This window comes from Tepidisphaeraceae bacterium (assembly GCA_035998445.1).
Lineage (GTDB): Bacteria > Planctomycetota > Phycisphaerae > Tepidisphaerales > Tepidisphaeraceae > DASYHQ01.
In genome coordinates, this window is the sequence record DASYHQ010000018.1 from 397847 (window position 1) to 455517 (window position 57671).

The 57671-nt window shown below is 64.2% G+C and carries 44 protein-coding genes, 2 tRNA genes and 1 pseudogene (2 of these 47 running past the window's edge); 25 read left to right on the top strand and 22 right to left on the bottom strand.

The window, feature by feature from the left end; genetic code table 11:
- Window positions 1–105, bottom strand: partial view of a hypothetical protein gene (locus tag VGN72_08400; protein ID HEV7299370.1) — the beginning only. It extends 1089 nt beyond the left edge of the window; 105 of the gene's 1194 nt are visible here — the first part of the coding sequence; its start codon is at window positions 103–105; its stop codon lies off the left edge, out of view.
- Between the two features lie 331 nt (window positions 106–436).
- Window positions 437–1252 carry a hypothetical protein gene (locus VGN72_08405; protein ID HEV7299371.1) on the bottom strand — a complete coding sequence of 272 codons (816 nt, stop codon included), beginning with the start codon at window positions 1250–1252 and terminating at the stop codon, window positions 437–439.
- A gap of 126 nt (window positions 1253–1378) precedes the next feature.
- Between VGN72_08405 and VGN72_08410 the strand changes: the two genes are divergently transcribed.
- Window positions 1379–1564 carry a hypothetical protein gene (locus VGN72_08410; GenBank protein ID HEV7299372.1) on the top strand — a complete coding sequence of 62 codons (186 nt, stop codon included), beginning with the start codon at window positions 1379–1381 and terminating at the stop codon, window positions 1562–1564.
- 127 nt (window positions 1565–1691) lie between these two features.
- Here the strand turns inward: VGN72_08410 and VGN72_08415 are convergent, their stop codons facing one another.
- Both VGN72_08415 and VGN72_08420 read right to left on the bottom strand, forming a co-directional pair.
- A complete protein-coding gene (locus VGN72_08415; GenBank protein ID HEV7299373.1) occupies window positions 1692–1895 on the bottom strand; it encodes a hypothetical protein in 204 nt (67 codons plus the stop codon).
- On the bottom strand, window positions 1892–2449 hold the full coding sequence (locus VGN72_08420; GenBank protein HEV7299374.1) for a hypothetical protein: 558 nt from the start codon (window positions 2447–2449) through the stop codon (window positions 1892–1894). The genes VGN72_08415 and VGN72_08420 overlap by 4 nt, the downstream gene beginning before the upstream one ends.
- A 104-nt stretch (window positions 2450–2553) precedes the next feature.
- Here VGN72_08420 and VGN72_08425 point away from each other — a divergent pair, with 104 nt between their 5' ends.
- The 5 genes from VGN72_08425 to VGN72_08445 all read left to right on the top strand — a co-directional run bounded on the left by VGN72_08425 (window position 2554) and on the right by VGN72_08445 (window position 12987).
- The gene (locus VGN72_08425; protein HEV7299375.1) at window positions 2554–6009 is read left to right on the top strand and encodes a pyruvate carboxylase; all 3456 of its coding nucleotides are present in this window, start codon (window positions 2554–2556) and stop codon (window positions 6007–6009) included.
- 257 nt (window positions 6010–6266) lie between these two features.
- Window positions 6267–7040 carry a biotin--[acetyl-CoA-carboxylase] ligase gene (locus tag VGN72_08430; GenBank protein HEV7299376.1) on the top strand — a complete coding sequence of 258 codons (774 nt, stop codon included), beginning with the start codon at window positions 6267–6269 and terminating at the stop codon, window positions 7038–7040.
- Between the two features lie 352 nt (window positions 7041–7392).
- Window positions 7393–8598 carry a signal peptide peptidase SppA gene (gene sppA, locus VGN72_08435; protein HEV7299377.1) on the top strand — a complete coding sequence of 402 codons (1206 nt, stop codon included), beginning with the start codon at window positions 7393–7395 and terminating at the stop codon, window positions 8596–8598.
- A gap of 284 nt (window positions 8599–8882) precedes the next feature.
- Window positions 8883–11183, top strand: a complete 2301-nt coding sequence (locus tag VGN72_08440; GenBank protein ID HEV7299378.1) for a DUF4159 domain-containing protein — start codon at window positions 8883–8885, stop codon at window positions 11181–11183.
- Between the two features lies 1 nt (window position 11184).
- A complete protein-coding gene (locus tag VGN72_08445; GenBank protein ID HEV7299379.1) occupies window positions 11185–12987 on the top strand; it encodes a glycosyltransferase family 39 protein in 1803 nt (600 codons plus the stop codon).
- A 119-nt stretch (window positions 12988–13106) separates the two neighbouring features.
- Here the strand turns inward: VGN72_08445 and VGN72_08450 are convergent, their stop codons facing one another.
- Window positions 13107–14156: a Gfo/Idh/MocA family oxidoreductase gene (locus tag VGN72_08450; protein ID HEV7299380.1), complete on the bottom strand. Its 1050-nt coding sequence runs from the start codon at window positions 14154–14156 to the stop codon at window positions 13107–13109.
- A 209-nt stretch (window positions 14157–14365) separates the two neighbouring features.
- Between VGN72_08450 and VGN72_08455 the strand changes: the two genes are divergently transcribed.
- Window positions 14366–15136, top strand: coding sequence for a DUF1444 family protein (locus VGN72_08455; GenBank protein HEV7299381.1), 771 nt, complete (start codon window positions 14366–14368; stop codon window positions 15134–15136).
- Window positions 15137–15780: 644 nt separating this feature from the next.
- Here VGN72_08455 and VGN72_08460 read toward each other — a convergent pair.
- Window positions 15781–17043: a hypothetical protein gene (locus VGN72_08460; GenBank protein HEV7299382.1), complete on the bottom strand. Its 1263-nt coding sequence runs from the start codon at window positions 17041–17043 to the stop codon at window positions 15781–15783.
- 290 nt (window positions 17044–17333) lie between these two features.
- Here VGN72_08460 and VGN72_08465 point away from each other — a divergent pair, with 290 nt between their 5' ends.
- From VGN72_08465 to VGN72_08500, 8 genes and pseudogenes are all read left to right on the top strand, one after another.
- The gene (locus VGN72_08465; protein HEV7299383.1) at window positions 17334–18113 is read left to right on the top strand and encodes a MotA/TolQ/ExbB proton channel family protein; all 780 of its coding nucleotides are present in this window, start codon (window positions 17334–17336) and stop codon (window positions 18111–18113) included.
- Window positions 18114–18201: 88 nt separating this feature from the next.
- Window positions 18202–19014 carry an OmpA family protein gene (locus tag VGN72_08470; GenBank protein ID HEV7299384.1) on the top strand — a complete coding sequence of 271 codons (813 nt, stop codon included), beginning with the start codon at window positions 18202–18204 and terminating at the stop codon, window positions 19012–19014.
- Window positions 19015–19450: 436 nt separating this feature from the next.
- Window positions 19451–19630: a hypothetical protein gene (locus VGN72_08475; GenBank protein HEV7299385.1), complete on the top strand. Its 180-nt coding sequence runs from the start codon at window positions 19451–19453 to the stop codon at window positions 19628–19630.
- Between the two features lie 110 nt (window positions 19631–19740).
- On the top strand, window positions 19741–22467 hold the full coding sequence (locus VGN72_08480; protein ID HEV7299386.1) for a family 1 glycosylhydrolase: 2727 nt from the start codon (window positions 19741–19743) through the stop codon (window positions 22465–22467).
- Window positions 22468–22572: 105 nt separating this feature from the next.
- Complete coding sequence (locus tag VGN72_08485) at window positions 22573–24279, top strand: FAD-dependent oxidoreductase (protein HEV7299387.1); 1707 nt, start codon at window positions 22573–22575, stop codon at window positions 24277–24279.
- A gap of 729 nt (window positions 24280–25008) precedes the next feature.
- Window positions 25009–25677: a phosphatase PAP2 family protein gene (locus tag VGN72_08490; GenBank protein HEV7299388.1), complete on the top strand. Its 669-nt coding sequence runs from the start codon at window positions 25009–25011 to the stop codon at window positions 25675–25677.
- A 43-nt stretch (window positions 25678–25720) separates the two neighbouring features.
- Window positions 25721–26245: a potassium channel family protein gene (locus tag VGN72_08495; protein ID HEV7299389.1), complete on the top strand. Its 525-nt coding sequence runs from the start codon at window positions 25721–25723 to the stop codon at window positions 26243–26245.
- A gap of 137 nt (window positions 26246–26382) precedes the next feature.
- Window positions 26383–27675: pseudogene (locus VGN72_08500) on the top strand (alpha-L-fucosidase).
- 17 nt (window positions 27676–27692) lie between these two features.
- Here the strand turns inward: VGN72_08500 and VGN72_08505 are convergent.
- The 6 genes from VGN72_08505 to VGN72_08530 form a co-directional block, all read right to left on the bottom strand.
- Complete coding sequence (locus VGN72_08505; GenBank protein ID HEV7299390.1) at window positions 27693–28982, bottom strand: glycoside hydrolase family 2 TIM barrel-domain containing protein; 1290 nt, start codon at window positions 28980–28982, stop codon at window positions 27693–27695.
- Window positions 28983–29138: 156 nt separating this feature from the next.
- Window positions 29139–29624, bottom strand: a complete 486-nt coding sequence (locus VGN72_08510) for a DinB family protein (GenBank protein HEV7299391.1) — start codon at window positions 29622–29624, stop codon at window positions 29139–29141.
- Window positions 29625–29750: 126 nt separating this feature from the next.
- Window positions 29751–30410, bottom strand: coding sequence for a hypothetical protein (locus VGN72_08515; protein HEV7299392.1), 660 nt, complete (start codon window positions 30408–30410; stop codon window positions 29751–29753).
- Window positions 30411–31103: 693 nt separating this feature from the next.
- The gene (locus VGN72_08520; GenBank protein HEV7299393.1) at window positions 31104–31700 is read right to left on the bottom strand and encodes a hypothetical protein; all 597 of its coding nucleotides are present in this window, start codon (window positions 31698–31700) and stop codon (window positions 31104–31106) included.
- 45 nt (window positions 31701–31745) lie between these two features.
- Window positions 31746–33764 carry a threonine--tRNA ligase gene (thrS, locus tag VGN72_08525; GenBank protein HEV7299394.1) on the bottom strand — a complete coding sequence of 673 codons (2019 nt, stop codon included), beginning with the start codon at window positions 33762–33764 and terminating at the stop codon, window positions 31746–31748.
- Between the two features lie 560 nt (window positions 33765–34324).
- On the bottom strand, window positions 34325–34537 hold the full coding sequence (locus tag VGN72_08530; protein ID HEV7299395.1) for a hypothetical protein: 213 nt from the start codon (window positions 34535–34537) through the stop codon (window positions 34325–34327).
- A 447-nt stretch (window positions 34538–34984) separates the two neighbouring features.
- Here VGN72_08530 and VGN72_08535 point away from each other — a divergent pair, with 447 nt between their 5' ends.
- Window positions 34985–36373, top strand: a complete 1389-nt coding sequence (locus VGN72_08535; GenBank protein HEV7299396.1) for an amino acid permease — start codon at window positions 34985–34987, stop codon at window positions 36371–36373.
- A 20-nt stretch (window positions 36374–36393) separates the two neighbouring features.
- Here VGN72_08535 and VGN72_08540 read toward each other — a convergent pair.
- A tRNA-Ala gene (locus tag VGN72_08540) sits at window positions 36394–36466 on the bottom strand.
- A gap of 259 nt (window positions 36467–36725) precedes the next feature.
- Here VGN72_08540 and VGN72_08545 point away from each other — a divergent pair.
- Window positions 36726–37262, top strand: a complete 537-nt coding sequence (locus VGN72_08545; GenBank protein HEV7299397.1) for a methylated-DNA--[protein]-cysteine S-methyltransferase — start codon at window positions 36726–36728, stop codon at window positions 37260–37262.
- A gap of 354 nt (window positions 37263–37616) precedes the next feature.
- On the opposite strand, the gene VGN72_08550 is transcribed toward VGN72_08545, so the two are convergent.
- From VGN72_08550 to VGN72_08575, 6 genes are all read right to left on the bottom strand, one after another.
- Window positions 37617–38561, bottom strand: a complete 945-nt coding sequence (locus VGN72_08550; GenBank protein ID HEV7299398.1) for a diguanylate cyclase — start codon at window positions 38559–38561, stop codon at window positions 37617–37619.
- An 18-nt stretch (window positions 38562–38579) separates the two neighbouring features.
- Window positions 38580–39596, bottom strand: coding sequence for an HD domain-containing phosphohydrolase (locus VGN72_08555; protein ID HEV7299399.1), 1017 nt, complete (start codon window positions 39594–39596; stop codon window positions 38580–38582).
- Between the two features lie 21 nt (window positions 39597–39617).
- A complete protein-coding gene (locus VGN72_08560; protein HEV7299400.1) occupies window positions 39618–43850 on the bottom strand; it encodes a PAS domain S-box protein in 4233 nt (1410 codons plus the stop codon).
- Window positions 43847–44422: a hypothetical protein gene (locus VGN72_08565; GenBank protein HEV7299401.1), complete on the bottom strand. Its 576-nt coding sequence runs from the start codon at window positions 44420–44422 to the stop codon at window positions 43847–43849. The genes VGN72_08560 and VGN72_08565 overlap by 4 nt, the downstream gene beginning before the upstream one ends.
- A gap of 402 nt (window positions 44423–44824) precedes the next feature.
- Window positions 44825–44896: transfer RNA gene (locus tag VGN72_08570), tRNA-Thr, on the bottom strand.
- 231 nt (window positions 44897–45127) lie between these two features.
- Window positions 45128–45364, bottom strand: coding sequence for a hypothetical protein (locus VGN72_08575; GenBank protein ID HEV7299402.1), 237 nt, complete (start codon window positions 45362–45364; stop codon window positions 45128–45130).
- 832 nt (window positions 45365–46196) lie between these two features.
- On the opposite strand from VGN72_08575, the gene VGN72_08580 reads away from it, so the two are divergent.
- From VGN72_08580 to mgtE, 4 genes are all read left to right on the top strand, one after another.
- Window positions 46197–47540, top strand: coding sequence for an extracellular solute-binding protein (locus tag VGN72_08580; GenBank protein HEV7299403.1), 1344 nt, complete (start codon window positions 46197–46199; stop codon window positions 47538–47540).
- Window positions 47537–48415 (top strand): sugar ABC transporter permease, encoded by an 879-nt coding sequence (locus tag VGN72_08585; GenBank protein ID HEV7299404.1) that lies wholly within the window; start codon window positions 47537–47539, stop codon window positions 48413–48415. Before VGN72_08580 ends, VGN72_08585 begins: the two co-directional genes overlap by 4 nt.
- Window positions 48416–48579: 164 nt before the next feature.
- The gene (locus tag VGN72_08590) at window positions 48580–49236 is read left to right on the top strand and encodes a carbohydrate ABC transporter permease (GenBank protein ID HEV7299405.1); all 657 of its coding nucleotides are present in this window, start codon (window positions 48580–48582) and stop codon (window positions 49234–49236) included.
- Between the two features lie 124 nt (window positions 49237–49360).
- Window positions 49361–50746, top strand: coding sequence for a magnesium transporter (mgtE, locus tag VGN72_08595; GenBank protein HEV7299406.1), 1386 nt, complete (start codon window positions 49361–49363; stop codon window positions 50744–50746).
- Between the two features lie 185 nt (window positions 50747–50931).
- Here mgtE and VGN72_08600 read toward each other — a convergent pair whose 3' ends face one another.
- Window positions 50932–52383 carry a peptidyl-prolyl cis-trans isomerase gene (locus VGN72_08600; GenBank protein HEV7299407.1) on the bottom strand — a complete coding sequence of 484 codons (1452 nt, stop codon included), beginning with the start codon at window positions 52381–52383 and terminating at the stop codon, window positions 50932–50934.
- A gap of 293 nt (window positions 52384–52676) precedes the next feature.
- On the opposite strand from VGN72_08600, the gene VGN72_08605 reads away from it, so the two are divergent.
- Window positions 52677–53378 carry a Crp/Fnr family transcriptional regulator gene (locus VGN72_08605; GenBank protein ID HEV7299408.1) on the top strand — a complete coding sequence of 234 codons (702 nt, stop codon included), beginning with the start codon at window positions 52677–52679 and terminating at the stop codon, window positions 53376–53378.
- Between the two features lie 121 nt (window positions 53379–53499).
- Here the strand turns inward: VGN72_08605 and VGN72_08610 are convergent, their stop codons facing one another.
- Both VGN72_08610 and VGN72_08615 read right to left on the bottom strand, forming a co-directional pair.
- The gene (locus tag VGN72_08610; GenBank protein ID HEV7299409.1) at window positions 53500–53868 is read right to left on the bottom strand and encodes a hypothetical protein; all 369 of its coding nucleotides are present in this window, start codon (window positions 53866–53868) and stop codon (window positions 53500–53502) included.
- 70 nt (window positions 53869–53938) lie between these two features.
- On the bottom strand, window positions 53939–54589 hold the full coding sequence (locus VGN72_08615; protein ID HEV7299410.1) for a response regulator: 651 nt from the start codon (window positions 54587–54589) through the stop codon (window positions 53939–53941).
- A 275-nt stretch (window positions 54590–54864) separates the two neighbouring features.
- Between VGN72_08615 and VGN72_08620 the strand changes: the two genes are divergently transcribed.
- From VGN72_08620 to VGN72_08630, 3 genes are all read left to right on the top strand, one after another.
- Complete coding sequence (locus VGN72_08620; protein ID HEV7299411.1) at window positions 54865–55425, top strand: 3-isopropylmalate dehydratase; 561 nt, start codon at window positions 54865–54867, stop codon at window positions 55423–55425.
- Between the two features lie 103 nt (window positions 55426–55528).
- Entirely contained in the window at window positions 55529–56155 is a 627-nt protein-coding gene (gene upp / locus VGN72_08625) for a uracil phosphoribosyltransferase (protein ID HEV7299412.1), read from the top strand.
- A 105-nt stretch (window positions 56156–56260) separates the two neighbouring features.
- Window positions 56261–57671: the 5' portion of a heparinase II/III family protein gene (locus VGN72_08630; GenBank protein HEV7299413.1), read on the top strand. 452 nt of this gene lie beyond the right edge of the window; the window shows 1411 of its 1863 coding nt (coding positions 1–1411); its start codon is at window positions 56261–56263; its stop codon lies off the right edge, out of view.

Below are 57671 nucleotides of genomic sequence, written 5' to 3' on the forward strand. Positions count from 1 at the left end.
CTTACCCATCATGCCGCACCCTGCGGACACCATGACCGCGGCAAACGCGGTCGCGGAGAGCAGCCGAGGCAGCAAGTTCGATTTCGTCGTCGGTCCCGTCACCATGATCAACCTCCAGGGTCGGCCCACCAAGGGCCCACATCGGATTGATCGGTATAAACGGGCGGCTACCTAAGCCGCGTCCGCTTTGGTTGTCCACAGGTTTATCGGACGTGCGGTGGAGAAAGCTTGAATGGAGGGGAGTAGAGCGGCGCCACGACGGCCATCGACGACACGAACGGAACCGTGGCATGGGCGTCTCGCCCATGCATACGGTTTGGAATAACGATAGCTTTAGTGGCAGATCACTTCGGCCAAGCGGCAGCAACAAAACGAATTCTGCGGCCCGATCAAGTGCATGGGCGAGACGCCCATGCCACGGCTGGAGCAAGCCTCATCACATTGGCGACGGCGGGCCCGCGGGACCCGCGCCCGGGCCTTCGCCTGGACCGCCTGGCCCACCGGGCTGTCCCGGGGGTGGGAACAGGTCAGGGAGGCTGTCGATCACCCATTTGCCGTCCACCTGGCGGAACATCATCGTCTGGCGAAGCGGTTCTGCGACCTTGTCAAAGCGCATCAGCCCCGCCGCCACCGCGGTGCGATCACCACTGGACTCGGTGTCGAAGACGACCAGGTTGTTCGAGTCGATCCCCTGCAGACTGCCGAACCGCTCGTTATTGCGGGCGCTGTTCATCCGGCCGACGAACAGGTCGCGCGATACCTGCGACTTGAATTTCGGGCTGAGCGCGTCGTACGCCTCGTTGGCCCGACCCTCGCGCACCTGATCGCCCAGCTGGCGAATCGCCTGGTTGACCGCCTGCGTGTCGGCCCGCACCTTGCTTGATTCGCTGATCTGCTTGACCGCCACCCATCCACCGATGCCCAGCGCCAGCAACAATCCGATGATCGCCAGTGGGCGGCCCGTCTGCGTCCCGTTGCTCTCCCCGATCTGCCGAATCGCGAAGATCGCGCAGATGACAGCCGCGACCGGGATGAACAGCAGCACCGGGTTCATCAGCGTCAGCCAGCTGCCGACGCCCAGCAACAGCGCGACGATCGACGTGCCGTTGACCGCGACGTAATCCCCACTACCGACACCGGCGGTGGTCGACATCTTGTGCAGCTTCAGTAAGCCTTCGGTGCCCGAGTCCGCGTCCCGTGCTGCCGGCGCGGTCGCGCGGTCGTCCGTGGTGTCCGACGAAGTTTGAACCATTCGATTCCCGCTCAAGTTTTATTGGAACCCTGTCCGATTTGTTCTCTGCGACCGGCGCGGTGCGCCGGCCCTGTCATCTACAGCGTCACTGGACCAATTTGTTGCAGTCCGGAGGGTAAATCTGCCATGACCAAACGTCAACTGATCGACGACATCCGCCGTTATAACACCACTGCCGAACCGCAGTTCCTGCTCCAGTTCGACGAACAGGCGCTCCAGCAGTACCTCACCCACCTGGAGGGCGCCCAGCGCAAGCACCTGCGCATCGTCGGCTGGTCGAAGAAGCAACCGAAGCTGCGGCTGGTGTCGTAGCTTCGCTCACCCTGTCCGTCGTCCGTCGCAAAAAAGAGGCGATACGTTCCGAGAAGCGCAACCCGCGCACCACGGAACGTATCGCCTCTTGCTATTTCACAACGGACGGCTGACAACGGACCTGCGCTTAGCGCACGTTCCAGATGGTCAGCCGGCTCGCGGGGCGCAGCAACAGAATGCTGTCCCAATCGTCGCTGGCCTGCTTGATCTCGTAGTCCCAGTTGCGGGCGATCATCGCGTTGCGCTCGGCCGCGGTGTAGGCCGGCGTGGCGCAGCCCGTGGAAAGACCCGTGAGACCCGCCGCCAGTACCAACAGTGCAAGACGCTTCATGAATCCGCCTCGGTAGGTGTGTTACCCTCTGATGCCAAACGTGCTGGTAACGAATGTAACGTCTGTGACGCGCGGCTGTCAAAGGAACTTCCCCCTTCCGCCAACGCCGATAACCCCAGTTCCCCCAACGCCGCCCGCCATTCCACGTAGCGGTACGGCACGCCCAGCCGCTCGTGCTCTGCCTTCAGCCGGTTGTGGAAGGTCTCGTACTGATCGTTCTGCCATTGGCTGGCCGTCGGATCGCAGAAGAAAATGCGGCAGCCGAACGGTCGCACCGTGTGCACGCTGCACAGCCCCTTCACCTGATACGGGCACCCCGTGCCATCCCACGGCGTAGGCCCGGACCGATCCAGCGACGCCACGAACGCCGCCAGCTCAATCGTGGTGACGTACAACCGATGCCCGTACGCCTCGAACCGGCAGCACTTCCCACTGGCCGAGCAGATCGGTTTGCGGGCGTCGATCTCGCCCTGCAGGTCCGCGTACACCTGCCCGACCACCGCCCCCACTTCGGGGCGACGCGAGGCTGTCGAAACAATTTCCGCCAGTTCCATCCGTCTACTTTACCCCGTTCGATTGCAAACCGAAGCCACTTGCTCAAAATAGCCCGGCCATTTGGGTAGGTTTTTCATTCAACCACGATTCGGACAATACATTCATGCGCAAACTGCTGGTCGCTAACCGCAGCGAAATCGCGATTCGCGTCTTCCGTGCCGCCACTGAGCTGGGCCTTGAGACGGTGGCCGTCTACACGTACGAGGACCGCTTTGCCCTGCATCGCTTCAAGAGCGACGAGAGCTATCTGATCGGTCCCGCCGAGGGTGGCTCGCCGGTGAAGGGCTACCTCGACGTGGAGGCGATCATTGCCGTCGCCAAGGCGCACGGCGTGGACGCGATTCACCCCGGGTACGGTTTCCTGTCCGAAAACGCCCACCTCGCCCGGGCCTGCCGCGACAACGGTATCACGTTCGTCGGCCCCCGCGCCGAGATGCTCGAAACCTTCGGTGACAAGACCGCGGCCAAGAAGCTGGCGGTGCAGACGAAGGTACCGACCGTCCCCGGCACGGAAGATGCCCTTTCCGACCCTGCCGAGGTGAAGGCGGCCGCCAAGAAGATCGGCTTCCCGCTCATCATCAAGGCCAGCTTTGGCGGTGGTGGCCGCGGCATGCGCGTCGTGAAGAACGCCGACGAGCTGCTGCCGCGCCTGGAAGAGGCCCAGCGAGAAGCCGGAGCCGCCTTCGGTCGGGCCGAGGTCTTCCTCGAACGCTACATCGGCCGGGCCAAGCACATCGAGGTGCAGATCCTCGGTGACACGCACGGCAACCTCGTTCACCTGTGGGAGCGCGACTGCTCCGTCCAACGCCGTCACCAGAAGGTCGTCGAGATCGCCCCAAGCGTCGATCTACCGCTGAAGCTACGCGTCGACATCTGCGAGGCCGCCAAGCGCCTGACGAAGGCCGCCAACTACGTGAACGCCGGCACGGTGGAATTCCTGGTCGACATGGACACGCAGGCGTTCTACTTCATCGAAGTGAACCCGCGCGTTCAGGTCGAGCACACCGTGACGGAAGTCGTCACCGGCATCGACATCGTCAAGAGCCAGATCCTGATCGCGCAAGGCTACAAGCTGCACGAAGACCCGATCAACATCCCGCAGCAGGACAAGGTCGCCACGCGCGGCTACGCCGTGCAGGCCCGCATCACCACCGAAGATCCGACCAACAACTTCATCCCCGATTACGGCCGGCTCACCACCTACCGCAGCGCCGCGGGCTTTGGCGTGCGGTTGGACGGCGGCAGCGCCTTCAGTGGCGCGGTCATCACGCCCTACTTCGACTCGCTGCTCGTGAAGGTGACGGCCAGCGGCAGCACGTTTAAGGAATCGGTCGCTCGGCTGGACCGCGCGCTGCGCGAGTTCCGCATAAGGGGCATCAAGACGAACATCCCGTTCCTCGAAAACCTCATTCAGCACAAGAGCTTCGTCAACGGCGACGCCACGACGACGTTCATCGACACCACGCCCGAGCTGTTCAAGATCGCCCCCCGCCGCGACCGCGCGACGAAGATCCTGAGCTACCTGGGCGACGTGATCATCAACGGCCGCCCGGAGGTGAAGGGCAAGGTCGACAAAAAGCGCGAGCTGCCCGAACCGTTCATCCCGAAGTTTGACACGACCGCCGCCCCACCGCCCGGCCTGCGCAACAAGTTGTTGGAACTGGGGCCCGAAGAGTTCGCCAAGTACATCCGCAAGCAGAAGAAGCTGCTGTTCACCGATACCACGATGCGTGACGCGCATCAGTCGCTGCTGGCGACGCGCGTGCGCACGTTCGACCTGCTGAAGATCGCCGACGCGGTGGCGCACCTCACGCCGAATTTGTTCAGCCTGGAAATGTGGGGCGGCGCCACGTTCGACACGTCGATGCGCTTTCTGCAGGAAGACCCGTGGGACCGCCTGGATCAGCTGCGCGCCCGCATCCCGAACATCCCGTTCCAGATGCTCTTCCGCGGCAGCAGCGCGCTGGGGTACAGCAACTATCCCGACAACGTCGTGCGGCAGCTGGTGATCGAGAGCGCCGCCCACGGCATGGACATCTTCCGCATCTTCGACTCGCTCAACTGGACCGAGAACATGAAGGTGGCGATCGAGACGGTGCGCAACAAGACCGACTCGGTCTGCGAGGCGGCCGTCTGCTACACGGGTGACATCCTCGACCCGCGGCGCACGAAGTACGCCTTGAACTACTACGTGAAGATGGCCAAGGAACTGGTGCGGATGGGCACGCACATCCTCGCCATCAAGGACATGGCCGGCCTGTGCAAGCCGTACGCCGCCTACGCGCTGGTGAAAGCGCTGCGCGACGAGATCGACGTGCCGATCCACTTCCACACGCACGACACCAGCGGCATTAACGCCGGCAGCATCCTGCGTGCCGCCGACGCCGGTGTCGACATCGCCGACGCCGCTTTGGCCAGCATGAGCGGCATGACGAGCCAACCCAACCTGAACAGCCTGGTGGCGGCGCTACGGCACACGCCGCGCGACAGTGGGCTGGACCTGGACGCGTTAAACGGTTTGTCGAACTACTGGTCGGACGTGCGCGAGGCCTACTACCCGTTCGAAGAGGGCATGAAGGCCGGCACCGCCGAGGTGTACCAGCACGAAATGCCGGGCGGCCAGTACACCAATCTGCGCCAGCAGGCCAAGAGCCTGCACCTGGGCGACCGCTGGCCGGAAATCGCGCAGGCCTACGCCACCGTGAACGAAATGCTCGGCGACATCGTGAAGGTGACGCCCAGCAGCAAGGTGGTCGGCGATTTGGCGCTGTTCATGGTCACCAACAACCTGACCGCCATGGACATCCTGGCGCCCAAGGGCAAGCTGAACTTCCCCAAGAGCGTCGTCGAGATGCTTCAGGGCAACCTCGGTCAGCCGCCTGGTGGCTGGCCGAAGGTGTTGCAGAAGATCATCCTCGACAGCGCCGGTGAAAAGCCCTACACCCACCGCCCCGGCAGCAAGCTGCCGAAGGTGGAGTTCGACGAGGTGAAGAAGGAACTAACCGGCAAGATCGCCCGCGAGCCGAGCGATACCGACGTGATGTCCTACCTGATGTATCCGCAGGTCTACCTGGACTACGACAAGCACCTGAAGACCTACGACAACACGAGCGTCATCCCCACGCCCGCCTACTGGTATGGTCTGCAGGCGGGTGAGGAAATCAGCGTGGAGATCGAACCCGGCAAGACGCTGCTCGTGAAGTACCTCACCACCGGTGACCCCCGCGAGGACGGCACGCGCACGGTCTTTTTCGAGCTGAACGGCCAACCCCGCGAGGTGGCCGTGCCCGACCGGTCGCTCGAGGGTAAGCTCAATAAGAATCCCAAGGCCGACGCGGACGACCCCGACCAGATCGGCGCGCCGATGCCCGGCAAGGTATCGAGCGTGGCCGTGAAGAAGGGCCAGGCCGTCAAGAGCGGCGAGCGTCTGCTCAGCATCGAAGCGATGAAGATGGAGACCGCCGTCTACGCCCCCCGCGATGCCACGGTCGCCGACGTCGCCGTAAAGGCCGGCACGATCGTGAGCGCGGGCGATCTGCTGGTGTTGCTGGAAGGGTAAATCTGCTCCGGCCCCTCTCCCGCATGCGCGGGGGAGGCTGGGTGGGGGTCGAAGGGAATGACCAATGACCAAATCCGAATGACCAATTAGACCCCAATAACCAAGCACCAATGATCCTGCTGTTGGTCATTGGTGCTTGGTCATTCATTGGTCATTCGGGTTTGGTCATTGGTCATTTGACCTCCCCCTCACCTTACCTCTCCCAGCGTACCGGGAGAGGGACCGGATCATCAGCCGACGTCGCCGCCATCGTTCCCATGCCCCCTGCGTTCCACCTCCAATCCCTGCGCCCCGCGATCCGGCCGTTCCGGCTCTACTGGTTCTCGCGCCTGCGCAGCACGAACGACCACGCGATCGCGTTACGCCATCGTGGTGACCTGTTCGCCCCCGCAATCGTGCTGACGAGCCACCAGACCGCCGGCCGCGGGCGTGGGAGCCATACGTGGTGGTCGGGTGATGGGTCGCTCACCGTCACCTTCGCGATCCCGATCGAGGAAGGGGTCGCGGCGCACCAGTTGCCGCTAGTAGCAGGTGTGGCGGTGCGCGAGGCAGTATCGGAAATCGTGGGCAGCGACGACCTCGTCCGGCTGAAATGGCCCAACGACCTGCTGGCCGACGGCCGCAAGCTTGCGGGCTTGCTCTGCGAACGGTCGCACAAGGTCGATTTGATCGGCTTGGGCCTGAACGTGAACGTATCGCGCTCGCAGGTCCCCCGACCGCTGCGCGATCGGGTGACGTCGCTCTCGCAACTGACCCACCGGCCGCTTTCGATGAACGACGTGCTGGCGACGATCGCGCGCCACCTGCACGCCTCGCTCGCCTTCCGCCGCGAGCAATCGTTCGCCGCCCTGCTTCGCCGCTACGACGCCCACCACGCCCTGCTGCACCGCCGCGTGAAAATCACCGCCGTCGCCGAGCCGGCCATCATCGGTTTGTGCGAAGGACTGGATTCCATGGGCCGCCTGCTCGTTCGCGACGGCACCCAGGTGCACCGCATCATCGCCGGCCATGTCGAAGCGATCGGCGAGTGATCTCGATCCATCTTCTGATGCACAGGCATTCCTGCCCGTCTCTCTTCCTCTCCCCCCGTACTCTCCGAAGGAAATCCGAGTTCCGATGCCAGAGCGCTGACCAAGCATCAACTCCCGATCCGAAGACGATTTCTTGTCTCTGTGTCTTCCTTGTGTTCTCCGTGCCCTCTGTGGTTCAGCCTCTTCTTCCCGGCCCGTCGCAGCGGGCTACGAGCTAGCGGACCTATCGATTTTCCAATGCGGCCCGACTCTTGCCCTGCCATGAGAGGATTTCACTGGTAGCATCCTCCCCGCGCACCTATGATATACGCCCGCCACAGCCTGACGATCGGCGGAGAGACGGACACCGAAGATGACTCCACAACCCCCGCCAGGACAAGGTCCGATTGACCCGCGTGGCGCGTTCTCGCCACCGCCACCGCCACCCGGGCAGGCGTCGATGCAACAGGGACCACCCGCTTCCCCACCGGGCGGCTTCATGCCACCGCAGGCGCCTCCGCCGCAGTACTTTGGCCAACCGGGCATGATGTTGCCACCGATGGGCCCGCCACCGAAGGCCAAGCGCGGGTGGTCGTGGGGGCAGGTGATCGTGACGTCGGTCGCGACGATCATCTTCCTGGGGTCGCTCGGGTTAAACTTGCTGCTGCTGGTGGCGGTCGGCATGCAGGGAGGCAACGAGAAGGTCCGCCAAGAGGTCGTGCTGGAAGGGGCGCAGGCGGAGAAGATCGGTGTGATCGGCGTGCGCGGCGTGATCACGGCGGCGTCGTTCAACAAGTTCGACCGGCTGCTGCGCGAGGTTGAGAAGGACAAGTCACTCAAGGCGCTCGTCATCGACATCGACACGCCAGGTGGCGCGGTCACCGCGTCGGACCAGATCTACCAGCGCATCCTCCGCTTCAAGAGCGACATGGAAGCGGCCGGCCGGTCGGTGCCGGTCGTCGCCAGCATTGGCAGCATCGGCACCAGCGGCGGGTACTACGTGGCCTGCGCCACCGATCATATCTTCGCCGAGCGCACGGCGCTCACGGGCAACATCGGCGTGCTGCTGCCGCGATTCAACGTGCACAAGCTGGCCGAGAAGTACGGGATCGAGGAGACGACGATCGTCTCCAACGGCGCGCCGTTCAAGAACGCCGGCTCGATGTTCACGCCCGAGCGGCCCGCGGAAACGGCGTACATACAGAAGATCGCCGACGACGCGTTCACCGCGTTCAAAGACGTGGTACGGCAGGCCCGGCAGACGAAGCTGAAGGCGCCGCTGACCGAGGTCGCCGATGGCCGGGCGTTCTTCGCGCCCGACGCGGTGACGGTCGGCCTGATCGACGCCACCGGCACCGCCGCCGACGCCTATGCCTACGCCGCGGCGCAGGCGCAGCTGTCAAAGCCGCACGTCGTGCGGTACGACGATCCACCGTCGCTGCTGGGCGCGCTGTCGGGTGAGGGTGAAGCGATGGGCGGCACGTCGATCCAGTTCGACGGCAAGGCCGTGCGCGTCAACGCCGGCGAGATCACCGACCTGCTGACGCCGCGGTTGATGTACCTGTGGCGCGGCGACTAACGATGGCCGCTTTCCCCAAGGGCCCACCAGGCAGGGGCGGGCCCACCGTGCCCGCTCTCTTCGCCCGGCGAATGATGGAGGGCCGACACAGGCGGCCTGCCCCTGCGGATTGCTGAATCGAATTGTCAGGCAAAACCTTGAAGCGGATGATGTCGACCTGCTGGCGACGCGGGCAGTTTGAAATCACCCTCACCTAACCTCTCCCGTAGCATGCGGGAGAGGGACCAGAGCAGAGGCGGCCGTTGTAATTTCCAGGAACGAACGAGCGAGCGAGCGGAGAGACGATGACGAGATTTGCAGCGAGATTGGCCGTAATCATCCTAACGCTGGGCATGGCGACGCCCAGCTTTGCCGCGACACCGGAACAGGTGGACAAGGCGCTGGAGAAGGCCAAGGCGTTCCTCTATTCGAAGCAAAAGCCCGACGGCACGTGGGAGGATGCGCCGCAGCGCGATCCCAAGGGTGGCCACCACGACGTGACGGGCTGGCAGTTCGGCGGGCTGACCGCGGTCGCGACCTATGCGCTCCTGGCTGGCGGCGAAAGTCCGCAGGAGCCCAAGCTGCAAAAGGCCATAGCGTTCCTGAAGAACACGGAGATGCTTGGCTTTTACGCGGTGGGCTTTCGAGCCCAGGTCTGGCACCTGCTGCCGCAGACGCCCGACGTGAAGGCGGCCATCAAGCGCGACGCGCGGACGCTGATGCTCGGCATCAACAAGTCCGGCAAAGCGCAGGCGATGTACAACTATTACCTCAATCAATATAAGAAGCCGCAGGACGCGCGCGTCGATCACAGCGTGAGCCAGCTGGCCGTGCTGGGCATGTGGTCGCTTGAGCAGACGGGCCTGGAAGTGCCGCTCGACTACTGGCGCGGCGTGGACGCGGCGTGGAAGAACCACCAGCTGCCCGGCGGCGCATGGGGCTATGATTACAAGTCGAACAACGCCGAGTGGGACGAGCCGCGCCACACGATGGCCGCCGCCGGCGTTGCGACGCTCTTCATCACGCAGGATTACCTGCGCGCCTCGAGCGGCCTCGGTTGCACCGGCAACGTGTCGAACGAACACATCGACCTCGGCTTGAAGTGGGTCACCGAGAACTTCAAGGACATCACCAGCGGCAAGGCGAAGAACTCGTACTACGCGCTGTACGGCGTCGAGCGCATCGGCGTTGCCAGTGGGTTGAAGTACTTCGGCGACGTCGACTGGTACACCGCTGGCGCCGAACGCTTGGTGAAGAGCCAGAGCGGCGCCGGCTCGTGGACCGATTACGGTGGTGACATTCCCGGCACGTCGTACGGCATCGTGTTCCTGGCGCGCGGCCGGGCGCCGGTCGTCATGAACAAGCTGGAGTATGCCCACGTCGGTGGCGACCCCAAGAAGGGTGGCTGGAACCAGCGCCCACGCGACGTCGCCAACGTCGTCCGCTGGATCGGAAAGCAGGCCGAGCGCGACCTGAACTGGCAGATCGTCAACTTGCAGCGACCGGCCGAGGAACTGAGCGACGCGCCGATCCTCTACATCGCCGGCAGCGAACCGCCGGACTTCAGCGCCGAGCACAAGGCCAAGCTCAAGACCTACATCGATAACGGCGGCATGATCGTCGCCAATGCCGACTGCGGTGGCCTGGCCTTCGCCACCTCCATCCGCAAGCTTGCCGCCGAGCTGTTCCCCCTCCAGGAATTCCGTGAGCTGCCGGCCGAGCACGTCATCTACACCAACGCGCAGTTCCAACGCAGCAAGTGGCGCACGAAGCCCAGCATCATGGGCATGAGCAACGGCGTGCGCGAGGTGATGCTGCTGATCCCGCAGGCCGACCCCGCCAAGCAGTGGCAGACGCAGTCGGACAAGGGCAAGGAAGAACTGTTCCAGCTGATGGCCAACATCTTCCTGTACGCGGTGGACAAACAGGGCCTTCAGGTGAAGGGGCTGACGCACCTTGTGAAGCCGAAGCCCGACGTGAAGGCCGACCGTACGATCAAGCTGGCCCGGCTGGAATATTCCGGCAACTGGAATCCCGAGCCGGGCGGTTGGCGCCGTCTGGCCAACGTGCTGCTGAACGATAAGAAGACCACCTTGACGGTGGAAAACGTAAAGCTGGGCAGCGGCAACCTGAAGACCTACAAGCTGGCGCACCTGACCGGCACCACCAAGTTCACGCTGGACGAAGCGGCCAAGAACGAGATCAAGGCGTTCGTGGCCGGCGGTGGCACGCTGATCGTCGACTCGGCCGGTGGGCAGGGTGAGTTCGCGGCCAGCGCCGAAAGCGAGTTGCGCGAGATGTTCCCCGCCGAGGCCAGCGGCCTCGATACACCGCTGCCGGCCGAGCATGCGATCTACTCGATCCCGGATGCGAAGATCACGGCCGTCGGGTATCGCCCGTACGCCCGGACGCGCATCACCGGTGAGATGCGCGCCGGCCGCTTGCGCGGCATGACGATCGGTGGCCGCACCGCCGTCATCTACAGCCCAGAGGATCTGAGCGCTGGGCTGGTCGGACAACAGGTCGACGGCATCATCGGTTACGACCCAGAGACGTCGACCGCGATGATGCGCAACATCATCCTCCACGCAAACGCGGCCAAGTGACGTGGAGCAACAGCTGACCGGTAAACTCCCACTGGCCGATGCGCGCGACGACCAAGAGGACGGCGGCGCCGCATCGGCCGGTTCACTGAAGGCCTTCCTGACCGCGGCGCTGCTGGCGCTGGGGTTCTTCCTTGCGACGGCGCCCACGCTATCGATGCAAGGCTTTGCCGGTGGCAGCGAGGCGCTGAACGTCGAGACCGTGCTCGAAATGCGGCGCGGCGGGCCGTGGCTCATCCCCACGCTGCGCGGCGCGCCGCGCACCATCAAACCCCCGCTAACCGCCTGGACGACTGCCGCCTTCGTGCCCCCCAGCACCGTCGCGGCACTCAGCACGCCCGATCCCGCCGCGCGCGAGGCCGCCTATCGACGGCTGGCATGGAAGGTGCGCTGGCCGACGCTGGCGCTGTCGTGCATCACGATCGCGTTGATCTTCGAGATGGGCCGTTTGCTCGGCGGCTACCGCATCGGCCTGACCGCGGGACTGGTGGCGGGCAGCACGATCATGTTCATGCGCTTCGGCCGCGTGGCGACGACCGACGTTCAACTGTCGCTCTGGGTCGCGGCGGCCGACGTGCTGCTGCTGCACGCCATCTTGCGCGGCCGCTGGTGGACTGGCTGCGTGGGCGGCGGGATTGCCCTGGGCTTGGCCGTCATGAGCAAGGGACCCGTCGCGCTCGTGCAGTCGATCATGCCCGTGCTGGCAGCGCTGGCTTGGCTGATGTGGCGACGCGATCGAACGGAACGGCCGATCCGTCCGGAGTATCAAGCAAAACGCAGCACCATCGCAATCGCGGTGACCTGCGGCACGCTGCTCATGGTCTTCATCGCGGCGGCGTGGTTCCTCTGGGTGTGGTGGATCACGCCGGGCATCGTGGAGGCGTGGGTGCGCGAGGTGACGCGCGAGGGCGCAACAAACCTCGAGCCCGACCCGTGGCACAACTACCTGTCGTCGCTGCCGTGGATGTTCCCGTGGCTGATCTTCTTCGTCGTCGGCCTGATCATGACGACCCAAGCCGCGTGGCGCGGCGACCGCCGGCAGACGTTGGCGCTGTCGCTGTTGATCGTGCCGATCGTCGTCATGAGCTTGTTTCAGGACAAGCCCACGCGCTACCTGCAACCCATGCTCGCGCCCGCGGCCGTCGTGACGGCGATCGCGCTGGCGGGTCAGTGGCGGGCGTGGCGCGATCAGCCGCACATCGACCGCGTCCTGAGCAGGATTCACTATGCCGCGATAGCCATCGCGATCGTCGCACTGGCCGCCGGTGGGGCTTTCGGATTGCTTGAGACGACTGCCGGCCAGCCGTGGTACCGCCCTAAGATCGCGCTGCCGATTGCGATGGTGGGGCTTGAGGTTCTGGCGCTGGTCATGTGGCAGGCTCGGCGCCGGCCGTGGGTGATGGTCGGCGGCACGGTCGCGATCATGCTGGCGATGCAGCCGATGTTTCTGAAGGGATACGTCAACAGCGTCAACGGCCGTTCGCTCGCCACCGAGGTCGCCGACCACATTCTGTCCACGGAGCCCGACGCCGAAGCAGTCGTCTTCTCACCCGGCTTTCGGCGGTCGCCACCGATCGAGATGTTCATCTACATGAACCGAGTGCTGCCGGTCGTCGGCACGCTCGCCGACGTGCCCGCGAGCGACCGCGACGTCTACGCGATCAACGTCGCCTCCAGCAGCGATACAGACGTCATTATCCCCCCGCCGTGGCACCTGGACCGCGAGTGGCGCTGGGGCGACGGCCGACCGTGGCGGACGTACGTGCGACCCGCGACCGAGCCCGCGACGTTGCCCGCGGCGCCGTGACCGAGTTGACTCAGCTTTTCCGTTTAGCCGCGGGCTTGCCCGCGAGTCCGTTGATGGTCAATCGAACGCGGGCAAGCCCGCGGCTAAACGGGATGGCAATGGAGGGGAAAGGCGCTGTCTCACGCGTCGCTCGACTCGCTCGCCGGCACCTTCACGTCGGCGCTCTTGCCAGTTTGGGCGCTCTTGTAAATTGCCTCGATGATGTTCATCAGCATGACGCCGGTCGCGGCGCCGGTGACGGGCTGCGCGTTGCCGGAGATGCACTCGCGGAAGTGGCGCAGCAGCGCGGCGTGGCCGGTCGTCTTCGGCAGTTTGAGCGTGGTCTCCTTCGGCTCGCCGCGTTCGAACCCGCGATACAACAGCGGCCCGCGCGGCGTGTAGATCTCCAACGCGCCAGCGTCGCCCAGCACGCGGCAGACGGTGCCGTTTTGCGATGGGGGCTGGTTCAGCGCCCACGATGAAACCAGTTCAAGGCTTTGCCCCCCTTCAAATCGCACCAGCGCGATCGCGGCCTCTTCGACCGATCCGCCCAAATCGCCGAGGCGGCCGTGGGTGACGCAGTAGACGCTTTGCGGCGTCGGCTCGCCGAGCATCGACCACGCGAGGTCCAGCAGGGGCAGGCCGAGGTCGATCATCGAGCCACCGCCGGACTTTTCGGGGTCGGTGTACCAACCGGTGCCCTGCGGCACGCCGCGCGTGCGCGTCCAGACGGCGCGGGCATGATAAGGCGTGCCGGCGTAGCCCTTGTCCATCGCCTGCCTGGCCGCCTGTTCGGCCCCACCGAACCGCCGCTGCAGCGCGTACAGCAACACCTTATCGTACCGCGCAGCAGCGGCGGCCAGTTGCTTGGCGCCGCGCACGAGCGGCGCAGGTGGGGGTTCGATGATGACGTGCTTGCCCGACTTCATCGCCGCGATCGCCACCGGCACATGCTGGTCGGTCGGCAGGCAGATGCTGATGGCGTCCAGCGACCGGTCGGCGATCAACGCCTGCACGTCGTCCACCGCCCGCACGCCCGCGCCCGCAGCGGCCGCCAGCTTATCCCGCCGCTCGGGGATGAGGTCCGCGACCGCGGTAATCTTGAACCCACCAGCCCCACGGTACCCATCCACGTGCCGCAACCCCGGCCATCCACCGCCCGCAATGCCAACCTTCAGTGTGCCCGCCATCGTCGTCTGCCTCCATGTTCAGGTCGCTCGTTATACGGGCCGTGGCCGGTTGAGAGAAGCGGGGTTGGTCCGTTGTCAGTGGTCCGTCGTCCGTTGTTGAAGACGGGTACAACCTGGGTTCGGCTCGACTGACAAGGGACGACGAACCGCTGACCACCGACGGAATGATTCACATGGCACGCGTGCGACACCGTGCGTATACTTCACGCATGGCGTTGTCGCGCGAGCAGTTTTCGGAACAGGTGCTGAAGCACGTCGCGGTAAAGTTCCCGCTGGTGAAGATCGCGCGCGGGCCGCAGCCGTTCTCGATGAAGGTGAACGGCCACGTGGCGTCGCTGGAGAACATCTACCGCATCAGCCAGATGCGCCCCGACGAGACGAACCACCAGATCGACCGCTGGGTCGTCGAATTGCTGCGTGCCGGCGAGGGCACGCCCGACCAGAGCGGCGCGCTGGAGGACCTGAAGGACCGCATCCTGCCGATGGTGCTGCCCGAGGCCGTGTCGAACAGCGCCACGATTAACCAGCCCGTGGTGAACGGCCTGAACGTGGCCTACGCGATCGACAACGACCGTACGATCGCCTACATCCCCAAGTCGCACTTCGAGACGTGGAACATCACGCTCGACGATCTGCACCAGATCGCGCTGAATAACCTGCTGGCCAAGAGCGAGTCGCTGGAAGCGCAGGTGGCACAGGACGAGGATGGAAATGTCAGCCTGATCCTGTTCCAGAAGCTCGACGGCTACGACGCCTCACGACTGCTGCTGCCCACGCTGCACGAGAAGCTTGCGGGCTTTCTCGGCAGCCCCTTCGTCGCCGGCGTGCCGAACCGCGACATCCTGCTCTGCTTCCGCAACGAGCCGCAGACGGTGGCCAACATGAAGAAGCAGATCGCCGACGATTACCGCAGCATGCCACACCAGGTGACGGATTTGCTGTTTCTGGTAACGCCGGACGGCATCGCTCCGATGGAATAGGCCGCTAACCGCATTCGACAAACCATCACGCGCAGTCTTCTGTAGGACAGGCATTCCTGCCTGTCTCTCCTCCCGTCTTATCTACTGCCATATTTTTCGTCTGCAATGCAGAACGGGGAGCCGCGAAGGCACGAAAGCGCGAAGGAGGACACATAGAAAAGCCCGTCGATGTTGCGCCGGAACGACGCAATTCGCGCAACGCGAGCGTGCAGGGTAGAGGCGTGCTCTTTGACAACCTAAGTGCTGGCGAATCGACGACTAGAGCAGGGCGCACCTTGCCGTAGCGTTTGGGTGCCACGGTTTGGTACTCCAAGCCGTGTAGGCTGCGTCGACCCTACCGCACGGCTTGGAGTACCAAACCGTGGCACCCAGAAGACAAGCCGCAACAGGAACAGGTCCGTTGCTCTAGCGGAAGGAATCTACATCCGTTCTGAATCGGTCGATGGTGCAGAATGGTGCAGAATGGTGCACGGGTTGACGCAGGCGTTTATCCAAACCGCCGCACCGATCTGATTTGGATGCGCTTCGTGTCCCGCTTTGCGCCTTCGTGCCTTTGTGGCTCCCGCAGGCGGCGGCGGAATAGGCAGAAGAGAGACAGGCGGCAATGCCTGTCCTAGAAAAGTTGAAGAGCTGGCCGCGGAGGATCAGGGGCCGATGTACACGTCTGGCGCCGGGGCGGGCGCTGGGGTCGGGGCAGCCGATGGAGATGGAGCCGTGGTGTTGGCGGCGCCAGGGTCACCGTGGGCTTCCTTCCACGCCGACAGCCAGACCGTCTGCGTGCGGCGGACGGCCCAGGCCTGCTGGTGCGCCTTCAGTTCCAGCACGCTCATCTCGCGGCCGTTCACCTGGCCACGGTGGTTGTAGAACTTCATCATGTCGATCCGGCCATCGTCCTGCGGTGATTCCGGTTGGGCATCCTTGTCCCACGCGGCCACGGCGGCCTCGCCGATCAGTGGTACGCTGTCGTAGCTGATCAGGCTCGTCTGCACCGATGCTTCCCACGGGTCGGTCGACGTCGCCAGGTCCCTGGCCTCCTTCAACGCCGCCTCGAACAGAAGCCAGTAGGCGGCCCGCAGCTCGGGGTAGTCGTTCATGTCGTCGTCGACCGGCTTGTACTCGACCATCGCGTGTACGTCGGGCGCGCGCGTGCCCTGCGGGAAGAACGCGCGGCTCTTGTAGTCCCACGTGCTGTGGTGCGGCTGGGTGTTGTCCTGCACGTAATGGGCGGCGTAACCGGCCCACTTCACCGCGTGCTCGTCGCGCGGGAACTGGCCGGGCTTGTCGGTCAGGCGGTTTTCCTTGAACGCCTTCACCAACTGTTCGTAGCTGTGGGCCACGCGATACGGCAGCGCCCCCGCCTCGGCGAGCCGTGGGTCGGCGGGGTCGCGCTTGATGTCCTCAAGCTTCGGCTTGCGATCGGGGCCGGGCAGGTTGGTCGCCCGGGCGCGTTCCTTGTTCTCATCAACCGCCCCATCACCGTCGGCCAACAGTTCCTTACCGGTTGCCTTGGGTTTCGTGTTGCTGGTCTTCACCGGCGGGTTGGGGCCGAAGTACTCGACGTCCAGGTAATGCATCAACCGCTCGGACACGTTGACCGGTGGGATCTTCTTGTTCGACTTGTCGATCAGCGCTTCGAGGTCGGGCACGACCGCCCAGAACGGCAACCCTTCGACGCCGTGCGGAAAGATGCCCATGCGCTTGGTCATCAGGTACTCACGCTCGGCCTCCAGGTCGAGCGGGCCGGGCGACACCTGCCGGAGCCAGTCCTTCATCGCCGGCGGTGTGTTCTCGTCGGCCAGCAGGTCGCCCGCAGCGATGCGGGTCAGCTGAACGTGTTCCTTGGTGCTCCACGCGTTGGCGAGCGAGGGGAGACACAGACCGATGCAGGCAAGGACGAGACGGCGCATGAGAACTCCAAGGTGACGAACCGGAACGGATAGTACGGCAACGCCCCCTCAGCCACCAAACGAATCAGGGAAACCAGATGCCACCGCCCACCTCGTGCTTTTCTCACGCGTCCTCAGCGTCTTGCCTCTGCGCGTCCGCGTTGAACTGCCTCTCGACTCGCGACAAGTTACCCCAAGTTCCAATAATCCTGCACCGTTTCGCTTCCAAATGCCGAAAACACCCGTAGCGATCTCCGGTTGACCCCGGAGACGCATCGATCGATGCGCGAAACAGCGTATAGGAGCGTGGCGTGGATCTGGCAACAATCCTTGGTTATCTGATCGCGTGGGGCATGCTGTTGTACGGCATGCACCACGCGACGCACGGTCACATGGGCGCGTTCTTCGTGCCGGCCGAGATCATGCTGGTCGGTGGCTGCGCGTTGGGGGCGACGCTCGCCTCGATGCCGTTGCACTCGGTGATGGGCGCGTTGTCGGCGACGAAGAAGATGCTCTTCGCCAAGCACGCGCACGTCGACCACCTGATCAAGGAGATGGTCACCTACGCCGAGACCGCCCGCCGCGACGGTGTGCTGGCCTTGGAATCGGTCGCCCGCGAGGCGCCGGACCCCTTCCTCCGCCGTGGGCTGCAGTTGACGATCGACGGTACCGACCCAGAGATCATCGAGCGCATCATGCGCATCGAGGTCGAGTCGATGCTGGAACGCCACAAGCACGGCAAGCACTTCTGGGCTTCCATGGCCAAGTTCGGCCCCGGTTGCGGCTTGGTCGCCTGCCTATGCGCCCAGGTCGGCATGTTCATGAACCTCGACGGTGACGCCGGCGTGATCGGTAAAGCCTTGGCCGGTGCCCTCACCGGAACCCTGTACGGCGCCCTCCTGCAAAACGTCGTCGCCGGCCCGATCGCCGAAAAGCTCGGCTTGCGCAGCAAGGAAGAGGCATTTACGAAAGAGATCATCCTGCAGGGCGTACTTGCGATTCAGGCCGGCAACAACCCGCGCGTCGTCGAAATGCAGCTGCTGAGCTTCCTCAGCCCCAAACAGCAGAACGCGGTTCCGAAGGCAGCGTAGTACAGGAAGGCCTGAGGTCTGAGGTCTGAAGTCTGAAGGAGAACTTTCCTTCAGACCTCAGACCTCAGCCTTCAGACTTTGAACGAACATGGCTAAGAAGTGCGGCAAGTGCGACCCTCACGAGATCTGCGAAGAGTGCCCCGAGTGGATCTTCACGTTGGCGGACCTCATCATGTGCATGATGGGGTTGTTCGTGCTGCTGTGGGTGTTGAAGCCCTCGCCGAGCCCGAACGCCGGCGTGCCGAACGATGACGAATGGATCAAGGTAGCCGCCGCGGTCCGTGAGTCGTTTGGCTACGAGCCAGACCCGGCCAAGACCGACGATCGCGTGAACACCTACCTGCTGCTGAAAAAGCTGCACATGATGAACCCGGACCAGGGGCCCGGCAAAGGGGGCCAGACGCAGCTGAAGCGTGACGGCGCGGTTGGGACCGATCCGGAGGTGACCACGATCCGTCCGGGCCAGCAGGCGCTGGTGGGTGGTCGGTTGACGTTCGCGGAAGGTTCGGCCGCGTTGTCGCCGGAGACGATCGCGCAGGTTCGCCAGATCGCCGCGCTCATTCGCGGGCATCGGAACATCGTGCTGGTGAAGGGTCACGCGTCGCTGGATGATCATCCCGACACCGCCACCGCTGAAGAGCGGATGGACTTGTCATTGCGGCGAGCCCAGGCGGTCGCGGACGTGTTGATGGGTGAGGGCGTGTCGCCGGACATTCTGCGGGTGCAGGGTTGCTCGACCTTCGAGCCGGTCATCCAGCGTGCCTACACCGCCACCAGCCAGATCGTGAACCGCCGGGTCGAAGTCGAAGCAACCGCGACGTTGGTCAGCGAACGTCAGGCGAGCTCGAACACGAGCTTAAGGCCAACCGCGCCCGCCGCCGCGCCCTTGGGTGCCCACTAGATTTTGATCGGCAACGCCGTCGGCACGCCGTCCCGGTCGCTTGAGCGTCAACGGGTCTTAGAGAGAATCGCACACACTTTCGCGCATCAGCTACGCACTTGACAGCGTCCCCACCTCTTCGAAGCCTCATCTAAGGCATTCCGGCAATCCGATGCGAACGAAGCGCCCACCCATCGCTAAACTTGCCTAACATCTATGCGACACTCTGTCGATGAACATCGATCCCTCGGCGTCCATCTGACGCGGTTGTGGCGTCGAGGCGAATCGCCTCGGCAACTGCCCAAAAATCACTAAAGTAAATATTCGCTGATTTTTCTCCGGCTTAAGCTGCCTAAGCGAGCCAGAGCGTACATTCTGCCCGAATGCGGCATCCACTTTGCTCTTGAAAGTCATCGCCCGAAGTGCGGCTAGACCAGTTGGGTACCAAGAGGAACGGATGAAGCAAAAACACAAAAACCATCAGGGGAACGGTGCGCGTCGTGGGGTGATGAATGCTCTTTCTGCCCTGTCGGCTAAGCCGGCACAGGGAGAGCAACATGACACGCGCAGCACACCGTCGTTCACCGTCTCGCCTCGTTTCATCGATAGCCGCCTGAAGCAGTTCTGCACTCGTTAGCATTCCGCTGACGATTCGGGACACCACCGGTTCTTCAACCGGGCTGATTTGAGTCAACACGGTCAATTTTTTGCCAAGCCATCGGCTTTGGCCAGGGAGAGCGTACGCGCATGACTTCGAAAGCGGCCGACCACAACGGAACCATCACTGCGACCCAAGCCCCGTCACTCATCACGGCCGACAAACTGCCCTTCAAGCAGTTCGTCTGGGGCGCGGGCATCGAGTGCTCGTTCCTGCCCCACCTGAACGTCGATCAGTTCGATTGGACGCAGCACAACCGATTCTGGCGCGACGACTTCAAGCGTGCCAAGGAAGAGCTGGGCATCACCCACCTGCGCTACGCCCTGCCGTGGCACAAGCTGGAGACGTCGCCCGGCAAGTTCGACTGGGCAATGGCCGACGAGCGCATCGAGGCGCTCGACAAGCTGGGCATCAATCTGATGCTCGACGTCATGCACTTTGGCACACCGCTGTGGCTGAAGCAGGCCGTGGGCGACCCCGAGTTTCCAGAAGCGCTTGAGCGCTTCACCACTGCGATTGTCGGCCGCTACAGCAGCACCGTAAAGACCTGGTGCCCGTTCAACGAGCCGCTCGTCAGCGCGCTGTTCAGCGGCGACTTCGGCTTCTGGCCGCCCCACCAGCGCAAGTGGCGCGGGTACATGCCCGTGCTGTCGCGCATCGTGCAGGGCGTGGCCCGCGGCATTCGCGCCATTCGCAACACGGCGCCCGAGTCGATCGTGCTGCTGTGCGATGCGGTCGAAACGTACAAGACCCGCGTGAAGTCGCTGGAGACGGAAGTCGCCCGCCGCAACATGCGCCGCTTCCTGGTGATGGACCTGCTCACCGGCCGGGTCGATAAGCACCACCCGATGTTCTCGTGGCTCAACAGCTACGGCATGAACGAGCTGGACCTCGAATGGTTCCGCTCGAACCCGCAGCAACCCGACGTCTTCGGCCTCGATTATTACCCGCACAGCGATTGGCAGCTCGATCACGGCCCGCTCGGCAAGGTGCGCCAGCGTCGCGCCGATAACCCGACCGGTCTGTACAAGGTCGCCAACGCCTACTGGCAGCGTTACGGCATCCCGCTGATGCTGACCGAGACCAGCATCGAAGGGCAGCCGATCAATCGCGAGATTTGGCTCGAGACGAACATCGACCACATCCGCCGGTTGCGCGAGGACGGCGTGCCGATGCTGGGCCTGGTCTGGTGGCCCATGATTGACCAGGTCGACTGGGACGGCGCCCTCACGCACCGCGTGGGCAAGATCCACGAGGTGGGCCTGTTCAACATCAAGAAGACCGCCGACGGCACGATGAACCGCGTCGCCAGCCCGCTGGTGGCGATGTTCAAGGAGTTCGCGACCAGTGGCGACGAGAAGATTGCTAAGCTGGGTGAGATCAACTACCCCTCGCCGGAGGCCGACGACGAGCAGCTGCCCCCGATCGGTGAGTGGATTCAACCGACGATGGCCGTGACCGCCGAGGCCCCCACCACGCCCGCCAAGAGCGGTGGCAGCGCGATCGCCGACCCCGTCCCTGGCGCCGCCGCCGAGCCGGCCGCCGCCAAGGCTGCGGTCATGTCGCAGACGAGCGGGCTGGAGATTCCGGAAGTTGATGCCGGCAAGCAGACCGATCGCTACGGCATCGTCGTCTTCTGCCACTTGCGCTGGGGCTTCGTCTGGCAGCGCCCGCAGCAGTTTCTATCGCGCTTCGCCAAGAAGCATCCGATCCTGTTCATTGAAGAACCCTTCTTCGATCGACCGGAAGGCGCCGAGCCGGATTTGCAGTTCCACCGCGTGATGCCGAACGTCACCGTCTTCTGCCCGCACGTTTCTCCGTCGCTGGCGAAGAACCCCAAGTTGCCGGCGATGCTTCGTGAATGGGCCAAGGAAGCGATCGAGGTAATGAACGAGAACGGCGACTTCGAGCGCCCCGTCCTCTGGTACTACAGCCCGATGGACAGCGCCTGGTCGCTGGGCCACTTCGAGAACCGCGGCGTGGTCTACGACTGCATGGACGAGCTCTCGCAGTTCAGCGGCGCCCCGAAGCAGCTCGTGAACAACGAGGCCCGCCTGATCGAGCACGCCGACGTCGTCTTCACCGGTGGCTACGAGATGGGCGCCAACAAGAAGCGTCTGCACGACAACGTGCACATCTTCGGCTGCGGCGTGGAGTTCAGCCACTTCAACAAGGCCCAGGACCCCGAGACCGTCATCCCGGCCGACATCGACTTCATGAACCGCCCCATCCTGGGCTGGTTCGGCGTGGTCGACGAGCGCGTCGATTACGCGATGGTCGGTGAGATGGCCCGCATGCGTCCCGACTGGTCGTTCGCGATGGTCGGACCCGTGGTGAAGGTCGACCCGAACCTGCTGCCGCACTTCCCCAACCTGTTCTGGCTGGGCGGGCGCGATTACCAGCAGCTGCCCAACTACTGCGCGGCGTTCGACGTGAACATGATGTGCTTCGCCAACAACGCCGCCACGCAGTACATCAACCCGACCAAGGGCCTGGAGTACATGGCGACCGGCAAGCCGATCATCAGCACGCCGGTGAAGGACGTCGTGCGGCAGTGGAGCGACACGGTCTACATCGCCAAGACCGCCGAGGAGTTCGTCGCCGCTGCCACCAAGGCGATGGAGCAACCCGACCGCGAGCGTCTCGATCGCGGCTTGGCACTGGCCAAGCAAAGCAGTTGGGAAGTGACCGTCGCCGAGATGCAGCGGCTGATCAAAGAGGCGATCACCAAGAAGGAGCGCCGCTCGAACCGCAACATCCAACCGCTGACGGAGATGGAGCTCGAGTACCAATATCAACACACGCAGGGCTCGTAGGCCGGAATCTGTAGGGGCGACACTTGTGTCGCCCTCCCCGGTCTGCACGAACGAACGAGGGCGAGACAAGTCTCGCCCCTACGAAATCAACAAAGGAAGACCCCAATGGAAGAGAAGAAGAACGAAAAGAAGATCGTCATCATCGGCTGCGGCCCCACCGGCCTCGGCGCGGGCTATCGCCTGAAGGAACTGGGGTACAAAAACTTCCAGATGTACGACCGCCTGCCCTACATCGGTGGCCTGTCCGCCAGCTTCAAAGACGAAGCCGGCTTCACCTGGGACATCGGTGGCCACGTGATGTTCAGCCATTACAAGTACTACGACCAGTGCTTCGAAACGCTGATGGGCAACGACTTCCAGATGAACAACCGCGAGTGCTGGGTTCGCATGTTCGAGAACTGGGTCCCGTATCCGTTCCAGAACAACATCCGCTACCTGCCCAAGCAGCAGCAGTTCGAGTGCCTGTCGGGCCTGATCGAAGCCCAGACGAAGCGCGACCACAAGGCCGCCACGAACTTCAAGGAGTTCATCGACGCCGTCTTCGGCGACGGCATCTCCAAGCACTTTATGACGCCCTACAACTTCAAGGTCTGGGCGCACCCCGCCGAGATGATGAACAAGGAATGGATCGGCGAACGCGTCGCCGTCCTCGACATCAACCGCGCGCTGAAGAACGTCGTCCTCGGCGGCGACGACTTCGGTTGGGGACCCAACAACCAGTTCAAGTTCCCGCTCTTTGGCGGCACGGGCGAGTTCTACAAGCGCTTCGGCAAGCCGCTCGAAGGGCACGTGAACCTGAACAAGACCATCGACTTCATCAACATGAAGAAGAAGGAGATCCGGTTCAAGGACGGCGAGATCGTGAAGTACGACATCCTCATCTCGTCGATGCCCGTGAACAAACTCTGCAACGACGTCATCAACGGCGAGATGCCCCGCGAGATCAAGAAGGCCGCCGCCGGCCTGAAGAAGAGCGGCGGGTACATGGTCGGCATCGGCATCAAGCAGCCCTGCCCCAGCACCAAGTCGTGGATGTACTTCCCCGAGGACAACTGCCCGTTCTACCGCGTCACGTACCTGTCGAACTACAGCCCGTTCATGACCCCCGACAAGGACACCCACTACAGCCTGCTCTGCGAGACCAGCTACAGCGAGCACAAGCCCGTGAACAAGGACACGATCGTGGAGGAGACGATCACCGGCCTCGTCAACGCCGGCATGATCACCGATGAAGACCGCAAGGACATCATCAGCAAGTGGGTCTACCACGCCGAATACAGCTATCCCACGCCGTCGGTAGAGCGCGACGAGATTTTGCAGCAGGTCATCCCGTACCTGGAGACGCAGGACATCTACTCGCGCGGCCGTTTCGGCATGTGGAAGTACGAAGTGTCGAACACCGACCACAGCCTGATGCAGGGCGTGGAAGTCGTAAACCGCCTGGTTCTGGGCGAAGCTGAAAGCACGATCGGCATTAAGTACGAAAGCACCGACGACGGCCGCAACGCCGCCCGTCACGAGCGCAGCGTTCACGCTGGCTCCGGCGACCCGAAGAAGGCCGCCGAACGCGCCGCCGCTGGCAGCGTCCTCACTTCAGTGAGCACGTCCACCGCCGGCCCGAAGACCAATCCCGACTCCGTCATCCCCAGCACCAAGCCGGGCCAGACGGTCGTCAGCAAGGTCGCAACGGTCGTGAGCGCGATCGAGAACGCGGTCACGAAGGTCACCAACAAGAACAACCCCGGCGACAAGGACGAAGTTCACGTCTCCGAGGAAGAACTCGGCGTCACCACCCCAAGGAGCCCCAAGTAATGAAAACGCAACCCAACGCCCCTCGGAAACACCCCGGCCAACGCGTGCGCTCCGATCGTAAGACCAAGACGCACCCGGACCGCCAGTAACCGACCGCCGTCGGCCCGTACGCCCGATCCAACTCCATCCGCGTGCCAGCGGCTTCGCTTTGCGACCATCAATAAGCGAAGCCGCCGGCGGTTGGGGACGGTTTGGCCAAGGTTCCGACGTCGCACGACGATCCCGTCCTCAAACTTCTCTTCCGCGCGACGCGGGTGGTGGATTATCCACTGCCCGCGTCGCCTTTATTTGCCACCTCGCACTTGCTCCGCGAGGCTGAACTCAATCAAGCGATGGCGCTCGCCATTCCCGTGGCATGGGCGTCTCGCCCATGCTCGACATGAGGTCGTAAGACTCAGTTCGCTTCAGAGCGGCTTGAACGACGCGGCAACCAGCAAATCAAAGCTCCCATTCCAGTTCACACGCATGGGCGAGACGCCCATGCCACGGTCGGATCGGACGCGGCGATGATTCGGCGCCCAACTCGAACTCATTCCGCCTACCGCTGAGCCCGTTGCGGCGCGGAAGTTGCTTCGCTTACCCGCAATGACTCGTGCACATCTCGACAGCCCTACAGCAGTTTCCCAACACACCTCGCGTTGGTTCCTCCCGGCCCTCCTAGGTCAGGCAGCGACGGACTTCCTCACATCGTCGCGCGCCCTACCGCCGGGCACCTGGCGACGATGGGCGGTGCGCCTCGCGATCGGCTGGATCGCCTGCATGCTTATTACCGCCGGCGTCACGCTCGTCGCGCAGCGATGGGAACGAACCTGGCTGGGCGATTGGGATGATCGAACGCTCGCCACCATCGAGCGCGGGCCGATGTCGTTCAGCAACGCCATCCTGTTCGAGTCGCCCGGCAATCTGATCTACGTCATCCCCCTGCTCCTCTGCGTCGTGATCGTCGCAGCGCGATATCGCCAGCCGGTGTTCGCGGTGACGATCGTCGTCTCGTGGCTGCTCGCCCGCACGCTGGTCTACTGGGGCTGGCACTTGTGGGACCGCCCGCGGCCGCAAGTCATCGCGGGCGGCGTCGCGGCGCCGCCGTTGCACTCGTTTCCGTCGGGGCACATGGTCTTGTCGCTGTCGGTCTACGGGCTGTTGGTGTGGGCGTGGTGCCGGGCCTCGGGCAGTTGGGTGGAACGCGTGATCGCGATCCTGGTTGGCATCGCCTGGTGTGCCGTGCTGGGATATGCCCGCGTCCGACTCGGCACGCACTGGCCGAGCGATGTCATCGGCGGCGCGATCATCGGCCTGCCTTGGGTCGCGGTCATGGTGTGGGCCCTACGTGCCGTCGACAACCCCCCCCCCTGCCCGCCCTGCGCGACGGTGTCGTCACCCGCTGATGCCGTGACGTAAATCGCCCGTCCCCGTACGTCGGCTCATGCCGTACCCTCGCGCGATGCAAAAGAAGGTTCTGGCACTAGGCGGGCTCGGGTTGGCGTTTGTGCTGTTGGGCGGCACATGGGTGGGGTTGCTGCGCCTCCTGCCCGATGGGTTGCCGTACCGCATCGCGATCTTCGTCATCGGTCTGATGGTCGTGGCGGTCTACATCGCGCTGCTGGTCCTGCACGTGCGCAGGATCCTCGGCGACCGGGGCAGCCTCGCGTTTCAACTGACCTGCGTGCTCGGCGAGATGGTGCTTCTGTTGGCAGCGTTCGCCTCCATTCACCAACGGCTGGGCATCCTCGACAACACCGGCGCAAGCACCACGGTCGTCCACGACTTCTGGCGCAGCTTCTACTTCTCGTTCATCACGTTCACCTCGGTCGGCTTCGGCGACTTCTACCCCGTCGCTGCCGGTCGAGCGCTGGCCGCATTGCAGGGCTTCACCGGTTACCTCGTGCTGGGCATCCTCGCCTCCACCGCCGCCTCATTGCTCTCGCCGCACTCGCCCGAGGGTCCGCACGACAACGAGGCCGATTAGAAGACGTGAGCATCGCGTGTGACGCCTGTAGGCCCAACGCTAACCGCCGTCGGTCCAACGATCCGTCCCCTTGCATCGACGCGCATTTCCGGCAGGATGTGCGACCGATCGACTACCGCAGGAGAGACCAGATCATGATGCAGCCTTGGTTCACCGACGCGAAGCTTGGGATCTTCATTCATTGGGGCATTTACTCCGCCGGCGAATGGGGCGAGAGTTGGCCGTTCTTCGGCGGGCAGGTGCCGTACGACCAGTACATGGCCCAGGCCAGCACGTTCACCGCCCAGCGGTACGACCCCGAAGCCTGGGCCGAACTGTTCGCCGCCGCCGGCGCCACCTATGCCGTGCTGACGGCCAAGCATCACGACGGTTTCGCGCTCTGGCCCACGAAGCAGAACAAGCTGAACGCCGTCGAAGGCTCACCCGCGGGCCGCGATCTCATCGGCCCCTACTGCGACGCGCTGCGCCGGCGCGGGTTGAAGGTTGGCATCTACTATTCGCACCTGGACTGGTCGCACCCCGACTAGGCCAGCGTGCTGCCGAAGGGCAAGCAGCCGCATGACCACGGCAACCGCCACGCCAACAAGTTCGCCTACCCGCAGGATGGCGAACACCCCGAGCGCTGGGAACGCTTCCTGGCCTTCCACCGCGCGCAGTTGAAGGAACTCTGCGAGACGTACAAGCCCGACCTCCTCTGGTTCGACGGCGACTGGGAGCGCGACCCCGAACAGTGGCGTTTCGAGGAACTGCGCCAGCAACTACACACCTGGGCCCCCGGCGTCATCCTCAACAGCCGCATGGGTGGCCACGGCGATTACGGCACGCCCGAGCAGGCCATTCCCATCACCCCGCCCAAGGGGCCGTGGGAGTTCTGCGTCACCATCAACGACTCGTGGGGTTTTCAGAAGAAGGACAAGAACTTCAAGACCGTCCGCCAGTGCGTGCGCATGCTCGCCGAGTGCGCGAGCATGGGCGGCAACCTGCTGCTGGACGTCGGCCCCAAGAGCACCGGCTCGATCCAACGCGAACAGGTGGACGTGCTGCGCGGCCTGGGCCGCTGGGCGAACGTGCACGCCGAGTCGCTCTACGGCACCGTCGCCGGCCTGCCCCACGGGCACGTCTACGGCACCTCCACGCTCAACCGCGCCCGCGACGTGCTCTACGTGACGATCTTCGACCGCCCCAACGACGCCATCGCCGTCAAAGGCATCCGCAACAACGTCACCCGCTGCACGATCGTCGGCGGCAACGGCGAGCCCCTCGTTCACCGCAAGCTCGGCGGCGCCCCGTGGGCCCACCTGCCCGGCGTGCTCTGGATCGACGTCCCCGAAGCCGCGCTCGACCCCGACGCCACCGTCATCAAGATCGAACTCGACGGCCCCCTCGACCTCTACACCGGCTCGGGCGACGCCATCACGATGAACCAGTAGTCGCCGTCGGTATGGGTCTAGTCCTTCACGCGGAAGCAGAGGTTCGCCGTCGCGACGCTGCGGCCATCGTCGTTGGCAATGATCAGGCATAGCCGGTATGCGCCGGGCTTCGTCGGCATGGCGATCGCCACGCGACCGTCGTCCGTCGGGTGAAGGCCCTCGTACAGGATCGGCAGGTCGGGCTCGAAGTCGCCGCCTAGCTTGCGCTCGGCCGCCTCGTGGGTGATCGACCATTCGTACTTCACGGGGCGCTTCTCATCGACCAGCGACACGACCGCCTCGGCCGCCTCGCCCGGTTTGAACTCGTGCGACGCGCGATCCGTGAACCCGATTGCGTTGATGCGCGGCGCGCGTGTATCGGCCCACCGACCGGTCCAGGCGAAGGTCATCGCGTCGATCACGCCCGTCCGCCGGCCGTCCTTCAGGAACATGCCGTACCACGTCGCGGTCAGTTCCTGCTTGTGGTCCCAGTAGAACGCGTACGACCCCAAACACCGCTTGTCGCCCGACACCGCGGCGTGCGCTCGAATGTACTGCTGCTCCTTCTCGGTGCTGGTCGGTTCGATCGACGCGTCCCACGCGGTGGTCGGAACCTCCCAATGGCCGTTCGGACCAAACTCGGTCAGGAAATAGGGCAAATCGAACTTCACCGCATCCAGCTGCGCCGGCAGTTGCGGCGTCCCGCCGTAGCTGTTGATGCCGACGTACTGAAAGTTCGGGCAGCGCGTGGTGACGAACTTCGCCCGCCGCTCGTCCATCCCCGCCAGGCTGATGCCCACGGGATGGTTCGGGTCGATCGCCCGCGCCATTCCGGCCAGCACGTTCATCTCCGTCAGCGCGCGGTCGAACGCGTCCGCATCGGGCGCCGAGAACTCGACCTCGTTCCCGACCGACCAGACCAGCAACGCCGGGTCGTCCTTGTGCTGGCGGATAAATTGCTTGAAGCGCTCGCGCTGGGCCAGCACCTTCGCCTCGTCCTTGTAATCGAACCCGTGGCGCGGCTTGCCGGGGTCGAAGCTCAACATCACGGTCAACCCGCGCCGCCCCGCCTCCTTCAGCGTCCAGTCGGCGTGCGCGGGATCGTACGCGCGGACCGAGTTGCCCCCCGCCGTCACCAGTTCGTCCAATCGCACCGCCTCGCCCCAGATGCACACGCCCTTCGCCACGTAAGGCTGCCCGCCGCGCAGCATCCGCCAGCCGCCGCCTTCATCGCGCTCGATCACCGTCGGCTCTGCCAGCGTCTTTGCAGTAAGCATCATGGTGATCAAAAAGATGAACAACCCGGTGCGAAGCAGGTTCAGGGACATAAGGTTCCTCTGAAATCGCGATGCTCAGCGATCTAACTTCCGACGCGTAGCCGGCCGAGGACGACGAAGTCTCGCCATCACTTGCCCTCCGTGCGACACTGCCGCAAGAGGCCACCAAAGGATGGCGTACGAACCTGTGCCACCCCGCCAATGGCCTCACTCTTCGTAGATCGACCCGTGCGACACGCCAGCCAGGCGCAGCGTCGCCGAGAGGATGCCGCGGTGGTGGGCGGTGTGCGTGAAGACCCACTTGCGCAGGCAGTCCCCCTTGGCCATCGTGAAGATCTCGTGCTGCCCCATCCGCATCGTCCACGACTGGGCCATCGTCTCGTCGCTCACACCCTCCAGCGCCGCCAGCGACCCCGCCAAGTTCGAATCGAAGCGCGCCAGCATCGCCGCCACGTCGCCCGTCGGCGCCGCTTGCTGCTCGGCATCCACCGCCGCCAGATCCAGGCCCGGCTCGTTCACGATGCCCGGCACCCACCCGACGATCTCCACCAGATGGCTGGCGTTCCAACCGATCGTGTGCAGGCCATGACCCGGGGTGAAGTCAAGCTTGTCTGCCGGGATGCGCGCCAGCAGCCGGCGGGTCGTCTCCGCCTCGCGACTCAGTTCAGGGATCATCAGTTGAGCGATCGTCATGACGAACGAAGATAGCAGCCACGCGATGGCTGGCAAGCCGCGTTCAGATGGGGGTCAATCCTGCCGCACGATCCGTGTGATGAATGGACCGCGGGCATCACCCGCCCTGCTTCACTTCGCGATCGCTCACGCCGCCCGGTTGACTTGCATCGTCGCGGGGTGGCCCTTGGGCACGCCGAGGTAGACGAGGTGCTGGGCCTCGTCGCCCGTGCGGGTCGAGCGGACGGCCTGCACGACGTACGTCACCTGCGCCGTGCCCGGGGGCAGCGTCAGGTCGACGAAAGACTTCTTGCCGACCACGCCCACGAACGCCATCCCGCCGCCATCAAGGCTGCGGCTGACCTTGTACATCGTCCCCTCGGCACCGTGCGGATGGTCGCACTGCCAGCGCAGCAACAGCGCGCCGTTGTTCCGCAGCTCCGTCGTAAACGTATGCGGCGTGCCCGGCGCGCCAACCGGCGACCCGGCCGACTGCTGTGGCAGGTGCGCCAGCGACAGTACCGCCGGATCGGACCGACCCGCCTTGGCGCGAACCTTGGCAATCAGCGCCGCCCCCTGCTCCGCCATCGCCCGCATCGCCCCCTCGCACTTGCTCGTCGCGGCACGCGCCGCGGCCTGCGCCTGCGCCTGCTCGCTCTGGGCCGCCTTCGCGGCCTCCACGCGCGCCGCCAGCTGCTCGACCTCCTCGGTCGTCAGCCCGATCTCCGCCGCCCGCTCCAGCCAGACCGTGGCGTGTGTCTGAAAGTACGCCAACTGCGAGCTCTTGTCTTTCGGCACCACACGCATGACGGTCACTCCATTGCCTTCTCGCCCACGCGCCTGTCGCGTGGCCCTCCTGCCATCGACCCGATCCGCCTGTTGCTGAAGAAACTTCCGCCCCTCATCCCGCGTCCGAGAATTGTCAGGGTGTCGCCCCCACCAACGCCCCCGCCCCCGCAACCCTACCCCTTGCCGCCACCCACCAGACCCCGGCCGCCGTCCCCCCGGCCCCTGTCCGAAACCCTCGGCCCTGTGTCCGAACGATTCGGGCACCGGCCCGAACGCCTCGGACACGGGCCCGGACCGTCCGGACACCGGCCGCCCCCACACCGGCCCCGGCCCCCAACGCCGCTCAAGGGGCCCACCTCATCCCGAACGGTCAACGTTCCATCTCCCCTGCGACCCACCCGCGCCACCACAGTTCATCCGCGCCGCGACACATGACCAACTCCCCGCCGCCCCTCTTACCCCCTCTCCCGCGTACCCGCGGGGGAGGGCTGGGGTGGGGGCTCTTCGATTGTGCAGTTGATCCCCCGCCCCCTCCCTAACCCTCCCCCGGCGCAGGCGGGAGAGGGGACCAGTCTGAGTGTGCCGGGTGCCACGGGCGGTACGCCGCCCGTGCTGTGTGGCATGAAGCAAAACACGGGTGGAGTACCACCCGTGGCACCCGGCGGAAAAGAATGGTGGGGATGAACCCCACCCTACGAAACTGCATGGCCTTTAGATCACTGGACCCCACTGACCCGGCAACACGTCGACGCCTCGGCGACCATTGAGTTTGAAGGCATGATCAACGTGGGGAAAGTAATCTTCAATCCACGGCGTGAAACCCTCCAACTTGCTTTTGCCCCAATATCGATTCGTTCGAGCGGCCACGTCGACTCGTTGCGCGCGGGCAAACTCTTTCTTCAGAGCGAGAAACGTCGGAGTCAGTTCGCCGATTTCCAACGCCTCACATACAGCTAGCGTGAAAACGTAACGATCATCGGCGCTGCGCACCAATTGCAGATAGACATCTTCGGCCAACCCATCGCGTCCGCATTGTGGCCGGCTGGGCAAACTTAACGCGAGATTCGAAAACTCCGGGCTCGCCACCGCGAACGCTGCACCACCTGGCAGCGCCTTGGCGACGTCACGGTCCGAGCCAGTCATCCTCCCGAATCTTACTTCTTTCTGCGCATCGAAGATGGAAACGCTGAACTGCGGCTTGCCCCTTGCGGAAACCTTAAGAATTGGCCGGACCAGCGACGAGAGCCGCATGAAGAAAAGAGCATGCCAAGGCGGTTGCGCTCCAGAACTGCCGGCGATCAGCAACACGTCGTATCGTCGATGAGCATATCCAACCATGATTCCTACCGGTTGTTACTGCGCCACCGCCCGCTGGGCGGCCTCGTCCTTCGCCAGCTTCACGAAGTCCGCGATCGGCATCGCGCCCTTGTCGTCGCCCTTTCGGGTGCGGACGGCGACGGTGTTGGTGGTGGTTTCCTTGTCGCCGATGATGAGCATGTAGGGGACCTTCGCCATCGTGGCGGTGCGGATCTTGGAGCCGATCTTGTCGCTGGCGAGGTTGGATTCGACGCGCAGGCCGGCGAGCTTCAGGTCGTCGGTGACCTTCTGGGCGTAGTCGTTGAACTTCTCGCTGATGCTTAACACGGCCACCTGCACCGGGGCGAGCCAGAGGGGGAAGGCGCCGGCGAAGTGTTCGGTGAGGACGCCGATGAAGCGTTCCATGGAGCCGAAGGGGGCGCGGTGGATCATGACGGGGACGTGCTTGGCGTTGTCGGCGCCGATGTAGGAGAGGTCGAAGCGTTGCGGCAGTTGGTAGTCGACCTGCACGGTGCCGAGCTGCCATTCGCGGCCGATGACGTCCTTGATGACGAAGTCGATCTTCGGGCCGTAGAACGCGGCCTCGCCGGGCTCCTTCGTGAACGGCACGCCGAGCGATTCGGCGGCGGCGATGCAGGCGGCTTCGGCGCGGTCCCACTGGCCGGCGTCGCCGACGTACTTGGCGCTGTCGGGGTCGCGCAGGCCGACGCGCACGCGGTAGTCGTTCATGCCGAGAGTGCCGAGGACGATCTTCACCAGTTCGAGGCAGCCCTGCACTTCGGCGGCCACCTGGTCTTCGGTGACGAAGAGGTGGGCGTCGTCCTGGGTGAAGCCGCGCACGCGGGTCATGCCGCCGAGTTCGCCGGACTTTTCCCAGCGATAGACGGTGCCGAACTCGGCCAGGCGCACGGGTAGATCGCGATAGCTGCGCTGTTCGCTGGAGAAGATCTTGATGTGCATGGGGCAGTTCATCGGCTTGAGCAGGTAGCCGTCGATGTCGCCCTTCTCCATGCGGTTGGAGAGTTCGCCGCAGCCGCAGTTTTCCTTGGCGAGCATGTCGTAGAACTCGCGGTCGATGATCGGCGGGAACTGCGAATCGCGGTAGTACGGGAAGTGGCCGCTGGTCTTGTACAGTTCCAACCGGCCGATGTGCGGGGTGAAGACCTGGCTGTAGCCTTGGCGGCGAAGGTGTTCGCTGATGAAGTTCTGCAGTTCCTGGCGGACGACGGCGCCCTTGGGCTTCCAGAGGATCAGGCCCTGGCCGACGGTTTCATCGATGGTGTACAGGCCCAAGGCGGGGCCGAGCACGCGGTGGTCGCGCTTCTTGGCTTCTTCGAGCACGCGCAGATGTTCGTCGAGCTGCTTCTTGTCGAAGAAGGCGGTGCCGTAGATGCGGGTGAGCTGTTCGCGGTCGCTGTCGCCGCGCCAGTAAGCGCCGGCGACGCTCATCAGTTTGAACGACTTAATGCGGCCGGTGGACGGAAGGTGCGGCCCGCGACAGAGGTCGGTGAAGTCGCCCTGGCGGTAGATGCTGACGCTGGTCTCGCCGGCGCAGGCGAGTTCGTCGACGATCTCGTCCTTGAAGCGCTGCCCCTCGGCGTGCAGCAAGGTCTTGGCGGCGTCGGGGGTCACTTCCTCGCGGCTGAACTTCTCGTCGGCGGTGATGATCTTCTGCATCTCGGCCTCGATCTTCGGCAGATCGTCGGCGGAAATGCTGACGCCCTGCGGGAACTCGAAGTCGTAGAAGAAGCCGCTCTCGATGACCGGGCCGATCGTGTACTGCAGCTTGGCGCCGTACAGGTGGCGCAGGGCTTCAGCCAATACGTGGGCGGTGCTGTGACGCATGACGAAGAGGCCGTCGGCATCGCGCTCGGTGATGATGGCGACCTTGGGGTTGCCCGTGAGCGGGTGCGAGAGGTCGACGAGCTTGCCGTCCACCTTGCCCACGATGGCGGCTTGGGCGAGGCGCTTGCCGATGGATACGGCCAGCTGGTAGACGGTGGAGCCGTCGGGGAGTTCTTTGACTGAGCCGTCGGGAAGTTCGATCTGGGCCATGTTCGGTGCCTCGTTGGGTCGGTCGTCGTACGGGTTCGGGCTTTCCAGGAAGACGGGCTCACTGAAGTGAGACCGCCGCGGGAAGGCCGGGGTCGGGTGCGTCGTCGTCACTCGAGCGACAAACGAAAACCGCCCGGCTGAAACCGGGCGGGCGTTGGCATCGAGAATGCATTCCACGACGCGATTCAACGCCCGGCGAAGCCGCTGCGCGTGGTCGTGGTCGTCGTGAAACGCGAGTTTCGCACGTCCACGATGATAATGGCGAGGGTGGGGAGAATCAAACCGGCGGGATGGCGACAGGGGAGAATCCAAGCCCCAATGCCAAACAAAGCACCAATGACCAAATCCCAATCAGAGAATGGTCCTCTGTGTCTGCCTCTGTGTCTGCCTCTGTGCCCTCTGTGTCCTCTGTGGTTCAACTCTTCTTCGCGCCAACTTCGCGACTCCTTCGCGCTCTTCGCGTCTAACGCTTCTGCGTTGAATACGGGGGGAGATCGGGCGGAGAGACAGGCAGGAATGTCCGTCCTACAGAAGGCACACACGGCGTCGGCGGGTGGCAGTCACTTGGCGTTGTACGGCTCGTCCTCGGTCGGCAGCAACGCAGTGACGGCGGTGAAGAGCAGCATGATCGCGAACAGGGCACACATCAGCGTCGGCATGATGCTGTAGTTCGACTCGTTGTGCGTCGCGCCCCGCCAGATCACCAGGACCGCCACCACCATGATCGCCAGCGCCTGAAGAAGCTTAACCGTCCTCGATATCCCATTCTGCATTGCGTCTTCCCTGATGTTGCTGCCAGAGGCGGCGGCGGCGCTTGCCTACAAATCAGCCGCGCCACCGACGATCGCTCAACGTTTGCCCACATTGGCGGCCGAAACCCATTCAACTGGCCCTTAGCTAACGAACGATGTGCCGCGCGTGGGGAATGTGAGAATTCGCGAGGCGAAGGGGTTAGTGCCCGCCCCACTGTCGTAGTAGTTTGCGGGCGTCGCGCGCGTCCGCTCTTCACGTAGCATGGGCGTTCCGCCCATGACTGCGAACAGAACGAGCATCGGGATTCATAGCTTGCAGCGCCGTCGAAGCCGTTGGGCCACAAAACAACTCTTCCGGCCTCACAGCGGTCATGGGCGAGACGCCCATGCTACGTGAAGACGGCCAATGGACATTTTCCCGATTCTTTGGTTGTGTTCGCTGCGGGAATTCGCTTACACCTACGGGACATGTCAGACACCACTTCCGCTCCCAATGCCGGTTCTTCCGAGTCCGAACACAACACGCTGGTCCGCGCAATCGGGCCGGTCACGCTGATCATCTATGGCGTCGGCAGCATGCTGGGGGCGGGCATTTACGGATTGATCGGTGAGGCGGCGGGCCGAATGGGCAGCGCGATCTGGTTGGCGTTCCTGTGCGCCATGGTCGCGGCGCTGCTCACGGGTCTAAGCTATGCCAACCTCGGCTCACGCTACCCACGGGCCGCCGGGGCGGCGTATGCGACGCACCGGGCGTATCGCCTGCCACTGCTGACGTACGTCGTCGGGCTGGCGATCGTCGCTTCAGGTTTGACCAGCATGGCGACGGGGTCGCGCGTGATCGGCGAGCAGATCATGCTCGCGGTGTCGGCGGTCGATCCGAAGGTGTCCGGCTGGCCCATCGTCATCGCGGCGGTCTACCTCGTGCTGCTGTCGGGGCTCGTCTTTCGCGGCATTAAAGAGAGCATGTGGTTCAACATCGTCTGCACCGCCGTCGAGGCGGGTGGCCTGCTGCTGGTGATCGCGGTGGGCATGAAGTATTGGGGATCGGTGAATTACCTGCAGGGGCCGGTGGCGGCCGACGGGTCGATCTCGCCGCTCACGATCGCGCTGGTGCTGCAGGGGGGCGTGCTGACGTTCTTCTCGTTCATCGGCTTCGAAGACATCCTGAACGTGGCCGAGGAATGTAAGACGCCGACGACGACCATTCCCATCGGACTGGTGGGCGCGATGCTGATCTCGACCGCGATCTACATGGCGGTGGCAATCACGGCGGTCAGCGTGCTGCCACCGGCGGAACTGGCGACGAAGAACCTGCGCGGCGTGATCGCGGTGGCGGCGCCGTGGTTCCCGCCGGCGCTATTTACGGTCATCACCTGCTTCGCCGTCGCCAACACGGCGCTGCTGAACTACGTGATGGCCAGCCGGTTGATCTACGGCATGAGCCGACAGGGCTTGATGCCGACCGCGATGGGCCGGGTGCACCGCACGCGCCGCACGCCGCACGTGGCGATCTTCACCCTGCTGGGGATCATCCTGATTCTGATGCTCAGCGGCCAAGTGGGCCGGTTGGCCGACGCCACGGTGCTGCTGTTGTTGACGGTCTTCACGATCGTGAACGTGGCTCTGGTGATTTTGAAGTTCCGTCCCGCCGAGCCGCGCGGGCGGTTCGAGGTGCCGTTCGTCATTCCCCTGCTGGGCGCCGGCGTCTGCGCGACGCTGCTGATCACCCGCGTCGCCGCCCGGGGTAAGGATGGCTACTTCGACTGGGCCGCCCCGCTCACCGCCGGCGTACTGATCGCGGGCATCGTGACGCTGTACTTCGTCCTGCATCCGAAAAAAGTTGTGATGGACGATTGAGAACGGCAGGCGGGTCGGAATGGAGCCAACGAGGATCGAACTCGTAACCTCCTGCTTGCAAAGCAGGCGCTCTCCCAATTGAGCTATGGCCCCGCGCGATTGCGGATAGGCAGTATATGAACGTTCGCCGTCTGGCACAAATGGGCAGAACGATCGGCACGTATCACCGCGGGCGTAACTGCCTTAAGCTGCAACCTGTCCACTCGCTTTCAGAATCTCCGCGATGATCTAAGTTCCTCGTGGATCAGCACCTGAACACTTACCAAACTTTTCTACCGATTTTCCTTGCGACACCCGACCGTGGCGCGGTAAACAGAAGCGCGAACGAACTCGACAATAAAGGGAGGCCAGGATGACCGTGCAGACCAATATCGAAACGCCACTGGGAACGATGCGGGCCATCGCGGATGACGAGCGGCTGCTGTTGCTGGATTTCATCGATCGCAACAAACCCACCGACCCCGCGGCGCGGTTTGATACCGCTGCGGCGAAGCTGGCGACGCAGTTCACGCAGGTGGCGGCTGCGGATCATCCGATTCTCGCCGAGGCCGCCCGCCAGCTCAGTGAATACTTCGCGGGCGAGCGGACTGATTTTTCCATCCCGCTGGCCCCTCAGGGCACCGTGTTCGAACAGCAGGCATGGAACTACCTGCAGTCCATTCCCTACGGCCAAACCCGCTCCTACGGCCAACAGGCGATCGGGCTGAACGCCCCGAAGTCCAGCCGGGCTGTCGGGCGCGCCAATGGGCGAAACGGCATCGCGATCGTCATTCCCTGTCACCGTGTGATCGGCGCCAGTGGCAGCCTCACCGGCTACGGCGGTGGCCTCGATCGCAAACGCTGGCTGCTTCAACACGAACAGCGGGCGACCGTGACGAGCGTTCGCTGAAAGTGTCGTTCGCGCGGAGTGGCAGGTGCGCTTGCCTAACGGTAGGAAGTGCGTTTTACGACGAAGGTTGAGCCGCAGGACGAAAAGGTGAGTACGCCATTGATGTTTGCGCGGCTCGCGTGTCGCGATACCGAGCTGTAGACACTGTCTGACGGATCATCCTCGGGTGCCCGGCCGTGGTAGTTGAAATCCCGATGGGAGCCTTGGCGACCTGAGGGATCTCGAATGACGAGCGATTTACGCCAGTGGGAGATCCCTCAGGTCGCTTAAGCTCCCATCGGGATGACAGACTCTTTCGTAGACGCTATGAGACGCTCTATCCGTAGAGCACGTAGAGCAGTGCCTAGCGTGCGTTTAACCGCGAGCGCAGACCACGCCCCGCCCGGCCCCTTTTGCTTCGTAAAGGACCCGGTCTGTCGAGTCCAGAAGTTCATCGATCGTTGTTGAGGGGGTCCAGCACTTCAGACCGATGCTCACCGTCACGCTGAGCGCCAATTGTTTGTGTTGTACCGGCGTCACCGCCAACGTGTCGGCGAATTTCGTTGCCCAGGCCTTGGCAGCGTCCAGTGACGTGTGCGACAAAATCACGAGGAACTCATCGCCGCCAATGCGGCAGCTGACGTCCGTGGCCCGTGTGGATCGACGCAGCACCTGTGCGAGGTGCTTCAACACGTAATCGCCGGTCGCATGCCCGTGAACGTCGTTGAATTCTTTGAAGTGATCGACGTCGATCAACGCGCAGGTCAGCGGGTGTCCGTGACGCCTCGCGAGCCCGATGCAACTCTCCAACTGCTCCATCGCTGCCCGGCGGTTCGTCAGGCCAGTCAGGTCGTCTCGAGATGCCAGTTGGACAAGCAGCTCGTTGGCACCGCGAAGTTCCCCGGCGAGTTGATTGGCCTCTTTTTGCAGCGCCACCAGTCGAGTCCACGCTTGCAGGCGCGCCATGAGTTCGACTTCGTTGAACGGCTTGGACAGAAAGTCATCGACGCCCGCGTCGAACGCCTCGACCAACTGCTCCTGCCCCGTGTTGGCCGTCAGCATCACGAAATGGGGCTGGGGCGTCAGCGGTCGCTGCCGCACCCATCGCAAAAGGTCGAGGCCCGACATCTGCGGCATCAGCCAGTCGGCCACCACGATGTGAACCGGTTCCGTCTCGATCACCGCCATCGCCATCGCCGCCGATTCCACCGAGATAACCCCATGTCCGGCGGCCAGTAAGTGGGCGTGCAACAGCGCGCGCGTCACCGCGTCGTCGTCGACGGTCAGGATGTTGAATGAAGTTGTGGCGGTGCGTCGCATCCGACATCCCTTCGAGGTTTACGCGGCCACGCTCAACAGTTCCCTGAACTGATCGCGAATCGCGACGAACTCGTTCTCCGCAGCGGTGAACGCGTCCACGACACGGGGGTCGAAGTGGCTGCCCGAGTCTTTGAGGATGATCCCCTTCGCCACCTCGTGTGCGAACGCGTCCTTGTACACGCGCTTGCTGGTCAACGCGTCGTACACGTCCGCCAGCGCGACGATTCGGGCGCACAGCGGAATCTGTTCACCTACGAGGCGCTCCGGGTAGCCGGTGCCGTCGAACCGTTCGTGGTGGGCCGCCGCCACGTCGCGGGCCATGCTGAGGAACTTCGTCTTCGGAAATCGCTTCAGCGACGCCGCCAGCGTCTCGGCGCCGATGGTCGTGTGCGACTTCATGATCTCAAATTCGCGGTCCGACAGTCGACCCGGCTTCAGCAGAACCGCGTCGGGTATGCCGACCTTGCCGATGTCGTGCAGCGGACTGGTGGAGTAGAGCAGGCGAACGTACTCGCCGTCGATCTGATCGGTGAAGTGCCCGAGCGCCAGCAGCTTGGTGGCCAGCGCACGCGAGTAGTTCATCACGCGCTCCAGGTGCGCGCCCGTCTCCGGGTCGCGCGATTCGGCCAGCTTTGCGAGCGCGAAGATCGCGACGTCGCGCGTCTCCAACGAGACGATTCGCTCGGCCGACGAGATGCGCGCCAGCAGTTCCGCCGGCTCGAAGGGCTTGGCCATGAAGTCGTCGGCACCGGCCGACAATCCCTGAACGCGCTCGGTTACGCTGTTGTGGCTGGTGAGCAGGATGAAGTAGACGTACGACTCAAGCCCGCTGCGCCGGACCTGCTGCGCCAGGCCCAGGCCGTCGAGTTCCGGCATCTCCCAGTCGGAAATGATGACCTGCGGCGCGTCGCGCTGGATCATCTCCAACGCGGCCCGACCGTTCTCGGCACTCACAACCTCGTGTCCCCCATCCACCAGCGAGTCGCGCAGCAACTCCAGTGCGATCACGTCGTCATCAACAATCAAAATACGCATAAGACAACCCTCGGCAACACATCAGGGCACGTTCGCTTGAGCATCCGTCGAACGGGATACGGCGTTCGGTATGAACGCGATGCACGTCTGTACTTCCCGCTCCAGCCGAACCAGCGTCTGTTCCGCGGTGGCGGCGTCCGCATCGGTGGAACGGCCAAGTTCCTCAAGTTCGGCGGCGGCCCGGCTAACCGAATTGGCAGCCAGATTCGCAGCCGTTCCCTTGATCGTGTGAGCCAGCCGGGTCACGACGTCCCACTGCGCATTGCTCAGCGCAGACCTCATGTCCTCAAGTTGTTTGTCGACCGACCCGGCGAACATCTTGAGCAGGCGCTCGGCAAGTTCGGGCTTTCCACCACAGCGACGCACCAATCCCGTCCGGTCGATCGGCAGGTCGTCACCCACCGCCGAGGGCACCGCCGACGGCTTTGGTCCGGCTGCGCCAGTGGCTCGTGCAGTCGCAGGGGTGGCCGGGGCTACGGCAGGCCCGCCCTCGCCGGGCGTAAGCAGACGCTTCATTACTTTCAGCAGGACGTCCGGATCGACCGGCTTCGACACGTAGTCGGTCATCCCCGCGCTCAGGCACCGATCGCGATCGCCCGCGATCGCGTTGGCCGTGAGGGCGATGATCGGCAAGGCATGGCCCTGCGCGGCGCGGATGCGGCGGGTCGCTTCAAACCCGTCCATCTCGGGCATCTGGCAGTCCATCAGCACGATATCGAACCGCTTGGATTGGTCGAGGCACGCGGCCAGCGCCGCTGCGCCGTTGCCGACGATTTCCACCGTGCAGCCGGCATCGATGATGATGCCGCTGGCAACCTCCTGATTGACCTCGTTGTCTTCGGCCAGCAGCACGTGGGCTCGCAACTGCACCGCCGCCTCCACCGGCACCGATCGAACCGTCGGCGATACGCCCAGTTTGCACACCACGGCATTCGCCAGCGCGTCGAACAGGGTCGAGTGACGGATCGGCTTGCTCAGGCATGGGGGCAGCCCGAGTTCTCGACTGAGCTTCTCTCCGACGCCGCTGTCCATCGAGGTCATGAGCATAAACGCGGTGCTCGACAGTTCCGGATCGGCCTTCACTGCTCGCAGGAACTCGGAGCTATCGCTCGGCGGCATGATCAGGTCGACCAGGGCCACGCTGTACGGGTGCCCACTGTGCGATGCCGCCTTCAATTTTCGCATCGCATCATCGGTAGACGTGCTCGTATCAGCCTCCACGTTCCACATCGCAAGCTGTTCACGCAGCACTTCGAGGTACGCCGGTTGGTCGTCGACCACCAGCACGCGCAGCGCGCTCAGCGACGATGCGAGGTCGGGCTTGTTCGCCGGCTCGGCACTGGGCTGCTTGACGACGCCGAGGCTCGCGGTAAACCAGAACGATGAGCCATTGCCCGGCGTGCTGTCGACGCCGACCTCGCCGCCCATCAATGCTGCCAGTTGCTTCACGATCGCCAGCCCAAGTCCGGTGCCGCCGTACTTGCGCGTCGTGGATGCGTCGACCTGGGAGAACGACTTGAACAGCCGGTCGAGGCGATCCTTCGGAATGCCCACGCCGGTATCCTTCACGGTGAACTTCACCAGCGATTGCGTGGCGTCCTGCGATTCGATGGCCGCCTTGACCATGACGTGGCCCGTCTCGGTGAACTTGATCGCGTTGTTGACGAGGTTGATCAGGTTCTGCCGCACGCGGTCCGGATCGCCGACCAGTCGGCTCGGGACGGCGCGCGAGATGTGGCACGCCAGCGTGAGCCCCTTCATTTCGGCCTTGGGCGTGAGCATCTCGACGACGTCCTCTACGGCGCTGCGCAGGTCGAAATCGACGGGGCTAAGCTCGAGCTTGCCCGCCTCGATCTTCGAGAAGTCCAGGATGTCGTTGACGAGCGCCAGCAGCGAATCGCCGGACGACTTGATGACGGTCGCGTAGCGCAACTGCTGTTCGGAGAGCCCGCCCTTGCGGATCATCAGGTCGGCAATGCCGATGACGCCGTTCAGGGGCGTGCGGATCTCGTGCGACATGTTCGCGACGAACTGGCTCTTGGCGACGCTGGCGGCCTCGGCGGCGGCGCGGGCCTGCTCGGCCTCTTCCTTTGCCTGGCGCAGCGCCGCTTGTGCGGCCTTGGCCTCGGTGATGTCCTCGACCGTGCCCTCGTAGTACAGCGGGTTGCCCCGCTCGTCGCGCACCACGCGGGCGCGCTTGCTCACCCAACGGTGCGACCCGTCGGTCCGGCGAATCTCGGCTTCGAAGCCGACGACCGTTCCCTCGCGGTCGAGCGTGGCCACCAGTTCCGAACGGCGATCAGGGTCGATGTAGTGCTGCCGGCCGATGTCGATCTGGTCGCCCATGAGGTGTTCGGGAGAGTCGTAACCGTAAATGCCGGCCAGCGCGGGATTGGCGCTGAGGTAGTGACCGTCGCGCGTCGACTGGAAGATGCCCAGTACCGAATTCTCGAACAGGCCGCGATACTTGCCCTCCGCTGAGCGAATTGCTTCAGCGGCCTGGCGTTGTTCGGTGATGTCGGTGTGCGACCCGGCCATGCGAATCGCGCATCCGTTAGCGTCGTGCAGCACCACGCCGCGCGACAGGATCCACACGTAGTGCCCGTCGTTGTGACGGAAGCGGAACTCGATGCGGTAGATCGCCGTGCGCTGCGCGTGCGCCTCGCCGATCGCCTGCTTCACCCGCTCGGCGTCGTCCGGATGAACGCGTTGCTCGAACGCCGCGACCATCGGTTCCAGCTCGCCAGGCTTGCACCCGATCTGCTCGTGAAACGCCGGCGAGTAGTAGACGGCGCCGGTGACGATGTTCCAGTCCCACAGGCCGTCGCTCGAACCGCGCACCGCAAGTTCGAAGCGCTCGCGGCTGGCGCGGAGGTCTTCCTCCATCGCCTTCCGATCGGTAATGTCCGACTCGATCGCCATGAAGTGGCGTAGCGACCCATCGGCGTTTCGAACCGGCTGGACCTCGATCGCCAGCCAGTATTTCCGACCCGATTTGCCGTAGTTGACGATCTCGGTGCGGAAGCCTTCGCCTCGGCTGAGGTGTTCACGGATGCGCAGCGTGGTGGCGGGATCCGTCTCGGGCCCTTGCAGGAACGATCCTGGCTTCTTGCCGATAACCTCGCTCAGCTCGTAGCCGGTGACGCGCGTGAACCCGTCGTTCACCCATTCGATCCGGCCTTGCGGATCGGTGATGACGACGGCGTTATCGGTGCGGCCGGCCACCAGTGCCAGCATTTCCGCGTGCTTGGCCTGCTGCTCGAACTTCTTGCGGTCGGTGATGTCGCGCAGGTACGCGATGAAGATCGGCGGCCCGTCGAGCTTTACGGCGGTGATGGCCAGCTCGACGGGGAACTCCGTCCCGTCGGCACGCACCGCGGGCACTTCGATACGCTTGTTGAGCGACTGACCTTCGCCGGTACGAAGGTAGCGTGCCAAGCCGTTGGCGTGGGCAGCGCGGAACCGGGATGGGATGATCAACGAACTGAGTTCGCGACCGATCACGTCCTTGTGCAGGTAGCCGAACGTGCGCTCGGCGGCCGAGTTGAAGTCGGTGATCTGACCGAGGTGGTCCATGCCGATCACGCAGTCGAGCGCCGTGGCACGGATCGCCTCGAGCTCACGGTTCTTCCGAAATGCCTCGGCGGTTAGGGCGGCGGTGTTGCGCATCTCGCGCGTCATCGCGATGCACGATCCGACGAGGAAGATGTCCTCGAAGATCACCCACGCCGCGTGTTCCAGCCAGCGCCATTGAGTTTCGACGACGATGCCGAAGACCGACTGCGGGAAGTAGACGCCGCGGACGAAGTGGTCGATCGCCGTCACCAGCGTTGCGGGGATGAGGACCTTCCAATCGCGGTAGAACGCCAGAAAGGCGAGCGACCCGAAGATGTGGAAGTGCGTCTCGATCCGCCCGCCTGACAGGTGGATGAGCAGTGCGGAGCTGAGCGCCTGGCAGACGGAAATCACGTACCGCGTGATCGCCCGCCCGGGCATGAAGCAGACCAGCAGGATCGGCGGCAGGCTGATGAGCAACCCCAGCACCGCGGCCGCCAGCACGTGCGGATGGATGGACGCGACAGTGCCATCGTACGTTCGCGGCGACAGCCACAGCGCGGCAGCCAACCCGGCCACGAACTGAAACGCCATCAGCCCGCCGAACAGACGGTCGGTGTTGACGTTCACCTTGTGGCGATGCGCGAGGTAGAGCTGCTCGGCGGTAATCGCTTGTCCCGGCGACTGGTCTATCGTCACTGTGGCACCTCGGTTCTCGGGGATTCTGCGGAAAGGACCAGCCGACAGCCGTAGACCGGCGCAGTCGGAGTCTCGACGATACGGCCGTCCAGGGCCGCGATCAGTCGCGACCTTCCGTCGTTATCACCTTCGTGGCCGCGCGATCCGGTGATGCCGCCTGCGAACGTCAGCTTGCCTTCAGTGTCATAGGCCAGCACCTGGCCGGACGTCGTCACACCGTGCCGCTTCGCTTCGGCGCCGCGCGGGTCGGCGGCAACGGTGGCATTCGGCAGTCGCGCCGCCTGTTCGCACAGCGAGGAGGTTCGCCAGGAATTGTCGGCTTCATCAGGCGTGGTGAAGTAGACGCGGACCTTGACCGGCCGCTCCACCTTGGCGGCGACCTGCCCGAGCTCGGCCAGCGTCGCGCGGCTGCACGGACATTTCGGATGAAGAAACAGCAGGACGGTGGGATGATTGGTAGAATTCGCGATGCTGCTGGGCGCCGCCGCGGCGTGACCCGGAATCGCGTCTAATAGCCAAAAATAGCCAAAAGCGACCAAAGTTACACCCGCCCAGAGGACGAGCACCGCCACCGCCGTCCCACGACTTAGGCGGCGCTGCGATGCAGTGACAACCGGTTCTCTTGTACGCATCGTCCACAGTCCTTAGCGCAAACGGGCAACGTAGGCCGGTTTGTATCGGTGTGAATCTGTGACGACTTTCGGACTTGGACGACGAATCTGCTCTGCCGTGATCAGACGGGGCCGATAATTGCACCAGAACGGGCAGCGATCGCTAAAATCAGGTGAAAACCTGCCGCCAACTGCGCTTCGAAGCCCGATGCCTCAAGCGTACGGAACGGGAGACGAACAGAGATGGGAGCGCCGCTCAAGCGAGACCCAGAGCGGGTACCGGCCCACACTTGCGCGCGAGCAAGACCGCACCGCCGGCGGTCGGCAGGTGACGCGATGCACATGGGATGTCTGTTAAGGAAAAGCCGACTCCGAGGGTTGAACTCGGGACCTACGCTTTACGAAAGCGTCGCTCTGCCACTGAGCTAAGTCGGCACTGGATCGCGGTCGATCCACCGACGCCAAGGCCGATCCGGCCCCGCGTCGCGAGGCGGAAATTATGCCCAACCGGCGCGGCAATGCAAGGGGTCGCGATAACGTCGTGACAGATTCGTCGCCAGAGCCGGCTAAACAGTGGCCATGACTAGCTTTGTGGCACAGACGGCGGTCCCGCGGGCGGGGTTCGCCCGAGGGACCGCCGATGAAGTTCGACCCGTCGTCGGCCGACTACGTCGCCACCCGCGCCAGTCGAAGCTGGTCGTGGATACGGGTTGACAGCGTCCTGACCAGCTTCCGAACCGCGGTCCGGAAGTTGGAATCGCGCATGTGGACGGCAAAATCGCCGGCAGAGTCGTGGACGTCCGCCCGCACGTCGAGGTGCCGGCCGACCCGGTTCAGGCGGAGCGTCAAAACGAAATTACCCAACCGATCGCCCAGCCGCATCGTCCGGCGGAGGCAGGCCATCAGTTGTTTCCGTTGTGACGGTTTGAGCAGCACATTTCCGAGATCCAGCTTAATCATTGGGCAGATCCTCAGCTGTTTTCGGTTCCCATCCGGTGCACAGCAACGCCTGTGCCCACCGTGAGACGCCTCACGTATTCCATGCGGACGAGGCCGGCCGAGTTGCACCCAATCGCGATCGATCAGTGACCTAACGTGCGCGCTAAGTCACCAAGAGCGCCAAGTGAAGCAGCAAATGCCTGCTTTGGATAGCTATCGCTGCTCTTCTTGGCGCTCTTGGCGTGCTTGGTGCCCGTGGCGCGAAACCGGGATCACGAGCGGCCCTCACGTCCAACACCAGTGTTTGGCCCCGCGGTCCTACCGAACCCAGCTTGTTTGCATCAAAAGGCGTGTTCGGCGCGTAGACGAGGCGACCTTCAGACGCTACCTTACGCGACTCACAAGATACGGAAAGGAGAAAGCGTATGGCCAAGCCTCGTCGGCGCCGCAAGATCGGCAGCAAGAAACGCAAGGCGCGTCGCGACCGGCGAAAGCGGTAAGGCGATCCTGTTTTCTAACCGGGACGGTCGGTCCGCCAGCGCGCCCCCGCGCCGCGGACCGCCGTCCCGTGTCGTTTGTACCCCTATCGTGGCACGCGGTCCCTACCGCGCCGCGCGTCCGATTCGTCCTTCTCTTCTGTAGGACCAACATTCCTGCCTGTCTCTCCCCCCCGTCCGCCTCTCCCCCGTATTCTTTCGAAAAGATCAAGACGCGAAGAGCGCGAAGTAGGCGCGAAGGAAACGGGAACCCGTTTGCACCTTCGACACCAAACGACTTCGGTTATCATCTCCCGGTGATGCTCTTCCCGTCCGGCTGGATCCTGCCGCTGCTGACCGCCACCGCTATCGTCAGTGGCGTCGCGGTTCTGTTGCGACCCACCAGAGACGATCGTCCGACCGAAGTGTGGACCTTTTCGCCAGCCCATGCGCGAGAACTGTCGCAAGTCGCAGCGGAGATCGACACCGCGACCCGCCCCGCCGTCGTTACGCTCGCCGCCCGGGCGATGGACGTACGGCTGCAGTCGTTGCGAGCCAGCGAGCGCGGCTCACCCGAGTTGGTCGAACTCGAGATCGGCGCCATCGGCAAGTACTTCCGTGGCCGCGCGAGCGATGTGCCTTTCGTGCCGCTCACCGATCGCCTGCGAGCAACCGGCTGGCTCGACCGGCTGTCACCCGCCCGGCTGAAGGCGTGGACGCACGATGGCGAAGTCTTCGCGGTGCCGCTGGACGTGCACCCGGTCTCGCTCACGTATCGCAAGGACCTGTTCGACGCCGCCGACATAGATCTGGCGACGGCGACGACGTGGCCGCAACTTCACGCGCTGTGTTTGAAGTTCGAAGCGTTCGAGCGTGCCAACGGCCGCCCCACCCGCGCCCTGCAACTGCCCGGCGGTTCGTCCGACGCGCTGATGATGATGCTCCAGCAGCGCGGCATCGATCCCATCGATGCCCAGCATCGCGTGCATCTCGCCGACCCGCGGGTTGCGGCGACGATCGCGTTCTATGCTCAGCTGATCGCTGGCGAACGAAAGATCAGTGCCGACCCCACGCCCGGCCCCGGTCGTTGGGTAGACGATCTGGCCAGTGGTCACGTCGCCGCCGCCCTCACGCCCGACTGGGCTTTGGCCGACCTCGCCCGCGCCTCCGATGCGCTCACCGGTAAGCTCGCGATGATGCCGTTGCCTCGCTTCGATCCGACCGATGCCCCCACCGCCAGTTGGGGCGGCACCGCGGTCGCGATCCCGCGATCGGTGGCCGACCCAGATCGCGCCTGGCGGATGATCGAACAGCTTTACCTCTGCGATGCCGCCAGACAGGTCCGTGAACGCGAGTCCACGATTCTTCCGGCCATCACTGACTGGTGGGACGACATTGGCCCGCCGAACGCCATGTATCCATCGCAATCACCGGCCGTCGTTTACGAACGGCTCGCACGGCAGTTGCCGCCGCGCACGATCACGCCATTTAATGCGATGGCGTCGTCGGCGCTGTCGCTGGTGCTGTACCGCACGACGGCCGCCGTGCAGGCAAGCGGGGGCTCGCTGACCGATGCGCAGTTGCAGGCGCAGGTGCAGCGATGGCTGAACGACGCCGCTGCGGACTTGCAATCGCGCATCGCTTTCGCGACCCTCGGCTCATGAAAGGTCGGCTCGCGCGGTTCGCGCCCTACGCGATGCTCTCCCCCCTGCTGCTGCTCTTCGCGGCGTTCTTTGTGTACCCGTTGCTCCGCAGCCTGTGGCTCAGCCTTCACGTCACGCTTGGCGATCGGTCGGCATACGTGGGCATCGCGAACTACCGATTTCTATTAACCGACCGACTGTTCTGGTGGGCGGTCGCGAACACCGTTGGATACACGATCATCTACCTCATCGTGCAGATCCCCGCCTGCCTCGGGTTGGCGGTTTTGCTGAACAATGCGCGATTGCGCGGCCGGTCGGTCCTGCGATTCGCGTTCTTCTCGACGTACCTGGTCGGGCCGATCTTCGCCGGCACGTTGTTCGCGCAGATCCTGTCACCGCGCGATGGGCCATTGGCCGAACTGCTGACGACGCTGTTCGGTCAGCCCGTTGAAATCCCTTGGCTGACCGACCGCCGACTGGCGATGGCGTCGGTGCTGATCGCAAGTTGGTGGCTGTCGATCGGCGCGGGCATGGTTTATTGCCTCGCCGCGCTTCAGGCGATCCCGCGCATGCTTTACGATGCCGCCGCGATGGATGGCGCCGGGCCGTGGTCGCAGTTCGCCCATGTGACGCTGCCGGGCGTTCGGCCGATCCTTGGCGTGCTCGCACTGCTGGGGGCCATCGGGGCGCTGCAGCTGTTCGAGTTGCCCGTACAGCTGTTCGGCGGACCCGGGCCGGGGCTCGGGGCGCTCACGATCGTCATGTACCTGTTCAACGCCGGCTTCGAAACCGGCAACGCCGGGTTGGCGTCGGCGGTGGGTTGGGTGCTGGTTGGGCTCACGGGCGCGGTGACGGCCATTATCCTGTACTGCACGCGACGGGGGAGAAGATCGTGATGCGCCGCGCGACTGTTCCAGTTGAAGATAGACGGCTAAACCGCAATCGGTTGATCGATGGCGGTACGGTCTCGACACAGGTCTTCACAACGCTGTTGGCACTTGCCTTCGCGTTGCCGTTCATCTGGCTGGTGCGGGGGGCAGCGCGGGACGGGTTCGCACCAATGCGACAGCTGTTCCGCGAGCGACCGATCGGCACGTGGCTGCTCAACTCGATCTTCCTGGCGTCGTCGTACACGGTGCTGGTGGTGTTGATCTGCAGCCTCGCGGGCTTCGCGCTGGCCAAGTACGACTTCCGCGGCAGGCGGGTGATGATGGGGATCATGCTGCTCACGGTCGCCATCCCACCACAGGTGTTGCTGCCGGCCGGATTCGAACTGGTGACGTGGCTTGGCTGGGTCGACACGTACCCGGCGGCGCTGGTGCCGGGGCTGGCGAACGTGTTCGGCGTGTTGCTGTTCACGAGCGCAATGCGGTCCATTAGCGACGACCTGCTGTCGGCAGCGCGGCTCGACGGGTGCAGCGAGTTGCGCCTGTGGTGGTCAATCGCCCTGCCGCTGGCCCGGCCGATGGTCGGCGCGTTTGCGTTGATGAGCTTCCTGGCCTCGTGGAACAGCTTTCTGTGGCCGCAGGTCGTCCTGCTCGACGCCGCCCGTCACACGCTGCCCCTCGGCACCGCCAACCTCAGCGGCCTGCCGCAGGACGGACCGGGGCTGCTGTACGCGGCCGTGCTGGTGGGAATCGCTCCTGTGGCGGTGCTGTTCTTCCTGTTGCAGCGCGATCTGGTCGAAGGGCTGACGAGCGGCGCGACGAACGAGTAGGCCGCAGTGGCTTTCTCCGGTCCCTCTCCCGGTACGCCGGGAGAGGGACCGGAACGCCTTACCGTGTGGGCCGCTCGCAAAATCAATTGCATCACGGTCCGTTCCTCGTTAGAAGGCCTTCCGTATGAGCGAACGCCCCGATCCTGTCGATGAACGCGACGACCAAGCCGTCGACCGCGAGGCCGCGGCCACCACGGTGGTCGAGAGCGCCAGCGAGGCGGTTGCGCACCGCATCGAGGACATGCCCGCCGCCGACGGCGCGCACGTGCTGGCCGACCTGCCGACCGAGGAGGCGGCGGAGGTGGCCGAGATCCTCGATCCCGAGACCGCCGGTCACATCTTGGCCGAGATGGACCCCACGCAGGCCGCCGAGGTGATCGAGGACATGGAGGAGGCCGAGGCGTCCATGGTGCTGGCCGCCATGGACCCCGACGACCGCGTCGACATCCTGGAACACCTGGCCACCCCCCTGCACGACCGCCTGGTCGACGAGATGGACGCCGCCGACGCCGCCGAGGTGCGTAACCTCGAGCAGTATGAGGGCGACACCGCAGGCGGCATTATGACCACCGAGGTCACGGCGCTGCAGGAAGTTCTGACGGTCGGCCAGGCCATCGAGGAACTGCGCCGGCTCAGTGAAGAGCTCGAGCAGATGTTCTACGTTTACGTGGTCGACGTGCGCGGCCACCTGGTCGGCGTGCTCTCGATGCGCGATCTGATTCTGGCCAAGCCCGACCGCCGGATCGCCCAGATCATGCGGCCGAACGTTTCCAGCGTACCAGTGACGATGGACCAGGAAGAGGTCGCACGGCGCATGCGCAAGTACGGCTACCTAGCCATGCCCGTTGTCGACGACCGACACCGGCTGGTCGGGCTGATCACCGTCGACGACATGGTCGACGTCATCAGCGAAGAGGCGACCGAGGACGTGCAACGCATGTTCGGCGCCGGTGCCGAGGAGAAGCTGACCAGCCCCTGGCAGTACAGCTTCCGCATGCGCATCTGGTGGCTGATGGTGAACCTGGCAACCGCGTTCCTGGCGGCGTTCGTGGTTGGACACTTCGAGCCCACGATCGCGAAGCTGTCCATTCTCGCGGCCTACATGCCAATCGTGGCGGGCATGGGTGGCAACGCCAGCGCCCAGGCGATGGCGGTCGCGATCCGCGGTATTGCGACCGGTGAGGTCGACCGGCGGCTGCTACGCCAAATTCTGTATCGTGAGTCGGTCGTCGGGTTCCTGACGGGCGTGGTCATCGGGGTCGCCACCGGTTTGATCGCCTATGCGTTCCACCAGGACCACGGCCTTGCGCTGGGCCTGGTGATCGGCGCCGCGCTGCTCATCAATCACACGTTCGCGTGCATCACGGGCGTCGGCGTGCCGTTCATCATGAAGCGCCTTGGCTTCGACCCCGCCCAGTCGGCCACCATTTTTGCCACGACGATTACCGATGTAGTTGGATTCTTCTCGCTGCTGGGATTGGCCACCGCGTTCATGAAGTGGCTGGCGTAGGTTCGGCTAACTCGAATTCTGCACTCTCTGCATTCGGTAGTGGCGACGCCTGCGTCGCGGTCGGGGCGCAGCTCCGAGTTCCGGACCTGATTCGACGCTCCGCGTCGACCGCGTCGACCGCGACGCAGGCGTCGCCACTACCGCTTCAGCGGGGGCAACACAGAGCAGGCCATTCAAAGCGGCCGCTAGGGCATCGCAGGGAACGTCGTCGGCAACGATGTCGCCGGCGGCGTGGTGGCACGGGCCGGGGCCGGTTCGATGGGCTTCATTGGCGCGGGCATCGTGTCGGGCAGGACGCCGTCCACGAACGAAGCGGGTCGCGTCGCCGGCGTGTTGGCGGGCAAAACCACGGGCGCGTCCGCCGATTGCGTGGCGGGCGCAGTGGTGACGGTGGTGGGCGCCGGTGGTAGCGCGACGGGCGCCGTGGTGGCCGGGGCAGGCTGCGTCCCTGCCTGTGTCGCCGCTTGCGTCGTCGCGGCCAGCTCGCGCGCTTGCTCGGCGGCAATCGCCTCACGTTGGCGGTTCAGTTCCTCGCGCACCTCTTCGCGGTCGCGCACCTTGGCCTGCTGTTGTTCCATGCGGTCGGCAAGCTGGCGCTTCAGGATCGGGTCGTTCACCTGAAGTTGCGCCAGCGCGTCTTGCGTGATCTGTTGCCGCAGGTTGCGCACCGCGGCCTGCAGCAAGCGGTCGTTCAGGTCGGCCCGCACGCTCTCCTTCACGTCCTCGAACTTCACGACGGTCGGGTCGATGCGCTGCTCGAGCTTGATGATGTGATACGCGCCGTCCGCCTGCACGGCCTCGGAGACCTCGCCGACCTTCAACCCGAACGCCGCGTCGCGGAACGTCTGGGGAAACGCGGTGTTGTTGCGCGTGAAGGGCACGACCTCACCGCCCAGCGGCCCGGTGACGCGGTTGGTGCTGATCTCGGTCGCCACCTGCTCGAACGATTCACCCGCGGCAATGCGCCGGCGGGCGGTGTTCAGGTCGGCCAGGTTGTTGGCTTGAATGTGCCGCACCAACACCTTTTCGCCGTACTGAATGCGAAACGACTCGGCCAACCGTTCCTCGGTGATCGCCGCCTCCACCTGCGGCTCGGCCAGCTTGCGCAGCGTGGCGTTCGTGCGGATGACCAGTTCAAACTCCGGGCGGCTTGCGCGCTGCTGCAACAGCAACTGGTCGAGCGCCTCCTCGTTTTCCTTGCGCAGCTCGGCGAGCATGCGTTCGGCCTCGGCCGGATTGTTGGCCCGAACCGTCTCGATGCGCTCCAGTTGCTGCACGTTCGACTGCTCGAACATGCGGTCGACCGTGCGCTGCCGCTCGGCGGCGATGTCGGCATCGGTGGCGGTGATGCCGGCCCGCTCGGCCTCCCGCTGAGTCAACTCGTGCTGCACGAGGTTCAGCAGCATGTTTAAGCCATACGCCTCCACGAGCGGATCGCGTAGCGCCTGCTCGGTGATCGGCCGACCGGCAACGGTCGCCACCACGGTGTCGGTGGCCACGGAGGTGGTGGGCGGAGTGGAACTTTGGGTGAAGGGTCGGTCGACCACGGCCGCGCCCGGCTTGGCCGTGGAAGGGTCCTTGCAACCGACGAGGATGCCAACGATGCCAACCGCGATACCGACTGCCGCTTTAGCCATTGGGAGTTCCTCTGTCCGTGGTGCCGACCGCAGTATCCCGGGGTCGATGGGCAAGTCAAGATGGGCAGGATCATTCAAACAGGCTTGGCGAATCCATTATTTTTCGCACGCCGTCTCATAACCCCGTGGATGATCGCCAAGCGTAGACCCGAAGGGCTCTTGCGTGAACAGAATGGTCCCATTTGGTGACACAAGAGTGACGTACTACGGTTAATTCGCATACCAATTTTCGAACCGCCTCAGATTTGCCGCGTAACGATGGGATACTCCACGCCGAAGGGAAACGCTTGCCGATGCTGCCGGACCAAAATCAGAATCAACTCATTGCCGACCTGTTCAAGGAGCCTGCCCAGGGGGCGCGACGCGTGTCACTGCGGAGCGGCGAAGCGCTGTTCGATCAGGACGCTGCCACCCATAAGGACATGATCTGGGTCGAGTCCGGCGAACTGCGGATCTTCCAGGTAAGTGGCAACGGATCGGTTCGGCTGGCTGGGATCTGGGGACCGGGTGACTGGCTGGGTGCCGCAGCGGTTTCGGGAGCGCACTATTGCGGTCGGGCGGTGGCGTCGATTCCGACGGAAGTGCTCGTGCTACCGGCCGAGCAGCTGTTGCACACGCTCGAGCAAAAGCCCCTGGTGGCGATCGCCTTCTTCAAAGAGACGGCCCGCCGACTGATGGCCGCGTACAACGACGCCGCCCGGTTGACCTTCGACGACTGCAATTCCCGCCTGATCACGACGCTGATCTCGCTCAGCGACAGCCCCGCTGCGGTCCGCGAAGGGTCGAACGTGACGGTTCGCATCACGCACCAGCAGCTGGCACAAGCCGTCGGCGCCGCCCGCGAGACGATCAGCCTGGCCTTGACCGAACTGCGTCGAAAGCACCTGCTTGAGACGGGTCGAAATCGCCTGATCTTCAATCCGGAACAGCTGATGACGTGGAAAACGACGCCGCGAATGCCATCGGCGCTGCAGGCTGGCCACTCGCTCGCCTGAACCCACCGCCCGGTCGCGCCCCTCAGGGTCACCGCCAGCGTTCATGATGGGTTGGCGGACAATTTCCTACCTCACCGGCGGGCGCGGAACTCAAATATATTGTCGAGAAATTGATGGCAGGCTATTGGCCGTCTTCCATGCGCGAGATGCGTTTGGCGCCACGCCCAGCCGTCATGCCATCGCCTGAGGCTCCGTCACCGTCTTCTGAGGGTTTGGACATGCGCTTCAGGAGCAGCTTGGCGAGCTCGGATTGATCCGCTTCGCTCAGGCCACACAGGATGGCGGTCTGAATCAGGTCGTTCTGCTTGGTCAACCACGTGACCGCGCGCGACAGGACGGCGATCTGTGTCATGCCGCGTTGTTCGCAGAGATGGTCGAGCGCGCGCTTGGCCTGGGTGTCTAGCTGGATACGGATGACGGCACGCTTGGAGTTCATATTGCTGACCTTTCCGGTCCTCAGCGTGCCCGCTGGCACGAGGTGCGGAAACATCACACATTGTGATGTGCCTGACAATGGGGGAATCTTCTCGACTCGCCTGATTTGAAAGCACCGGAGGCGCTCAGACCGGCGCTTGATGGTGGTTGGGGCGATTTGTATCGTCCAACGTGTGCGGCGCAACGACCATGCGCACCAGTTCCGCGAGGCTGTCGGCCTGCATCTTCTGCATTACGTGCCCGCGGTGCGTTTCGACGGTCTTCTCACTCAATCCAAGCCGGGCCGCGACCTGCTTGTTGGCCAGGCCGGCGACGACCAACTCCATCACTTGGCGCTCGCGCGGTGTCAGCAGTGGCAGGCGCTTTCGCACGACGGCCTGACGCGCCTCGGCCTCGCGCTGCTCAGCGTCGATCGCGACCGCTTTCTGCATTGCGGCGGCCAACGCGGCGGCGTCGAAGGGCTTTTCGATGAAGTCGATCGCCTTCAGCTTCATCGCCGTCACCGCCTCGGGCACCTTCGCGAATGCGGTGATCACGATGGTCGGCAGGTTCACGCCCCGCTCGACCAGTTTCTGCAGCAGTTCGATGCCGGTCATGCCGGTCATCTGCACGTCGACCACCAGGCAGCCCGGCCAATCGTTCCCATAGCTGGCCAGGAACGCCTCGGCCGACTCGAACGATTCGGTGGCCAGCCCCACTGACGCCGCCACGTGCGCGATCATGCTGCGCGAGATCGCGTCGTCGTCGACCACGAATACCGTTGATGCTCTTTCCATGCTCTAGTCCACCCGTGCCACGCGGCCCCGATCGCCGCCCCGCGATCGTGAGGTCACCGCTCGCCCGCTACTTCTCCCCAATGCCCGTCACGACAACGACCAAGCTTCGCAGTATAGTACGAAAACGAACAGTCAACGGATAATAAAACCGGTTAACCCGCGGACAGTATACACCACAAACGACCGTAAAGCGGACCGCCTCATATTTAATCGGCTGTACAGGCTTTTGGTTTGACCGTATTTTCTGCCCGACCACGAAAAAGGAAGACTTCCCCATGCAGACCGTCCTGACCGGCAAGGCCTACGTCCTCGGCGACAACATCGACACCGACCAGATCATCCCCGCACAGTACCTGTCGTTTAACCCGTCCCTCCCGGAAGAGCGCAAGTTCTTCGGCATGTACGCGATGAGCAGCGTCCCCGCTGGCCAAATGGGCCTGCCGCAGGGTGACGTGCGCTTCGTGCGCGATAACGAGTTCAGGAGCGACTTCTCGATCGTCATCGGTGGCAAGAACTTCGGTTGCGGCAGCTCACGCGAACACGCCCCCCTGGCGCTGGCCGAGGCGGGCGTCACCTGCGTGATCGCCGAGTTCTACGCACGCATCTTCTTCCGCAACAGCATCAACGGTGGCTACCTCGTCCCCATCGAGTCCGTCGAACCGCTGGCCGACAAGATCCGCACCGGTGACGAACTCGAGGTCCACCTGATCGACGGCTACGTCCTCAATAAGACCCAGGGCACCCGCCACGCGCTGAACCCGCTGGGCGACGTCCTCCCGATCATCGAGGCCGGTGGCGTCTTCAACTACGCCAAGGAAGCGGGAATGCTCAAGTAGCAGTTGGTGATTGATGAGTGGTGATCGATCAGGCGATGGCAACTCCGCGTGCTGCGTCAGGCACCACACACCAATCATCACGATCTCCTGCAACACGCACCACATGACCAACAACGTCTTTCAAATTAATCACCCGGTCATTCAGACGAAGCTGACCGAGCTGCGCGACTTCACGACCGATCATCGGGAGTTCCGCGCGCTGTTGAACGAGATTGCATCGTTGATGGTGTATGAGGTGACGCGCGACTGGCCGACGAAGGCTCGGCTCGTGCGCACGCCGATGGAGCAGTTCACCGGCGTGGAACTGGCCCGGCCGGTGACGCTGGTGCCGATCTTGCGTGCGGGCCTTGGGATGACGGACGGCGTGCTGGCGATGTTGCCGGATGCGCGCATGGGGCACTTGGGCGTGTATCGCAACGAGAGCACGCTGGAACCGGTGTCGTACTACTCGAAGTTTCCGCCGGACATTGCCGACACGGAAGTGCTGCTGATCGACCCGATGCTGGCGACCGGTGGCAGTGGGTCGGCGGCGGTGTCGTTCCTGAAGAAGGCGGGCGTCACCAGCATGAAGTTCGTCTGCCTGGTGGCCGCCCCCGAGGGCATCGCCGGGCTGCACGGCCAACACCCTGAGGTTCCGATCTACTGCGCGGCCGTTGATCGCGAGCTGAACGAGAAGGGCTACATCATGCCCGGCCTCGGCGACGCGGGTGACCGCATCTTCGGCACGTGAGCACGCCGCAAGTTCATCCCACGCGACGACGCAGTGGCAACCTTCGGATGACGCGAAGCGGCCCCACCGCTCTCGTTTCCCACGCAAGCGAGTAAACTGTTGCGTATGCAGAACATCATCCGTCAGCCGATGTCCATCGATGAACTGGCAAAAGTGTTTGCCCGGTCACCACGGTTCCCGCTCGTGCCGCCGATGGAGGACGCCGTCTGGCAGCGGGTGGCGGCCAACCCGAACCTGGCGAAGTGGGCGACGGCGCTGCGTGACGTCGCGATGACCGAAATCGACCAACCGCTGCCACCGCTAAGCGACGAGTTGTACGCCCAGTTCTACAAGACCGGCATCCGGCTGCCGTTCGAGCGCATCTACTTCTCAAGGCGGCGCAACCTGGCCCGCGCGGTCATCTCCACCTTGATCGAGCCCGCCGGTGAAACCAAGCAGCGGCTGCTCGGTTCGGCGCTGTCGAAGATGCGGGAAGTCTTCAACGAAGAATCGTGGGCGCTGATCGCGCACACCGGTCACTCCCCCACCGGCAAAGACCCGCTCACGCTCGACCTGTTCTCCTCGGAGACGGCCAACCAGATGGGCGAGCTGCTGAGCCTCCTCGGCGACCACGTGCCGGCCGATCTGCAGCAGGCGATCCATCGACGGCTGCAAGTTGAGATCTTCGACAATTACCTGAACCGCCCGCACTACTGGATCGCCACGGCCTACAACTGGAATGCCGTCTGCCATCAAGGCGTGCTGGGCGCGGCGATGGGCCTGATCGACGATCCGGAGTTGCTCGCGCGGTTGTTTCACAAGGCCGCACCGAATCTCGCGATTTTCCTCACCGGCTTTACGCCCGATGGTGGCTGCTCGGAAGGCCCCGGTTACTGGGGTTACGGGTTCGGGTGGTTCATGGAACTGAACCGTCAACTCGAGCTGCGCACGCGTGGCCGGCTGTCGCTCGTGGAGGGGGACGATCACGTGCGCGCCATCAGCCTGTTCGGGCCTCGCGTGACGCTGAGCAACGGGCACGCGGTCAACTTCTCCGACAACGGCGCGCGCAGCATCCCGCGCGGCGTGCTGTTGCAGTATCTGGCCGACCGATTCAACGACGACTTCATCCGCGTCAGCGCCCAATCCTCGTGGCGGCGCGAGGCTAACAGCCCACCAGACATGACGGCCGAGCGGCTCGACCTGTTCTACCTGTTGCGGCATTTCCTGCGCTGCCCCGATGGCCCGCTGGACGCGCAACCGGTGCTGCCCGAGGGCGACATCGGCTTCCCCGACCTCGGCGTTCACCTGCTGCGCTTCCGCGACGCCGCCGGGCACCTTTGGGAACTGGCGGCCAAGGCGGGACACAACGCGGAGTTTCACAATCACAACGACGTCGGTTCGTACCTGTTGAACATCGACGGCCGTCGTGTGCTGACGGAGATCGGCGCGCCTGAGTACGTGCGCGAGTTCTTCAAGGAGGAAACGCGGTACACCTTCCTGGCCGCCCGGTCACTGGGCCACCCACTGCCGCTTATCA

Bases quoted from the DNA above. Each gene is read 5' to 3' on its own strand.
- VGN72_08405 (HEV7299371.1), bottom strand. From the start codon at position 1,252: ATGGTTCAAACTTCGTCGGACACCACGGACGACCGCGCGACCGCGCCG.
- VGN72_08410 (HEV7299372.1), top strand. From the start codon at position 1,379: ATGACCAAACGTCAACTGATCGACGACATCCGCCGTTATAACACCACT.
- VGN72_08415 (HEV7299373.1), bottom strand. From the start codon at position 1,895: ATGAAGCGTCTTGCACTGTTGGTACTGGCGGCGGGTCTCACGGGTCTT.
- VGN72_08420 (HEV7299374.1), bottom strand. From the start codon at position 2,449: ATGGAACTGGCGGAAATTGTTTCGACAGCCTCGCGTCGCCCCGAAGTG.
- VGN72_08425 (HEV7299375.1), top strand. From the start codon at position 2,554: ATGCGCAAACTGCTGGTCGCTAACCGCAGCGAAATCGCGATTCGCGTC.
- VGN72_08430 (HEV7299376.1), top strand. From the start codon at position 6,267: ATGCCCCCTGCGTTCCACCTCCAATCCCTGCGCCCCGCGATCCGGCCG.
- sppA (HEV7299377.1), top strand. From the start codon at position 7,393: ATGACTCCACAACCCCCGCCAGGACAAGGTCCGATTGACCCGCGTGGC.
- VGN72_08440 (HEV7299378.1), top strand. From the start codon at position 8,883: ATGACGAGATTTGCAGCGAGATTGGCCGTAATCATCCTAACGCTGGGC.
- VGN72_08450 (HEV7299380.1), bottom strand. From the start codon at position 14,156: ATGGCGGGCACACTGAAGGTTGGCATTGCGGGCGGTGGATGGCCGGGG.
- VGN72_08455 (HEV7299381.1), top strand. From the start codon at position 14,366: ATGGCGTTGTCGCGCGAGCAGTTTTCGGAACAGGTGCTGAAGCACGTC.
- VGN72_08460 (HEV7299382.1), bottom strand. From the start codon at position 17,043: ATGCGCCGTCTCGTCCTTGCCTGCATCGGTCTGTGTCTCCCCTCGCTC.
- VGN72_08470 (HEV7299384.1), top strand. From the start codon at position 18,202: ATGGCTAAGAAGTGCGGCAAGTGCGACCCTCACGAGATCTGCGAAGAG.
- VGN72_08475 (HEV7299385.1), top strand. From the start codon at position 19,451: ATGAAGCAAAAACACAAAAACCATCAGGGGAACGGTGCGCGTCGTGGG.
- VGN72_08480 (HEV7299386.1), top strand. From the start codon at position 19,741: ATGACTTCGAAAGCGGCCGACCACAACGGAACCATCACTGCGACCCAA.
- VGN72_08485 (HEV7299387.1), top strand. From the start codon at position 22,573: ATGGAAGAGAAGAAGAACGAAAAGAAGATCGTCATCATCGGCTGCGGC.
- VGN72_08495 (HEV7299389.1), top strand. From the start codon at position 25,721: ATGCAAAAGAAGGTTCTGGCACTAGGCGGGCTCGGGTTGGCGTTTGTG.
- VGN72_08505 (HEV7299390.1), bottom strand. From the start codon at position 28,982: ATGTCCCTGAACCTGCTTCGCACCGGGTTGTTCATCTTTTTGATCACC.
- VGN72_08510 (HEV7299391.1), bottom strand. From the start codon at position 29,624: ATGACGATCGCTCAACTGATGATCCCTGAACTGAGTCGCGAGGCGGAG.
- VGN72_08515 (HEV7299392.1), bottom strand. From the start codon at position 30,410: ATGCGTGTGGTGCCGAAAGACAAGAGCTCGCAGTTGGCGTACTTTCAG.
- thrS (HEV7299394.1), bottom strand. From the start codon at position 33,764: ATGGCCCAGATCGAACTTCCCGACGGCTCAGTCAAAGAACTCCCCGAC.
- VGN72_08530 (HEV7299395.1), bottom strand. From the start codon at position 34,537: ATGCAGAATGGGATATCGAGGACGGTTAAGCTTCTTCAGGCGCTGGCG.
- VGN72_08535 (HEV7299396.1), top strand. From the start codon at position 34,985: ATGTCAGACACCACTTCCGCTCCCAATGCCGGTTCTTCCGAGTCCGAA.
- VGN72_08545 (HEV7299397.1), top strand. From the start codon at position 36,726: ATGACCGTGCAGACCAATATCGAAACGCCACTGGGAACGATGCGGGCC.
- VGN72_08550 (HEV7299398.1), bottom strand. From the start codon at position 38,561: ATGCGACGCACCGCCACAACTTCATTCAACATCCTGACCGTCGACGAC.
- VGN72_08555 (HEV7299399.1), bottom strand. From the start codon at position 39,596: ATGCGTATTTTGATTGTTGATGACGACGTGATCGCACTGGAGTTGCTG.
- VGN72_08575 (HEV7299402.1), bottom strand. From the start codon at position 45,364: ATGGCCTGCCTCCGCCGGACGATGCGGCTGGGCGATCGGTTGGGTAAT.
- VGN72_08580 (HEV7299403.1), top strand. From the start codon at position 46,197: ATGCTCTTCCCGTCCGGCTGGATCCTGCCGCTGCTGACCGCCACCGCT.
- VGN72_08585 (HEV7299404.1), top strand. From the start codon at position 47,537: ATGAAAGGTCGGCTCGCGCGGTTCGCGCCCTACGCGATGCTCTCCCCC.
- VGN72_08590 (HEV7299405.1), top strand. From the start codon at position 48,580: ATGCGACAGCTGTTCCGCGAGCGACCGATCGGCACGTGGCTGCTCAAC.
- mgtE (HEV7299406.1), top strand. From the start codon at position 49,361: ATGAGCGAACGCCCCGATCCTGTCGATGAACGCGACGACCAAGCCGTC.
- VGN72_08600 (HEV7299407.1), bottom strand. From the start codon at position 52,383: ATGGCTAAAGCGGCAGTCGGTATCGCGGTTGGCATCGTTGGCATCCTC.
- VGN72_08605 (HEV7299408.1), top strand. From the start codon at position 52,677: ATGCTGCCGGACCAAAATCAGAATCAACTCATTGCCGACCTGTTCAAG.
- VGN72_08610 (HEV7299409.1), bottom strand. From the start codon at position 53,868: ATGTTTCCGCACCTCGTGCCAGCGGGCACGCTGAGGACCGGAAAGGTC.
- VGN72_08615 (HEV7299410.1), bottom strand. From the start codon at position 54,589: ATGGAAAGAGCATCAACGGTATTCGTGGTCGACGACGACGCGATCTCG.
- VGN72_08620 (HEV7299411.1), top strand. From the start codon at position 54,865: ATGCAGACCGTCCTGACCGGCAAGGCCTACGTCCTCGGCGACAACATC.
- upp (HEV7299412.1), top strand. From the start codon at position 55,529: ATGACCAACAACGTCTTTCAAATTAATCACCCGGTCATTCAGACGAAG.